This is a genomic window from Peribacillus simplex (genome assembly GCF_030123325.1).
GTDB lineage: Bacteria > Bacillota > Bacilli > Bacillales > DSM-1321 > Peribacillus > Peribacillus simplex_D.
On the sequence record NZ_CP126106.1, the window covers coordinates 3,370,235 to 3,427,905 of the forward strand.

Genomic DNA, 57,671 nt, shown 5'->3' on the forward strand with positions numbered 1-57,671 from the left:
TGCCGCGGCAAAAGGAATGGCTCCCTCTGTAATGAATGAAGCACCCATGAAGTAATTAGTGAATCCGGATTTCCTTTCCATTTCACTGAATTTGCTTTTAAAGAATGTAGTTGCAAATGCGATTCCAAGAGGGGGAACCATTCCACCAGCCATTACAGCAGCATGCGGTCCGAAACTTTGAGCTTCAATGGCTGCAAGCCCAAAAGTGAATGCTGCTTTATTTAAGGGGCCTCCCATATCCACAGCCATCATACCCCCAAGAATCAAGCCAAGGAATATTGCGTTCGTGCCGGATAAGCCCTGCAGCCAATTGGTCAGGCCCATGTTAATTGCGGTTACAGGTTCATTTACGAGAAATATCATGATAAACCCTGTAATTAACATACCGAATACAGGATAGAGTAAAACCGGTTTAATGCCATCGAGTGTTTGCGGTAACCTGGAAAACAATTTTCTTAATAGTAAGACGACATAACCTGCAAGGAAACCGGCGATGAGTCCGCCAAGAAAACCGGCATTAGCCTGTGCTGCCAATAATCCCCCTACCATACCAGGAGCAAAACCCGGTCGGTCGGCAATACTTGAAGCAATGAATCCAGCCAGGACAGGGACAAGTAAGAAGAATGCACCATTTCCCCCGCCAATATCACTTAATGCTTTAGCAATGGGATTATAATCCGGATTTGCCGGATCGGCTGCCTCGATTCCAAAAAAGAAAGAAAGTGCAATCAAGATTCCGCCCCCGACGACAAATGGAAGCATATTACTTACACCATTCATTAAGTGCTTGTAAATCCCCAATCCTCCTTTTGCTGATTCACCTTCATCACTTTTATCGTTTCCTGTTCCTTTGTAAACAGGGGCATCCTGATTCAAGGCCCTGGTTAACAGCTCCTCTGTCTTCCGGATCCCATGGGCCACAGGGACAATAATGACATGTTTTCCATTAAAACGATCCATATCCACCTGCTTATCAGCTGCAACGATAATCGCATCCGCCTCAGCAATTTCTGCGGCGGTTAAACCATTTTTGATTCCTGTGGAACCATTTGTTTCCACTTTGAAATCGATTCCCATTTCCTTGGCTTTAGCCTTTAACGCATCGGCAGCCATATAAGTATGGGCAATTCCTGTTGGACAAGCTGTAACGGCTAGGATTTTACCTCCTTCATTGTTACCACTGGCACCATTACTTGATTGCTGCTCCTCTACTTCCTCTTCATCGGCTTCCATTTCTTTTTGATTGATTATCTCCAACACTTCTTCACCAGAAGTAGCAGAAATCAATTGGGTTCTGAATTTATCATCCATCAGTAATGAAGAAAGCCGGGAAAGGGTTTCCAAGTGATCTGCATTCGCTCCTTCACTTGCTGCAATCATAAAGAACAAATGAGCCGGCTGCCCATCAAGCGATTCATAATCCACACCACTGACAGATTTGCCGAAACAGATGGCAGGTACCCTTACAGCACTTGTTTTTGCATGTGGTATGGCTATCCCCTCACCAATCCCTGTTGTGCTTTGCTCTTCACGTTTTAAGATGGCAGCTTTGAATCCCTCCACATCGTTTAACCTGTCTGCCTCGGCTAGCTTTCCTGATAGTTCATCAATGACTGCTTGCTTTGTAATGCTTTGCAGATTGATGATGATTGTATCCAATTTTAACAAGTCTGTAATTTTCATAGAGTCAGCCTCCTGTTAGATGATTGATAGAAATTTGTGGTAATAACTCTTCAATTTTATCCAATGTACCGAGGTCGGATGAAAAGGCTGTAGCACTTCCTGCTGCTAGACTGAAGCGGAAAGAAGATAGAATATCCCCTGTACTTTCATATGTCCCGATGAAACCTGCGACCATGGAATCACCGGCACCCACTGAGTTGATGACGTTCCCTTTTGGAACATTTGCGGAATATGACTCTCCACCGGAGCAAAGCACGGCCCCCTGTCCCGCCATTGAAACAATGACGTTTTGTGCTCCTGCCTCAACCAATTTAGCTCCATATTCCCTAGCATCATCAACCGTTCTTATTTCGGTTGAAAAAAGCTCACCAAGTTCATGATGATTGGGCTTTATTAAAAATGGCCGGTGCGGAAGGACATTCAATAATTCCTTGCCACTCGTATCCACCACCACTTTTATGCCGTTCTGGGAACAAGTCCTTGCCATGGCTTCGTATACATCCGAGGGAACGCTTGGAGGGATGCTTCCTGACAAAATGAGGATATCACCATCATTCAACTGTTCGATCTGACTAAATAATTGTTGATAATTCCCTTTTGAAATGATTGGCCCTTGGCTATTTATTTCAGTCTCCAGCCCCGTTTTCAATTTAACGTTTATTCTTGTATCTCCAGCTATCTCTGTAAAGTCCGTGAAAATCTCTTCTTGTCTTAAAAACCTTTTTACAAATTCACCAGTTTGTCCACCGATGAATCCTAATGCTGTCGTGCTATTTCCCAGCCTTTTAAGCACTCGGGAAACATTGATCCCTTTCCCTCCTGGGAATTTTGCATCATAACTGGTTCGATTCACCTTCCCCAATTGAAAACTCTCCACCTCGACCAGGTAATCGATGGATGGGTTTAGTGTCACTGTATAAATCATTAAATGGTCACGACCTTTATCTTTGGATTTTTATGGAGTTGAGCAATGGCCTCTTCATCATTGCTGTCAGTAAGGATTATGGCATCGCTTACATCTGCCACCTTAGCGAAAGTAGCTTCATTCAGTTTGGAGCTGTCAGCAAGCACGTATGACTCGTTAGAGAGGCGCAATGCCATCTTCTTCAGTAGAGCTTCTTCCGGATCGGGTGTTGTGAAACCCAGATCTTGATGGATGCCGTTCATTCCCAAGAAACATTTATCAAAACGGTATTCATTCAAAAACTGTACAGCATTACTTCCAATAACAGCATTTGTCGAAAATTTTATCGTTCCGCCCACTAACACTGTTTTGATTTCCAATTCGATGAGTTTTGGAATATGCATAAGACCATTCGTCAGCACCGTTATATTTTTATCCTTTAAAAAAGGAATCATTTCCGCAGTTGTCGTGCCTGCATCAAGATATATACAATCATTTTTCTCTATGAATGAAGCCGCCAGCTTGGCTATAAGTTGTTTTTCAGCTCTTGCTTTGTATTGCTTTTCCATAGTTGTTGGTTCAAGGCCTTTTCTTTGAAGTAAAGAGGCCCCACCATGCACGCGTTTCAAGAGCTTCATTTCTTCGAGTTGCACTAAATCTCTCCGAATGGTCGACTCCGAGGCCTGTAACTGATCTACAAGCTCTTGCAGTTTTACCGTTCCTTGTTCTTTAAGGATCGATAAGATGAACTGGTGCCTTTCAGTTGTCAACAATTCGCCCACCTCACTTTAATATCATCATCATATATGAAAATGAAGCAATAATCAATCAAAAACATTTAAAAATAATCATATCCATTCAAAAATACCTTCAAAAACATTCATATAGGTAGAGATGACCTTTCTTCATCTTTTTTTCTATGAAAATATCCTTTCAGTTCTTCACAAAAAAAAACCCCATGTCATGATGACATGGGGGTACGCATTATTTTATTAGCCTTGAAGTAAAAGTTGTTCTGGATCTTCCAGCATATCTTTGATAGCCACTAAGAAACCAACAGCTTCTTTTCCGTCAACGATACGGTGATCATAAGATAATGCAAGGTACATCATTGGTCTGTTTTCGATTTGATCTCCAACAGCGATTGGACGAGTCTTGATTGTATGCATGCCCAAAATCCCAACTTGAGGGGCATTCAAGATTGGTGTAGATAATAGGGAACCGAAAGTCCCGCCGTTTGTGATAGTAAAAGTACCACCTGATAAATCTGAAAGTCCCAGTTTGTTGTTACGCGCTTTAACAGCTAAATCGGAAATGTTCTTCTCGATTTCAGCAAAGCTTTTGCGGTCTGCATCCCTTACTACCGGAACGACAAGACCTTCATCAGTGGATACAGCTACACCGATATCATAAAAGTTCTTTTTCAGGATATGGTCGCCTTGGATTTCAGCATTCAATAACGGATATTTTTTCAATGCGCCAATGACCGCTTTAGTGAAGAATGACATGAAACCAAGTTTAACATCATTTGTTTTCACGAAAGAATCCTTATGGCGGCTACGCAATTCCATGACTGCAGAAAGATCGACTTCGTTAAAAGTAGTAAGCATGGCTGCTTCGGATTGTACTTGAACTAGACGTTTGGCAATGGTTTGACGACGGCGTGTCATCTTAACCACTTCAATGCGGTCATCATTCACTTCAACAGGAGCTGCTGCTTTTTTAGCTGCAGGAGCTTGTTTAGGAGCTGCCGCAGGTGCTGCAGGTGCATTACTTGCTGCTTCTACGTCTTGTACACGTACGCGACCTAGTGGATCGGCTACAGGCACTTGAGTCAAGTCAATTCCTTTTTCACGAGCCAATTTCCTTGCAGCTGGTGATGCAATAACTTGTTGAGTGGATGATGCTTCTTTTGCTTCTGCTTTAGGAGCCTCTTTAGCAGGAGCCGCTTGTTCAGCCTTAGCTGGTTCTGCTTTAGCTTCTTCAACTTTAGGAGCTTCGGCTTTTGGAGCTGCTGCAGCTGAACCATTTTCATCAACGATGGCGATAGCCTGTCCAACTTGGACAGTATCGCCTTCTTCTGCTAAATGTTCCGAAAGTGTACCAGTATAATCTGAAATGATTTCTACGTTCACTTTATCCGTTTCAAGTTCAAGGACATATTCTCCTTTTTCAACGTGATCACCGGGTTGTTTTAACCATTGCGCAATAGATCCTTCAGAAATTGATTCTGCTAATTCAGGTACTTTTACTTCAGCCATTTTATTTCTCCCCCTCATTATTGCGTGTAATTGCTTGAGTCATAATCCGTTGTTGTTCATTTTTATGGACAAGTGGATCTCCCTCAGCCGGGCTTGATCTGCGCTTCCTTCCTATATATGTTACTGAAAGATTGCCAGGAGCCGCTGCATTTAGGCGTGGTTCAACAAATGTCCAAGCACCCATGTTTTTAGGTTCTTCTTGAGCCCAGAAGATTTCTTTAAGATTTGTATATTTTTTCAGGGCTTCTTGAACTCCAGTGAATGGGAATGGATAAATTTCTTCGATACTGATGATTTGCAACCAATCTGTATTTTTTTCAGTTGCCGCTTTTTCACGAAGTTCAACCGCCAATTTACCTGATGCAAAAACAATGCGTTCAACAGATTTAGGTTTTTTGCCCAAAGCTTTGGTTTCCACGAATGATTCAAAAGAGCCTTCACTGAATTCTTCTGCTGTAGAAGCCATCACTTGATTACGAAGCATACTCTTCGGTGTCATGATTACAAGCGGACGTACTTGCTCTTGATCCAAAATCTTAGCTTGTCTTCTAAGAATATGGAAGTATTGAGCTGCCGAACTTAAGTTGGCAACTGTCCAGTTGTTTTCAGCCGCTAATTGAAGGAAACGCTCCAGGCGTGCACTTGAGTGCTCTGGTCCTTGTCCTTCATAACCATGTGGAAGCAGCATGACAAGACCTGATTTTTGACCCCATTTTGCACGGCCTGCCGCGATGAATTGGTCAAAGATCACTTGTGCTGTATTAGCGAAATCACCGAATTGGCCTTCCCATAATACAAGTGTCTCAGGTGCAAATACATTATAACCATATTCATAAGCCAGAACTGCCGTTTCAGTAAGCGGGCTGTTATGAACAGCGAAGGATGCTTTGGCAGTTTCTAGTGTGTGAAGTGGTGAATATGTTTTTCCGTTAACACTATCATGTAACATGATATTACGTTGTGCGAATGTTCCACGCTCTGAATCTTGTCCTGTCAGACGGATTGGAGTGCCGTCACTCAATATGGATGCAAATGCCAATGTCTCAGCATGAGCCCAATCAATTTTTCCGTCAGCACCAAAGGAATCCAAGCGGCGTGATAAGATCTTTCCTAATTTTTTATTAGGAGTGAATCCTTCCGGCCACTTAACAAGTTCTTCGTTAATTGTAACAAGTTCTTGTTTCGGAACTGCCGTATCAATGGCTGGAAGTCCTTTTTCAATAATCCCAGGAGGATTACATTCTTTAGAAGCTTCCGGTTTATTTCCGGAAATTTTCGCATATGCATCTGCAAGCCTTGTATCGACTTGCTCAGCAATCGCTTTAACTTCAGCTTCAGTGAACTCGCCAGATTGAATCAGTTTTTTTCCATAAAGCTCTTTAACGGTTAAGTGCTTATGAATTAATGCATACATTTCAGGTTGAGTCACCAATGGCTCATCCATTTCGTTATGGCCGAAACGTCTGTAACCGATCAGGTCGATCAAGAAATCCTTGTTGTATTTTTCACGATAAAGGTTCGCAAGGTTCACAGCAGCCAAACATGCTTCCGGATCATCTGCATTCACATGCACGATCGGCACTTCAAAGCCTTTGGCCAAATCACTAGCATATAAGGTTGAACGTGAATCTTCACTTTCCGTTGTAAAACCGATCATGTTATTGGCGATGATATGGATGGCGCCGCCAACTTGATAACCGCGTAAACGGCTTAAGTTAAACGTTTCAGGTACAATACCTTCACCTGGGAATGCTGCATCACCATGAATCAGGATTGCAAGAGATTTGGAAATGTCTTGAACCGGGAATCCTTTTTCTGAACGGTCTTCTTGTGCCGCACGAGAATACCCTTCAACGATTGGACCGACAACTTCCAAGTGACTTGGGTTATTGGCAAGTGTAATCCTTGCTTTTTGTATATTTGCTTTAGTTATCTGTTTATCCAGACCTAAATGGTATTTAACATCACCGGTCCATCCATTGTTAATTCCTGTCGAACCTTCGGAAGGAACCAAATCTTTATTAGGTGAATGTTGGAATTCAGAGAAAATGACCTCATATGGCTTTCCTAATACATGTGCAAGCACATTCAAACGTCCACGGTGAGCCATGGCAATATTCACATTCCCCGTTCCGTTTTGAACAGTTTGTGAAATCATTTCATCTAAAATCGGAACCAAAGCATCCAGTCCTTCAATAGAGAAACGTTTTTGCCCTACATACGTGCGGTGAAGGAATTTCTCGAAACCTTCGACTTCATTCAATCGTTTAAGTAATAGTTCTCTTTTCTCTTTAGTCACTTCCGGGAACATGTTTCCGGATTCGACCATATCAGTAAGCCATTGCTTTTCATCCAAGTCATTAACATGGTGAAATTCAAAGGCTATCGTTTTTGTATAGAGTTGTTTTAGGTATTGTACGGCTTCGTATCCGTCTTTCACGTCTTCAGGTGATTCCGGGCAAATAAAGTCAGCCGGTATTTTCCTTAAATCATCTGCAGTCAAGCCATATTTTTCAAAGTGAATTTCTTCAGTGTCCAGAGCTTCTTCTTTTAAAGGATAAATATTTGCAGCAAGATGTCCGTAATGACGGATATTTTCAGCTAACTTTACTGCAGACATAATTTTCTTCATTGGAAGAACTTCTCCAGTTTGTACAGTTGGTGCACTTCCAATCGTTGTTTCTGCCGATACATCGAATGAAGGAGGACCTGCTACTTCAAAAAAGTTTTTCAGTTCCGGATCCACTTCTTCCGGGTTTGCTAGAAATAGATCGTATTGCTCCATGACATACCCAAGGTTTGGACCTGAAAAAGCTTTCCAGTGGTCTAATACCTTAGAATCATTGATGGTCATTTTGTAAACCCCCAAATTTTTCTCATAATTTTTTTCATTACGTTTTATCCATCCCCAAATTTCTTTCTTCTAAATTTTCCCCAAATAAATGATATATATAAGATATATAATAAATAACTTTGGTTATTGAATAATAAAATTTTAAAGGATAAAACGTTTTCAGATGTTATATTAACATGTTTTTGTCGAAATATCCAAAGGTTAAACAACTTTATGCAACCTTTTTACAACTATATTTCTGTTTAATTCGTCAAAATACGCTTTTAATTGACTTTTTTGCTCATTTAAGTCTTTTTTTCGCTAAAAAAAGATTTTTGTATTTTTGTATAATGATTATTTTTCAGGTAAATTTAACTAGTTTGAAAACCCTTTCAGTTCAATCAAACTTCCAAGCTGTTAAACTTAGATTGCCATATTGAAAGCTCCTGTGCAGGAGAGCTGCTTTTTTTTTGTCATCCCCTGACCCCATTGCGATGATCAATGGAATGAAATGCTCTTTGGAAGGCACAGCCTCTGTACTATAAGGGGCGATTTTTTCATACTCAAACAAGGATTGCAAATCCCATTTCATGATTTTCTCTTCGACCCAGTTCTCAAACTCTATTGCCCATCCTTCTGCAACATGCATATCCTTCTGTATTTGGGTGAAATTATGGACAATTCCACCGCTCCCGATGATCAGGACATTACTTTCTTTTAATTCCCTCAATGTTTTCCCGATTTCATACTGCTTGTCCAAAGGCAGCGCAGGACTAATGGACATAGATACGGTCGGGATGTCAGCTTCGGGATACATGATATGCAAAAGCCCCCATGATCCATGATCCAAGGGGCGCCTTTCATCAAGTTCACCCAATACACCTATCCTTGACAATAAGGTTAAAATTCGATCCGACAGCTCAAGGCATCCCCTAGCTGGATAGGTTATCTGAAATATTTCTTCAGGATACCCTGCAAAATCATAAATGACTTCATGCTTCCCTACAGCTGAAATCATTTGATCTTCACTTTCCCAATGTGCTGACAAAATAACGATGGCAGCAGGTTTCTTCATAGTTTGCATATAATCCTTCAAAAAAGAAGTGTAGCAATTCCTTTCCAAAGCTAATAGCGGTGTTCCATGTGATAAAAACAATGATGGCATCATAGAAACGATAAATCCTTTCGCATTGTAATCTCAATACCCTATACCTTAATTTACTATAGATAAACATTGTGTTCATCAATTAAATTGCAATTTCGGGGTTGTCTCATCAATAGTATCAAAGGTATACCCTTCTTTTTTAAGGAATTCAATTATATCAGGCAATGCTTTCACTGTATTCTTCATACTATTGATATCATGCATTAAGATATTAACATGCTTTTGATTTTTCGTCCCTTTTTGTACAGCAGTAATGATTTGTTGTTCACTTATTGACGGACTGAAGCCATCTGTCGAGTCAATGGACCAATCAAAGTAAATATACCCTTTTTCCTTTAGTTGTTGAAGGATCCCATTGATGATGGGTTTCGTTGCAGCCTGATGCCTCAGACGATTATTCGAGCCGCCAGGAAGGCGCACAATACGGCTTTTTATCCCATACTCCTTTTGCAGCATGGTTTCAAGCCTATTCAAATCTTGAAAGAAACTCTCAGTCGATCGATAAACGATGGAATAATCATGTGTATAAGAATGAAGAGCAATCGCATGACCGCGGGAAACCATTTCCTGATAACTTTCCTTTGCGTATGGTTCTTCATTCCCTTTAACGAAAAATGTGGCCTTAACATGATAGCTGTCCAAAATATCCAATATCTTCATGGTATTCAAAGATGGCCCGTCATCGAAAGTCAAATAAGCGATTTTCTGATTTTCCTTACTTTTTAGAAGCGGTGTCATCTCTTCAGGAACCATTGCATGTACTTGAATGTTCTGGACATCCACAACCAACAAAATAATAATGAAAGAACCCGCCATGGAAAGAAATAATTTCAGGATATTCTTCATTGGTGTTGCATCCCCTTCCTTTTGACCATTAAGGTGTACCAATTAAGGGGTTTCATGCGCAATAAGGCAGCGGTAAAAAATACCGCTGCCTTTTTTAAATGAGTTATCGATCGACATTAAAGTAACGGGCTTCAGGATGTGCAAAAACAATGGCTGACACGGAAGCCTCCGGTTCCATCATGAATCCTTCAGTCAATTCCACGCCAATATCCTGAGGTTGTAACAGGCGGAATAGCTTCTCCTGGTCTTCCAGATTAGGACAAGCAGGATAACCAAATGAAAACCTTTGCCCGGTGTACTTAGCGGCAAACCGCTCTTTCATGGACATTTCAATCGGATCGCTTATACCTAAATCATCCCGCATTAATTGATGAATTCTTTCCGCGAAACCTTCAGCTGTTTCGAGAGCAAGTGATTGAAGGGCGTGATTTTTCAAGAAATCACCTTCAAGCTTTAGTTTTTCTGCCCATTTTCTGATTCCTTTTCCGGCAGTGACCAGGAAGAAACCAACATAATCCATTTGCCCGGAGGAGATCGGTTTCGCGAAGTCCGCTAAACAAAGATGCGGACTCGTATCTTGCCGGGGGAAATCGAAAGTTTCCAAAACCTCATTATGATTGTCCGGGTTGTATACCAATAGCTTATCCCCTTCGCTTTGAGCAGGGAAAAATTGATAAACAGCATGCAAGCCATAATCCGGTTCCGTCTTTAGGAATTGAATCAATTCATCAACGAGATCATTGAGCTGCACTGCTTTTTCATTCCCTTGCTTAAGCAATTCGGAAACTTTACCTTTTAACCCCAAATGATGACCAATCAGCATTTGCCTATTAATATACGGCTGGATGACATCCAATGGATAGTTTTTCAGGACGTGACGCTTGATGTCCCGCGGTTTTTGAACAGGAGCATCGCTTAAAGGGGCAGCTGTTGACTGCTTCCGAACAGGTTTTTCCATCGTGGCAGCAATGGCGGCATTCGCTTTCGCTCTTTCTCGCTTCTCGACTAACTCTTCCAAGTACACCACTTTTTTGTCAGAGTCATGTAAAATATTCGTTACAGCCAAACCATCCATCGCATCTTTGGAATATAAAACCGGTCCTTCATATTCAGGTGATATTTTAAAATCGGTGAATTTACGGGATAATGCTGCCCCTCCCACTAAAATTGGGGTATCTATTCCCGCTTGCCTTAAATCCTGTGCGGTTAAAACCATTTGCTGTGCGGATTTGACGAGTAACCCAGATAGGCCAATGATGGTTGGCTCATGTTTTCGAACCTCTTCTATGATTTGTTGCGGTGCGACCTTTATTCCCAAATCAATGACTTCATAACCATTATTGGATAGGATGATATCCACAAGGTTTTTCCCGATATCATGCACATCTCCCTTGACAGTCGCCAAAAGGATTTTCCCTTTCTTAGCACTATCTTCAGAGTTTTCCATTAGTGGTTCAAGGTGCGATACAGCCGCCTTCATCGCTTCAGCACTCTGAAGCACCTCTGCGACAATAAGTTGGTTGTCATTAAACAACCTCCCCACCTCACCCATGCCATCCATCAATGGTCCATTGATGATTTCCAATGGGGTATCACCGCGCTCAATCGCTTCATTTAAATCATCGACCAATCCTTCTTTCGTTCCTTCGATAATATAGTTACCTAAACGTTCATCCAATGGCAGGATCACACCATCATCCTTCTTCTCCGCTTTTTTCCCGCGATAAAACTCGGTAAAAATCGCTAAAGTTTCAGTCGATGTCTCAAACAGGAGTGCCTCAGCCAATTTCACTTCCTCTTCAGGGATCAGAGCAAAACGTTCAAGTTTTTCTGTATTCACGATAGCATAATCGAGACCGGCTTTTGTACAATGGTAAAGGAAAACTGCATTTAATATTTCCCTTCCCCTCGCTGGCAGACCGAAAGAAACGTTAGAAATGCCAAGTATCGTTAGGCATTCCGGAAACTTTTCTTTAATCGCCTTTATTCCATTCACCGTTTCCAATGCAGATCCAATATATTGTTCATCACCTGTGCCTACAGGAAATACAAGCGGATCAAAAATGATGTCACTTTTGTTTAGACCGTACTTATTAACGAGCAAATTCACAGACCGTGTAGCCACTTCCAATTTCCGTTCAGCATCGACGGCCATCCCAGTTTCATCAATGGTTCCTACGACAACGGCAGCACCATATTGATGGACAAAGGGCACTATTTTTTCAAAGCGCTCTTCACCATCTTCAAGGTTTATGGAATTAATGATCGATTTTCCTTGTGAATGTTTTAATGCTTGTTCAAGTACAGCTTCATCCGTAGTATCGATGACCAATGGGACTTTCACTTTCTTGACGACCTCTTCCACAAATTCCTTCATATCGCCAAGCTCATCCCCATCAGGATCAGCAAGACAGATATCAATGACATGGGCGCCTTTTTTCACCTGGGTACGTGCAATTTCGGCAGCCGGCTCGTAATGCTTTCCACGTATCAGCTCCTTGAATTTTCGGGAACCGATAACATTCGTTCTTTCACCTACGAATAAAGGACGCATTGAATCATCATAAATGAGCGGCTCTATGCCCGATACGGCATGACCATGGGCTGCTTCCGTAATTGGACGGGGCTTCATGCCTTCGAGGACCCTGGAAAGTTCTTTAATATGTTCTGGTGTCGTACCACAACATCCGCCAATGATATTGATCCATCCCTTTTCGGCAAATTGCTTCATTTTCTCTGCCAGGGAAGTAGGTGACTCATGATAGTGGCCTTCTTCATCAGGGAGCCCGGCATTCGGATAACAGCTGATGGCACTATTTGATATATCTGCAAGTGTCCTGATATGGTCTATCATGAATTCCGGCCCTGTTGCACAATTAAGGCCGACCGCAACGGGCTTCATATGTTCAACCGATAAATAAAAAGCTTCTATGGACTGGCCAGCAAGTGTAGTGCCCATCGGTTCGATTGTTCCTGATATGATGACAGGCACATCCTTTCCTGTTTTAGCGAATGCTGCTTTGATTCCGGAAAAGGCAGCCTTGACATTAAGCATATCCTGACAGGTTTCCACCAGTAACAAGTCTACCCCGCCATCCAAGAGACCCAGTGCCTGTTCTTCATAAGAATCGGTTAAAATATCAAAAGTCGTTCCTCCCGTAACGGAAAGCGTTTTTGTAGTTGGGCCCATCGAGCCAGCTACATACCTTGGCCATTCATCATTGGAGTACTTTTCACAAGCTTTAACGGCAAGCTCAGCTGAAATCTTATTAAGCTTGTAAGCGATCGTGCTTATTTGGTATTCCTCCAGAACGATGCTGGTCGCTCCGAAGGTATTTGTTTCAATGATGTCTGCACCCGCTGCTAAATATTTTTCATGAATGGATTGGATGATTTCCGGTTGCGTCAATGATAAATATTCATTGCAGCCCTCGAATTGTTCCCCGCCAAAATCCCCTGCCGTCAAATTCTCAGCTTGAAGCATGGTTCCCATCGCCCCGTCAAGAAGGAGAATCTTAGAATTTAACTGATCTTGAATCGCTTTTTTATTCATGAACTGCCACCTCTGATGTATGTTTACTATCGACTTTTCTAATATATTTCGTAAGTTCCGCCGTCATTTCATAGCGAAGGAACGGAGTGATTAAATATATGCCCTTGAATTTTTCCCTTGCCGCGTCCACTAGCTCCCGTGCGATATTCACTCCTTCAATCCTTGACTTTACAGGGTCATCCCCCGCTAACGCCATGGCTCTTCTAACATTATCAGGCAATTTGATGCCTGGGATCTCATTATGGATGAATTCGGCGTTCCGGGTGCTTGTCAAGGGCATGATTCCGATGAAAATCGGGGTTTCTAAATGTTTTGTAGCTTCATATACCTCTTCGATCTGTTCCACGGAATAGATTGGCTGTGTCAAGAAGGATTGAGCACCGCAGGCAATCTTCTTTTCCATTCTCAGTACGGCTTTATCCAGATATTTCACATTGGGATTGAACGCTGCCGCAATTTTGAAATTTGCCCGTTGTCCCAAACTTTGACCGGAATAGGAAAGACCTTCATTAAATTGTTTGACCATGCTTATTAGGTCAAAGGAAGATAAATCATAAACCGAAGTGGCGCCCGGGAAGTCCCCAATTTTTGAAGGGTCTCCGGTGATGATCAATATCTCGTTCAGCCCCACCGTTTGCAGACCCATTAAATGTGACTGCAGGCCAATCAAATTTCGATCACGGCATGTTATATGCACCATCGGCTCTATATTCAATTGGTTCTTCAGTAAATTAGCCAGTGCATCATTTGATATCCTTGGTGAAGCAAGCGAATTATCCGCTAATGTAATGGAATCGACCCCTGCTTTTTTCAAAACCTCAGCACCAGTCATGAAACTCTCTATTCCTAACTTTTTCGGTGGATCAAGTTCAACTAGAATCGTCCTTTCTGTTTTGGCCTTTTCGAACAGGGGACGTTCCAATCCTCTATCATTCACTTCAATTATTTCTATTTCACGGGATTTAGTATATTTCTCTTTCACAGGAGCCAAACTTCCAATCGCATTCTTTACAGCTTGAATATGCAGCGGAGTTGTTCCACAGCACCCTCCTATGATCGCGGCACCCTGCTCACGAAGTTCTAGGGCACTTGAACCGAAATATTCCGGCACAGCTTTATAGACGAGCCTTCCATCCACATAATCCGGGAGGCTGGCATTTGGGTATATGGCAATTGATGCTTGCTTTGGCAAACTCACTTCTTCCAAGGCACGAATCATATGATGTGGACCGAGACGGCAGTTTACCCCAACAACATCGGCACCCAATTGCTCAAGTTTTTGAAAGGCTTCATTTAAATGGATTCCATTTTGAAGATTTCCCAGTTCATGCATCGAAACATTTGCGATGATTGGCAATCCAGTTTCATTTTTAACGATTTGCAGGACGGTTTCCAGTTCTTCAAGGTCATAAAATGTTTCCAAGAGAATCCCATCAGGGTTTTCCATCAAAAGACTGTATAGCTGTTCACGAAAACCCCGTTTTATCTCTTCCATACTTAAATCCGATTTCCTGATGCTCCGCTGTGCCCCTATTGTACCGAAGACGTATGCCTTTCCTTTTGCCGCTTTTTTTGCAAGAATGACTCCCTGGCGATTGATTCTGCTTACCTCATCTTCAAGTCCATACCGTTTCAATTTGTTGAAATTGGCTCCGTATGTATTCGATTGAAGGATATCTGCACCAGCTTCCAAATAGGCACGGTGGATGGACTCTATTTGATCTGGGTTCGTGCAGTTTAATTCCTCATAGCATTGATCGATGCCATTTGAATACAATAAGGTCCCCATTGCCCCTTCCCCAACCAGTATTCTTTCTTTCACGTCTTTACGAAAATTCATCATTACATCCTCTCTCAAAAACAATCCTGTTTTTGTCGTATTCTATGAGTATGAGAGAAAAGGAAAAAAAACCTTCTCAAAGAAGAAGGTTTTTTGAAACATTCTCCTCATCTATCAAGCTCTGCTTGCTGGATTTAGCACCTTTGCCTAAGCTGGTTGCTGAGGTTTCTTCGGGCCAGTCCCTCCACCTCTCTCGATAAGATCCATTTATATAATTTTCACAAGATTTCAAAATTTGATTATACTTAATTTACATTAATAATCTGTCAATTTCAATACCTGATCGACATTTTTTTCACTTTTGCAAAAATCATTCAATCTTTTGCAGTTTGAACCCTCTTCAAGATCCTTTGTTTCCAGTCTTCCGCTAACGAGTCTAGTGTAAGTAAAGCCTTTGCGCCTTCCAGCCCATCTCGTTTATGAAGGATTACCTCTGCTGCATAATGAACTGAAATTTTTTCCTGCAAACGATCTATCAGCACAATCTCGTTTTGTTTATTTATCGTTCCTTCTTGAAGTACTCTTGCAAAATAACCAGTTAAGCTCGTTTTCAGTACGAGTTCCAAAAACTTAGGTTCTTGATTGAAGTGGGAAATGGTCGAACAAGGTATCCTCCCCTGGTTAATTTGAACAATCACTTCTCCTATTTGATAAATATCGCCGATATACGTTGTTTCTTCCTTCATCCCCGCTATGGTTAAATTTTCACCGAATGCAGGAATTTCCAGCTTTTTAGAGAATTTTTCATTCCATAATGAATAATGCTCAAAGGGGTAAAAACACAATGCTCGATCAGGACCTCCATGGAACTTTTCATTACCTACCCCATCACCAATTATACCTGATTTAGTCACTGTCACATTATCCTGTGCTTGTTTATCCATTGCTGAAAAGATATCGATATTCGAAAAAATTTCATGCTTTGGCTTCCCTGCATGAAGTGCTTTGATTTTTCCATTTTCCATTTTGCATCTTCCATTCATATTTAATTTATACCATTCTGCATGTATAAATTATACTAAAAATTCATTTTATTCTGAAGGTTTTTATAAGAATATGAAAATGCAAAAGCCCTATGAGCCGTTAAGTGGGCGAAATATCATTGATTTCCAGAAAAATTCATAGGTTAGTTTCAGTAATTTTGTTGCTATTTCAGAATTAAATATGGTAGAATATGAACACAATATATAGTCGAAAACTACAACCGTTCGCCTATATGTTGATTTTCACGATTGAATTCCTCATTGTCGCTCTTTAGGGAGCGAATTTTTTTGCCTTCATTTTCATCCATCATTTTCTTTTAATTCCATTCTGCCCCTTACATCGTGATCCACTTACATATTTGCACTTTCCTGACCTATGTAATTCTTCTCCTGTTAATTCACTTTCATTACCTTATTTGCAGGCAAATCCCATGCTAAAACAAGCAGAAAGCCGAGCGACATCATGCGTCTTCCGCTCAGCTTCCCGTTTAAGCTTGTTTCTTTTTTTTCGGTGCCACTTTCTTTCGGGTCGTCTTTTTCATTTCCGGTTCATCATGTTTCGTACGGTCAATGGATGCCTGTAATGCCTCCATTAAATCGGTAACATTGTTGGAAACTGGTTCTTTTGTTTTAGCTGTAATCGTCGTCTGTCCAGCTTTCTTTGATTCAATCAATTCAAGTAACGCGGTTCGATAGTCATCGGTGTATTTCGTCGGATCGAAAGTAGTCGTTAATTGATCTATCAATAATACGGCAGTATCGATTTCTTTTTTTACAATGGTATCATTGGCAGGGATATTCGGAACATCCGCTGTGGAGCGAACTTCATCCGGATAATGAATCGTTTCCATCACCAAGGTATTATCAACGACTCGGATTACCGCCATTTGTTCTTTAGAGCGAATGATGATTTTCGCTAACCCCACCTTATTCGATTCCTTGAGGGCCTGCCTCAAAAGGGAATAAGCTTTTATCCCTCCGTCATTAGGGGACATGTAATAACTCCGGTTAAAATAAATGGGATCTATTTCTTCAATTTTAACGAAATCCACGATTTCCACGGCTTTTTCTTCGTTTTGTTTTTTCAGTTGTTCTAGTTCATTTTCTTCCAATACAACAAACTTTCCCTTTGTATACTCAAAAGCGCGGACTATATCATCCTTCCCCACTTCTTTCTGGCATACCGGACAAACCTTTTCGTATTTAATCGGTGAATGACATTCCTTATGCAACGTCCTCAAAGAAATATCCTTATCCTCCGTTGCAGCATGAAGTTTGATCGGAATGTTCACCAAACCGAATGATATGCTCCCCTTCCACATCGTATGCATATTCGTCACCTCATAACTTATTTTTAAAGAGAAGAACAATTTTATTATTCCCCTTTGTTCAAAAAAAACCGAAAAAACAATTGCCAACTCTAACACTTCGTTTTTTTGGCAAAATAATGTTAATCAATTATTTGCGGAGGTGAATACAAAAATGAAACCGATGCTGCCAACCTATTACCCCGAAGCCCCCAACTCCAAGGATTGGCGTTATGAAGTCAAATATGACGGCTTTAGGGCTATTTTAACGATAGACTTCGATACCATAAGCATATCGAGTCGGAACGAAAAGGAATTATCACCACAATTCCCGGAAATCATTGCTTACATCAAAGATCTGGACCTGGAAGATTATCTCCCGCTTCAGTTAGATGGAGAATTGGTCTGGCTTACCAATCAGGCGAAAGCCGACTTTTTTCAAATACAGTGGCGAGGACGACTTGGGAAACAATCCTTAATTTCAGAAAAAGCCCGTTTTTCCCCATGCCGGTTTATAGCGTTTGACCTGCTTAGCATCAGCGGAAAAAACGTAGCAGCTAAACCTCTGGAAGAACGAAGGGAATTGATGTTGAATATGGGGGCAAATCTTGGCTTTCCCATGCCACCTGATCCCAACGATAAGGCTTTGATACAATTAATAGAGAGTTTTGATGTTTTGGAAAATGCTATGAATAAGGTCACCCTATTAGATGGCGAAGGGGTTGTCGCCAAGGAAATTCGTGGTACTTGGCAAGAAGGGAAACGTACTGCCTCATGGATTAAGGTGAAAAATTGGAAGACCGTTTCTTGTTTCATTACAGCATTGCACAAAGAAAATGGTTACGTTTCCCTCGCAGTTTTCAAAGAAGGTGCCGTAACCAAAATCGGAAGTGTTAAAAATGGACTGAGTGCTCAGGATAAAAGGATATTGCATGAACTGATCAAGCAAAATGCATCAGACGAAGACGCACAATTTTTTTATATCCATCCGTCCATTTGCATCGAAGTTCAATTCTTACACGTGTATGAGGAGAATGAATTGCGTGAGCCTCAGTTTTCACAATGGCTTTTACAAACTGCTCCCAAAGAATGTACCTGGGAGAAATTCGTGGTGGGTCAATATACATTTCCAGATACTGTACAAATAACTTCCAGGGATAAACCGCTTTGGATAACAGGAGATGAACAGGTGGTTAAGGTTGAATACCTTCATTATTTAAGGGAGGTTTCAGCTTTCTTCTTACCCTTCTTGAAGGATAAACTGCTTACGACGATCCGCTATCCTCATGGCACTTTGGATAAAGAAAGGTTTTTCCAGAAAAACAAACCTGATTATGCGCCGTCCTTTATTAAAACGTTCATTGATGAGGATATCGAGTATATGCTATGTAATGATATTGAAACGCTTCTTTGGTTTGGCAATCAACTTGCATTGGAATTCCATGCGCCATTTCAGAAAGCGGGTAAAACACGCCCCGACGAAATCGTCCTGGACTTGGATCCCCCTTCCATCGAATTTTTCTTCTTAGCGATAAAGGCCGCACAGGAAATAAAAAAGGTGATGGAATCATTAAGGATAAAAGCTTTTGTAAAAACTTCAGGAAACAAAGGACTTCAAATTCACATCCCACTGCCTGAAGACAGATTTACTTATCAGGAGACACGCATTTTCACTGACTTTCTCGGTGACTACTTATCAAGTTCCAACCCAAATGAATTTACAACGGAAAGAATGAAAATAAATCGGCATAATCGACTATACTTGGACTTTGTGCAGCATAGTGAAGGAAAAACCATCATCCTTCCTTATTCCCCGCGGGGAAATTCTTTCGCTGGTGTGGCCACACCTTTGTTTTGGGAGGAAGTGGACGAAAGTCTCCAATTAAAGGACTTTACGTTAGAAACCATTCCAAGCAGAATAAAAAGGGAAGGGTGTGCATTTATGGATTACAGACTCATTGATAATGGACCAGCCTTTTTGGAGGTTTTGTCGTTCCTAAAACAAAAAAAGACCAACAACTGATTGATCTTAGGGAGTATAATATGAACGTTGATTCCCTCTCCAGGCAACTCCACTTTCCGCGGGCGGTCTTTGCACCTGTTGGGTCTTCCTGGGACGCTAAGCAGGAGTCTCGTGACTTCCATTCCAGATCAACTGTGGAATGTTCTATTAAGAAAAACTGTAGGCTGGTCTCATCCCCAACATTGATTATAATACTAAAATATACTTATGGAAAAAACCTCACTGGAGTTTTTAATAAGAAAACTGCAGGCAAACCCGCTTTTCTTCGAGTTTGCCTGCAGTCTGAAAATTTCTTTATACTTTTGTTTTCAAATAACTTTGAACTTCATCCTGAAGCTTGGCATATAAGCTTGTTTCCAATTCAAAATCCTCTTTCTCAAGCATTTTAAATTTTTCAGGCTGATCTAAATCTATTTCAATCAATACCTTGAATTCATAGGTTGCGTTCCCGATTAAATCAATTGAATATTTTTGGCTTTCTTCATCATGGTGGACCACGCATTTAACTTTTCCGCCGTTATTGTAGACAGATATTTCACTTTCCAACGCGTTTAAACCAACAGAGCATGTTACTAGGCTTGAAGCAGACATCGCCGTTCCACATGCATTCGTAAAGCCTACCCCCCGTTCGAATGTCCGCACATAAATGCTCCCTGGTTCCAGCGCTTTCACAAAGCTGACATTGACACCATCAGGGAAAAGATCATTCGGTTGATTGACCTTTGTTGAAAGTTCGTCCTGCAAATCACTTCGCAAAACATCGCTATCGACGAGCGTGATCAAATGTGGATTAGGTACTGCCAACGCCGAAAATAATAGGGTATCATGAAGTTCCGGCAATAATTCGTTTTGCAATTGTTCTTTAGCCAAAACTAGAGGCAGATCCTTCACATTAAAACTTACCGGGGAAATTTCCACCTTGAAAGTCGGAATTCCCTCATAAATATCTTCCGTTTTTTCCACGAGTAGATTTGCCTTCATGGTTTCCACGATCATTTTATCGAGCCCCAGAACGTCGTTCGCGTACCGTGCAACACAGCGAAGTCCATTGCCGCACATCGAGGCTTCCGATCCATCCGCATTAAAGACACGCATCCGGCAATCGGCATGTTCACTTTTCATTACGAACAAAATCCCATCCGCCCCAAGCCTTTCCCTATCGCATAGGGCCTTGGCGAAATTTTTCCGCTCTTCTTCAGTAAACGTCAGGGTCGTCGTCAATTCATCAATGATTAAGAAATCATTTCCTGAACCATGGCTTTTTAAACCTTCAATAATCATCCTGTCACATCCTCTAATATGCTGCTTGTCATTTATCATTTTTTTAATATTCTATATCATAGCATTTTCAATATGGATGTGTCATCGCGTAAATTACAATAAATCCATTTTTTCCGACGAAAAGAGCGGTTGGAATATGAGTTAACTCATTCCAACCGCTCTTTTGAATTATTAACCGATCATACCAATGATGAAGTAGACGATAAACATTCCGGCACTCACATACATCGGGGCTGACACTTCTCTCGCTTTTCCGGTTACAAGCTTCAAGAACGGGTACAGGATGAAACCGAATGCCATTCCATCGGCAATACTGTATGTGAAAGGAATGATCGTGATGATCATGATTGCAGGTATGCTTTCGGTTAAATCACTGAAATTCAGCTTTTTTATGTTTCCGAGCATCAAAATGCCAATGATAATTAAGATGGGGGCAATGGCGCTATCAGGGATTACTTTAATCACCGGTATAAATAGAAGTGATAGAATGAATAGCACGCCAGTCACCACTGAAGTAAAACCAGTTCTGCCTCCTGATGCGATTCCAGCTGCCGTTTCAACTGTTGCAACGGTAGGACTCGAACCGAATAAGCCTGATAACAGAACGGACACACTTGTCGCCTGCAGCGACTTTTTATAGGCATCCTGGCGGTTGATACTGTCTACATGCCCGTATACAAGACCAATATTTTCAAAAACAAGAACCATCGTCATCGCAAATACACTTATCCAGAATTCAATCCGGTTCACTTCCAAGAACGATAATGAAAAGAAGAGATTGCCGTAGGAAGCTGTGTCTATGCCTGAAAAATGGATTTCCGATAGTTGAACAGTCCCGAACCAATAGGCAATGAGGCTGCCTGCCAGGATGGTAATCATGAAATTACCGGGGACATTCTTGATGAACAGCGTGATTGCCAGTAAAAAAGTCAACACCGTTGCACACACCGCTGGATCGCTTAAATCTCCGAGTGCGACGATCGATGATGAACCTCCTGTGATTATCCCGCCCTTTTCAAGACCGATTAGCATCAAGAATAAGCCAAGACCAACAGATATGGCTTCTTTTATCGAACTTGGAATGGAATCACTGATTAACTTCGAGTATTTTGTAAAAGCGATGACTACAAAAATTACCCCTGAGATAAACACAGCACCAAGCGCCGATTGCCAAGATAGGCCCATTCCTTGAACCATGGTATAAGCAAATAGGGCATTTACGCCCATTCCTGGAACGAGAAGGATTGGGACATTCGCCCAAAGTCCTATCATGACACAGCTTAAAGCAGATAAAAGAATCGTGGCAATCACTGCACCATTAATCGGAATGCCCGCTTCCGATAAAATCAGGGAATTCACGATGAGAATATAGACTATCGTAAAATAGCCGACCACTCCAGCAAGGATTTCACGTTTTCCATTCGTTCCATATTCAGAAAAATGAAAAAACGTTTCCAAGTTTAATTTCTTCATGTTGTATCCTTATTAAATTTATCCCTCGCCCACCCGTTTGTATTAGTGACAAACTACACTTGGCGATTTTAACAAAAAAAAGGATAAAAAGAAATAGAATTGATCAAAATTTGAAAAAAACTGCCGGAAATGATCCCGGCAGCCTCGAAATATATATATTATTTTTGCCCTTCAGAATACCCATCGACAACCAATTCCAGCTTCCCTGTATCAGGCGAAATGATAAGACCATGTACAGGAATATTTTTAGGGATTAAAGGATGTCCTTTAATCACTTCGACACTATTCTTACAGCTTTCATAAACATCATCAAATCCGCGAAGCCAATTGCGGATATCGATTCCTGCAGCCCCCAGTGTATCGATGGTGCTCTTTGGAATATCACGTCCGATCATCTTCTCTATTAGAGAATCGGCATCGACTGATGCCATCCCACAGTCATGGTGAGGTATGACCAATACTTCATCCGCCTTTAGCTCGTAAATGGCAACAAGGATACTCCGCATGACACTTCCGAATGGATGGGAGACGATTGCCCCGGCAGTCTTCAGGATTTTGACATCGCCGTTTTTTACATTCAAGGATTTTGGCAATAGTTCAACGAGCCGAGTGTCCATACAACTTATGATGACCATACGTTTCTCAGGAAACTTATCCGTCCTATACTTAACATATTCACCTTTTTCTACAAACTGTTCATTATAATCAAGAATCTCATTAAGTAAACTCATATTTACCACCTTTTTATATGTATTTAATCTATGTATCCCACTATTATTATATCAAATATTTAAAAGATTTGCTAAAGGGTAACCCTAGTCAATTTGAACGATGATTAAGAGTGGCTGCACAGAACCCAAAAACGATGATTTTAGGTATATCATCAACATTTGATGAAAAAGAAAGTATGGGTGTATTTGTCTTGAATCGTTTCCCCCACTCCAAAGGCATCCAGCCTTCTTGGTATGAAACGATCTTCTCCCCTTCTTTTGTGGCAATCTCGAATGAATTCACACTTCCTGGAGTTTCAATGGGCATCCATTCCGTACCATCTTCCTTATAAATCATTCCATTAATCTTCACGAATGACCGATTTTCTTGATACGATCCAATAATGCCTCCCTGATCGTCCATGATCGTCATTTTATTGAAAAGTCCCCTTTTGATATGGTACTTAGCCAGCAAGCGTCCCTCATGGTCCACCAGTTCATAACGCTTGGCCAGGAGCATTGACAAGAAATTGGGTATCATCCACATGAACCACTTCATATTCGAATCCCTTACCTCGCCAATTAGAGACCCATCCGGCGCAAAGAGAAGCAGGCGCAATGTCGGTGCTGGCATAAAAGTCAATAAAACATGTTCATTTTTAAATAACCCGGCATTGGACCCGATGTGTTCATCTGGTAATTCCCTCATTCTATTTTCATATATACGATGACTGACAAATTGGGCAATGCTAAAGAAAATAAAAGGAGACGTTATCAATAATATATTGCCCGGTATTATTGCGAAAATATGGAAAATAAAAAATGCAATGGCCAAAAGAAGTGATATCCAAGATGCATGAAAATTTGAAATGCTCGTTTTCTGATAATATTCACGTATATTCATATCCTGCTCTGCTCCTCACTCCTTACAAGAAAGATTGCCGCCTTAAACGAAAATTCATTAGCAGTACCACAAGCCGCCCGGCATCCACTTCCTAAAAGTGCATTGAAGTAGTTATCATAATACTTTATTCGCTTTAATGTGATCTATTCCCTTTTTAATGTAGGGCAATTCCCAACTTGGTTCATATAAAAAAGGACTCCGAATTGAACGGAATCCTTTTACATCATTACTATAATATCCTGAAAACCAACGGGAACCTATAATCCGTTCCTTCATAAGCCCTAACGGCAGCAATGATGGTGAATACGACTAAAGCTATCCCGATAACCGGCAATAGCAAGAATCCAACCAAAACTATAGTGAGTATCCCTGCAACTATTGAATATACGGTGTAGGAAATGAAAAAATTCAGGTATTCCCTTCCGTGATAATCCACAAATTGTGACGAGTCCTTCTTCAATAACCAAATCACCAAAGGACCGATAAATGCTGTAAAAAAGCTGATCACATAAATAAGGGCAGCAAACACTCTTTCATCTTTAGTAGGCATAGTGTCTTCTCCTCCTTTCTCATATGAATAATTACGAATCAAATGCAAAATAGTTTCATTTTTCCTCTCATTATATTCGAAAAAGGTAAAATTGGACTGCCTTTTCTTCATAAAACCCAATTGGCAATACATATGACAAAAAAATCCGAATATGTTCATCCGTCTTGTGCATACAGTTTAATTAATGGATGTCCCATACCTTCTAGAATGGAGTGATGTTTTTTTGCTGAACGAATTTCAAGCCTTCATCCTTGGGATCATTCAAGGCTTGACTGAGTTTTTACCTATTTCAAGCACTGGACATTTATATTTAGGACGGCATATTTTCCATCTTGACGAGGCCGGCATTTTTCTGGATACCATGCTCCATATCGGAACCTTGCTGGCGTTATTGGTCGTCTATAAGAATGACATTATTGCCATTTTGAAGAAACCTTTCTCCAAAATGACCCTGCTTCTCATTGCTGGGACAATCCCTGCAGTGATTGCCGGCATTTTACTGGGAGATTGGTTTGATGGCCTTTCAAAAACAGGCGTGACCATAGGCTGGGAATTTTTAGCGACCGGGCTTATTTTATGGGTAGCGGACGGAGTAAGAAAAGGCGGCAAATCCCTTAATGAAATTTCGATAAAAGATGCCTTGATCATCGGTACCTTCCAAGCTGCTGCCATCATGCCTGCCCTTTCGCGCTCCGGCCTGACGATAGCCGCCGGCCTATTCTGCAGGCTGGATAGGGCCACTGCAGCCTATTTCTCCTTTTTGCTATCAATTCCTGCCATTACCGGGGGCATCGTATTTCAGATGAAACCGATTTTTACAGGAGAAGTTGAACGGCTGCCACTCACTGCGCTTTTCGTCGGAACCCTTGCCGCAGCAATCTTTGGTTATATAGCCGTCGTATGGATGATCGACTTCTTAAAAAAGCGATCATTGAAAATATTCTCCATTTATGTATGGGCCCTCGGAGCAATCATTTTATTCATGCAATTCACAGGTGAATTTTAAAGAAAAAAGCAGGCGAAAAAACAGTTTTTCATGGAAAAATGCATACGTTTGCCTTACAAATTCACCCTTGTTGAAAAAGTTGAAATTTGACGAAAAAAAAAGGCAAAAAACCTATTCCCAAACCGTTTTTTTTTTAGTATTATACCTTCGTAAGGTTCTTTTGATTTGCATATTTTCTGACAATAAAAATAGGGAAGGCAAATGGTGCGCCACCGGTTTCCGGTTCTAGTGGGTTCGATTCCCACCCCGAAATTTTTTGATGAGCGACTTAAAAAATTTCGAGGGTGGGCAGCGACTACGCATAAGAACTGCCCTCAAACGGAGGGACGGAAATGTTAAAAAAGAGAGATTTCACAGATTGTTTTTCTCTTTATGAACAAATGACGCATCCAGATGTCTTCCCTTTCGTGCGCCATAAGGTAGATTCATATGAAGAATATGTTTTCATTACTAAGCAAACGATCGAAGCCGAAGATGCTGGGCAACTCATATCACGAACAATCTTGGATGAATGGGAAAATCCCATCGGTTGCATTTCTTTATACGATATTGAAAATGGTGCAGGTTTCTTAGGCACATGGCTTGGCAAGCCTTATCATGGAAAAGGGTATAATGCCATTGCAAAAGACGCTTTCTTTAAAGAGCTTTTTTTCGAGCTCGGTTTGGAAACGGTCTTCATGCGTATTCGCAAAAAAAATATCCGCTCTATAAAAGCCGCAGAAAAGCTTCCCTATGCCGTCAATGCCAACGAAACAAGAAAATCCCTTTATGATCAGATCAATCATGAAGGAGATATCTACGATTTGTATGAAATCCCTAAAGATTTATACACCTTTCATATCCTTAGACAGCATGATGATGACGAACAGCAGTTACTTGAAGCATAGAGCGAAGAACATTTCAACATGTCTTAGTTTATCTTTTCATATAATGGCCGGAGCTTCCAAACCTGGAAAGCTCTTTTTTCCATTTTCACAGGATGTTGAAGATAGATTGCTGCAAATCCCTATTCTTTTTAGGGATATTTTTTTATAATGAATACAATTGACCAATTCAACAATATATTCAAAGTGTCATTGAAAGGACTTAATCATGAAAAAAACATTTGCTTTTATCGTGCAGCTTATCTTTCTGCTCATCATTTGCAAGCTCGGCTATTATTTAGCCAATTTACTTCATTTACCCATACCAGGCAACGTCATCGGCATGATTCTGTTATTCAGTTTATTACAGACGAAGATTATTAAGGTCGAGTGGATCGAACTTACATCCGGTTTTTTAGTAAAGCACCTAGCCTTTTTCTTCATTCCCATTTCAATCAGTTTAATGACCATGGGATGGCTTTTCATTGAATTCGGTTTGCCACTTGCACTTACATTGGGAGTCAGCCTAATATTTGGATTCATCGTTTCAGCTTGGACCGTTCAGAAGCTATCCCATAGAGGAGAGGTTAAGCAGCATGACAGCGTTCATCACAACTTATAGCATCTTGATAACCATCCTTGCCTATTCCATTGGAAGGAAAATATATGCTAAACATCCATCACCTTTTACGACGCCCGTATTTTTCAGTACGGTTACAATTATCATCGTACTGCTGATCAGCGGTTTGGACTTCGAAGATTATTCACCAGGAAAAGACATCATCACCTATTTCCTGGGACCAGCTACCGTTGCTTTGGCTGTACCACTTTATAAAAACAGGAAAATAATCGTTAAATATGCAATGCCGGCAATTAGCGGCATGATTTTTGGTCTTCTGGTCACTTTGATCATTGCCTTTGCCATCGCAAAAGCATTTTTACTTCCGCAATTCATACTCCAAGGATTGGCGGTTAAATCCATTACAGTGCCCATCGCTGTTGAAATCACCGAACTTTATGGCGGAAATTCCAATATATCAGCAGCCTTCGTCATTTTGACTGGTGTACTGGGTACGATGATCGCTCCAAAAATGATGGATAAACTGAACATTACGATGCCCTTCGCACGTGGTATCGCTTATGGTACGATCGCTCATGGTCTCGGAACGGCTCAAGCTGCCCAGGAAAGTGAGTTTACCGGGGCTGTCGCAGGTGCGGCAATGGCTATCGCAGGTATCCTTATTTCCTGTTTCTTTCCTTTTATAAGTAATTACCTATAAAAAGAACCGCAACGTCAACGACGTTGCGGTTCTTTTTATGATTTATTTTTTTGCAGATCGTCGTATAAACGCCTTAGAATATAGGTTTTATACAGCTCCAGCTTTCTTTTCTCAATTGGATGATAGCTAATCCCTGCAGCTTTCAGCTGCTGAATGAACCATCCTTTGGAATATTCATACGCCATTCTACCCCCTCCTCTGTTCGAAAAAGATATGCTACATAGAGGGGAATGATACTTATTTTTTTGCACCCATTACTTTAAGAAGTAATTCATACATTTCAGCTGCCGTTTTGAATGGGCGTTTTTGACGCATTTTCTCCTGATATTCATCCGATTGTTTCACTAAATCCGCTAATGTAGCATTAAAAATCCGGTCATTCAGCTCTTCTTCTTCGATGACTTTACAAAAACCCTGTTTTTCAAAGCTTGACGCATTCAGGATTTGATCTCCACGGGATGCTTTGGCACTTAGAGGGATAAGCAACATCGGCTTTTGCAAAGCAAGGAATTCAAAAATCGAATTTGAACCTGCCCTTGACACAACGGCATCAGCAGCCGCCAAAAGATCGAACAATTCTTCATGTACGAATTCAAAAGGAGCATATCCCCTTTGTTTCAATTCCGTTTTCACATTTCCCTTCCCGCAAATGTGAATAATCTGATAATCCTTTAATAAGGCATCAAGGTTATCTGTAATTAGATTATTGATTTTAACGGCCCCAAGGCTTCCGCCCATAACGAGCAACACCGGTTTGTTATTCGTGAATCCACAAAATGCCTTTCCAGCAGAAGCGTTTCCAGTAAAAATCCCATCGCGCAATACGGCGCCAAGATACATCGCCTTCTCTTTAGGAAGATCTTTTTCCGTTTCCTGGAAAGTAGTGAAGATTTTCGATGCAAGCGGCATGGCAATCTTATTAGCCAGACCAGGCGTATAATCCGATTCATGTATCGCGATCGGTATTCTCAGCATCCTGCCTGCCAAAACGACTGGGACCGAAACGAATCCACCTTTAGAAAAAATGAAATCCGGCTTGGTCTTTTTTAATATTTTACGTGCATCAAAAATCCCTTTTATGACCCGGAAAGGGTCTTTCATATTTTCAACAGATAGATAACGCCGGAATTTCCCAACGGAAATCGTTTCATACTGGACCCCGGGAAATTCCGTTTCGATGATATTTTTTTCAATGCCTTTTTTTGATCCAATATAAGTAACATCCCAATCATGCTTTAAAAATTCCGGGATGATTGCCGCATTAACAGATACATGACCGGCAGAACCGCCTCCGGTAAATACTATTTTCTTAGTCAATATTTCCACCTTCCAAACTTAAAAAATCACTTTGCATCCATATTACCATATATCCTTGCCATTAATAACTTGAAAAAGTATTCAGTGAATCGCTAAATCCCAATGATGAATGTAATCATCGATAATTTTTCCTTTTTCAGCATGAATATATTATAATCTTAGTATTCTACAATACTACAAGATACATTGGAGGAGTAATACATTGCAAGAAGTTTCTGAATCACTCGATCAATTTGATGGAATCGAAGCCTGGACCAAATTAGGAATTTCCATTGGCATTTTTCTAATCTTCATTTTGCTTCGGAAAGTATTTACTACATATATATTCAAGTTCTTTCTGCGAATTGCCGAAAAACGCAAAGTGGAATTTGCCGCCAACTTAATGCTCGCTATAGAACAGCCTGTAAGATGGTTAATCGTTTTGATTGGTGTCATTATATCCATGCACTATTTTCCGATCGACACACCTTCGGTTGAATTCAGATCGAAAATATACAGATCGTTTTTTGTCTTCTTATTCTTTTGGACGATTTTTAATATAAGTTCGAGTTTTACTACATTATTTCCGAAATTGGTAAGTAAATTCGGACTTGAAGTCGATCAAATCGTCATGCCGTTCTTTACGAAAATCATAAAATTAATCATCATTGCTTTTGGTGCCTCCATCATTGCGGAAGAATGGGGATTTAATGTCGATGGATTTGTTGCAGGGCTTGGTTTGGGTGGATTGGCTTTCGCTCTTGCCGCTAAAGATACCGTCAGCAATTTCTTTGGGGGTATCGTCATCGTTACCGAAAAACCTTTTACCATAGGAGATTGGGTCAAAACTCCAAGTGTGGAGGGAACCATCGAAGACATCACATTCCGAAGCACCAAAGTCCGGACTTTTGCCCAAGCATTAGTTACAGTTCCAAATGCGACCCTTTCGAATGAACCGATCATCAACTGGTCCAAGATGGGCAAAAGACAGATTGCCTTTCATTTGGGCGTGAATGTCACGACACCAAAAGAAAAATTGGAAAATGTCATTAAAGGCATTGAAAAAATGCTCATTGATCATCCTGAAGTACATCCGGAGACGATTTTGGTTAAATTTGATGAATTCAGTCATTCCGGTTTCAACCTTTACCTTTATTTCTTCACGAAAGCGACGGACTTTGGAGGATATTTATCAATCAAAGAAGATGTGAACTTTAAAATAATGGAGATTTTGGAACAGGAAGATGTACAGATTGCCATTCCTTCACAGGCATTCATTCTTCAAAAAGACTCAAGTTTGGAAGCCATGAATGATTTTGAATCAATGCGCGACTGACAAAAAGACTTGCCCAATACGGCAAGTCTTTTTTAGCTTCAAATAAAAACTCTTAAAACATCACATTCTTATGTGATATAATTCTTTCATTGTGTTGAAAATTCCAAATATTGATATTGAGGTACTTTGATGAATCAGACTTATACTAAATCACAAAAGATCCGCCTGTTATTTTATATATTGATACCTATCCTGATCACCCAAATCAGCATGTATGCCATGACTTTTTTTGATGTGATGATGTCCGGGCAATACAGCACACAGGACGTTGCTGGCGTCTCCATCGGCAGTTCGCTATGGACACCCGTGTACACGGGGCTGAGCGGGATATTGATTGCCTTGACGCCGGTGGTTTCACAGTTGGTAGGTTCCAGGCAGTCTAAATCCGTTTCCTATTCCGTGATGCAGGCCATTTATTTAGCTGTCGCTTTAGCCATGATCATTTTAATCATTGGGGCGTTTACTTTGAACCCCGTATTGAATGCCATGGACCTTGAAGATGGTGTCCACATTGTGGCTCATGATTATTTGATCGCCCTTTCACTCGGTATCATTCCTTTATTCGTTTATAATGCTTTGAGGGCCTTCATCGATGCACTGGGACAGACTAGGATCTCCATGATCATCACCTTATGTGCACTCCCGATTAACGTCCTTTTTAATTACCTGTTTATATACGGGAAGTTTGGATTCCCTGAACTTGGCGGTGTCGGTTCCGGTTACGCCACTGCCATTACGTATTGGTTAATTGCCCTTGTCGCCATCCTTGTTGTGATAAAAATCAACCCATTTTCGACATATGAGGTTTTCAGTGAATTTTTCCGTGTTTCCTGGAAAGAATGGAAGGCCTTATTATTGATTGGGGTACCCATCGGACTGGCTATCTTTTTTGAAACAAGCATTTTCTCGGCCGTCACCCTTTTAATGAGTAAGTATGATACCGTGACAATTGCATCGCATCAAATTGCCATGAATTTTGCGTCACTGCTTTATATGATTCCGCTAAGTATATCCATGGCATTGACGATCGTCATTGGATTTGAAATTGGGGCAGCCCGTTATAAAGATGCCAAAGAGTATAGCTGGATTGGCATTTCGATGGCATTGACGATGTCGCTCGTTTTGTCGACCATCCTATTCCTCTTCCGCGAACCTGTGGCCTCTTTATACACAAAAGACCATGAGGTAATGATGCTGACATCACATTTCTTGATATATGCCATCTTCTTTCAGATATCGGATGCCCTGCAGGCACCTATTCAGGGTATTTTGCGTGGATATAAAGATGTAAATGTCACATTTGCGATGTCACTTGTCTCCTACTGGATTCTCGGGCTTCCCATTGGCTATTTCTTTGCAAAGTATACGGATATGGGAGCCTTTGGTTATTGGATCGGCTTAATTTCCGGCTTGGCTCTCGGAGCTATAGGCTTGGCGGCTCGCTTACGGTTCATACAGCAAGTGAAATATAAAAAAATGGCGTAAAAAAGAGTGGGGCTGGATTATACCGGCCCCACTCTTTTTCATTCTGGATTCAAACCCAACCACTAGGCTTTATATATTTTCCCAAGAACATCCTTACCGCCTGTTACCGGTATGATGCTGCCGGTAATGAAATCTGATTTTTCATCACAAAGGAACGTGATGACCCTCGCTATATCTTCCCCTGTGCCCGGTCTGCCGACTGGAACCGTATCATCCTTTTCTGCTCTCGCAACCCTAATTTCCTCCTCTTTCCAGTCACCTACGATATCACCGGGACAGACCATATTCACGGTGATGCCATGCGCAGCTTCTTCGGCAGCTAAAGTTCTTGTCAAGGAGGTCAAGCCGCTCTTTGCAGCAGCAAAAACAGAACGATATATCCAACCTGGTGCAGTTTCACACCGTTCAAACCCTAATGTAATGACTCTACCCCAGTTTCTACTGCGCATATTTGGAATAAGCTCTTTCGCAAAATAGAAAAAACCATTTAAATTTCCATCCATGATGTACTTCCATTCATCACTGCCATATTCAGTCATGTGCTTACGATCATGAATATATGGCCCTGCGTTGTGAATGAAAATATCAACATGGCCAAATGACTCCGAAATCTTTTGCAAGATATCCAGGCAATCCTCCTCACTGGACGAGTCACCTTGAATCGCAATAGCCTTAACATGGTACTTATCCTGTAATTCATCCACTAATGCTAAAGCTGCCTTTTTACTTTTTCGATAAGTAATGATAATGGACATTCCATTATCCGCGAGTGAAAATGCCATCCTTTTGCCGATTCCCGTTGCTCCACCAGTAATAAAAGCTACTTTTTCATCCACAGGCTTAACCCTCTTTATCTAATGGATTTTACTTAATTATACATAAGTTTATTCCATTTTCTATAATTTAGTAATTATAAAAAAGAACCTATGGGCTTTAGCTGCATAAAATATAACAAATAAACCTGTCAGACCAAAAGCAGGAGAGAGGAATTCAATATGTTTCCCTGGAATTCACTTTTTTCTTTTAAGAATAACCCGAACCAAAAGGACTTCATGAAAAATATGCAGCAAAGTGATGTACAATCGTTCATCGAAAAAGTATTTTCACAAGTCATCCCTGACAATATGCAAGGTATGATGAACCAAAATGATGGTGGCTCACAAATCGTAAATGCCAGATCTGAACATCCTTTACATGCCGAAGTATTTGAAACCCATTTATATGTCTTTGTAAGAATTCCCATAGAAGATGAATCTTGGCTAAAGAAAATGAAACTTTACCATACATCTAACCAATCCATCATCGAAGGGATTCCTGAAGAGTCAGATCGGCATGTCATTACACTCCCCGCACTTGTTAAGAAAAAAGGGGCATCGGCCCAATATAAAGAATCAACATTGGAAATACGTCTTCAGAAAAGTTTCAATACCCAGTATTCAGAAATCGATGTATCCGAAATATAAGTTGCTACACACCGGGACCTCGCTGATAATAAGGTGCGGTCCTGTTATTTTCATGGTGACACCCTTTTTTAGATTTCGATGTATTTTATTTCATGGAATGATCCATACTAGCAAAAAAGCGCATCCCATATTAATGGGATGCACTTTTCTATTAATCTATTATTTTCCGATGAATTGTTGAGTCCAGTAGTTACCAGATTCTACGTAACCTACTCCGATATGAGTAAAGCTAGGGTTCATGATGTTTTCACGGTGTCCTTGGCTATTCATCCAAGCTTGTACCACTTCTTCAGGTGTTTGTTGACCTTGTGCGATGTTTTCGCCAGCTGTTTTATAGCTGATTCCGAATTGTTTCATCATATCGAATGGTGAGCCGTAAGTTGGGCTATTGTGATCAAAGTAGTTTTTATCTTTCATGTCTTGAGACTTGATACGTGCAACTTTGCTCAACTCAGTGTCGATTTTAAGAGCTGCCAAACCTTGTTTTTCACGTTCTGCATTAGTTAATTTAACAACTTGTTGTTCAAAAGCACTTAATTGAGAGCTTGTTTCTTGTTTTTCTTCAGTTGTTTTATTAGGTGTTACTGGTTTTGCTTCAGGTTTTGCTTGATTCGTTGTTCCAGCTTCTTGCTGAACTGGTTTTTGAACTGGTTTTTGAACTGGTTTTTGAACTGGTTTTTGAACTGGTTTTTGAACTGGTTCTTGAACTGGCGCTTGTTGTGCCTGCGCTGCCGGTAAAGTGATATTGTATTTAGCTAGGTATTGGTTAAGGACTTTTTGCATGTCCTCTTTATTAGTAGATTGAAAAGTTACTTGTTTCACAGTATCACAGTTGGCTGCTTCAGCTTGGTTAGCTCCTACTCCTGTGAATATAATAGCTGCAGCCGCTGCTGCTGACATAAACATTTTCTTTTTCATTCGTATTTCCTCCTGTGATGTTCATTTTTTGTTGTGCTTTGCTTCTGGAATTATCATAACATGCATTTTTTGTAACAAAGGCTCCAACAATTTCCACCAAATTAACAGGATGCGAATGAAAATATATTTATGATCCAAGTTTCAGAGAAAACTTGCAAAAATGCTTTAACTATCTATGTTTCTGCCAGTAGTATAAATACTCATATTAATCCCAGTAATTTCTTGTCAATGGTAGTTACATAGAACCATTTCCATTGAATACTAATAAATTTTAATTGACATATCAATTCCAACCTGATTTTTATGACTTTCTTTACTTTTATGTTACAAATTTTTCGGTTTAACTTCGACATTTCGTCATTTATTCCCTATCGTCTTGAACATTTTCCCAAATAAAAAACAATCCGGTTTTAAAAACCCGAATTGTTTTGATTTCGATGGTACATTCATCATTTCATTTCTTCATCATTCATCTCGTCCATTTCCTTTTTTTCGCCATTTTGTTCAGGTGTGCTTGGTTTGCCTATTACGAATTCCTTCTTTGGCATGTTGTGCATATCCCTTGCCGTTACATGGGCATAAACATAGTAGGTTCCTTCTTCATCAAATTTCTTTTCCAATTCATATATGCCGTTCCCTTTATGTTTCACTGCGATCTTGTCATGATCATCGCTATTCGCAAGCCAAATTTCAAAACTGACATCATCAGCATCCGTCACGGCTTCGTCCCCATATGTTACTTTTGCCTGAAATTTCACAGGCTCATTCACTTTCCCCTGAATTGGATCGACAGCTAAATCGACATTTAACATTTTCGGAATTTCCTCTTCCTTACCGCATCCAGTCAAAAAAATTAACGCCATGCAAAATAACATGATTTTTTTCATTTTTGAACGTATCCCCTTTTTATGAATTCCATTCTTCTTTTATAATCGGTAGGATGACCCTGACTTTTGTTCCCCTTTTTTCCTTGCTTTCTATTTCGATTTTACCATTTTGTAATTCCACCAATTTTTTGACAATGGATAGTCCAAGCCCTGACCCGCCATCAAAACGGCTGCGTGCTTTGTTCACTCGGTAAAAACGATTCATGATATATGGCAGATCCGCTTCCGGAATCCCGTTACCCGTATCAGTAACCAGCAGTTCGCAATTGTCTTTATGCTGAATTAGGGCAATATGGATCGCCCCTCCGGAATCCGTGTATTGAATGGCGTTATCAATAATGTTATGCAGGATCTGTTCCATCCTTCCTTCATCCCCCAAAATAATCGGATCTGGATCCAGATCTAGCTGCATGCCTAAATGCTTTTCTTTTATTATCGGTTCATATTTCACTAGTACGTCTTCAATGAATTGCGCATAGGCAATCGGGGTTTTATTTAACAAGAATGGATCACTATCCATTTTTGTTAAGTCCATCAGATCTCCGACAAGCCGCTGCAGCCTAAGAGCCTCCCTTGAAATGAGTTGAAGGTATTTCCGTTGCTCTTCATCATTTTTCACTACACCATCCAATATGGCCTGCGTGTAGCCCTTTACGTAACTAAGCGGGGTTCTGAGTTCATGTGCAACATTTTCAAGAAATTCCTTTTTTCTTTCTTCTTCCATTTGGATGGAATTGGCCATATCATTAAAAGCCATTGCCAGTTTCCCTATTTCATCATGACTCCTTACCTCGACCTGTATGTCATAATTCCCCTCTGAGACAAGATGGGCTGCAGTCTCGATTTCCTTAATCGGACTGACTAGCTTTTTCAACCATTTCGTAGTAAACAAAATCGCGACAATCAAAAATAATAGAACTGCCGCCAACCATTTTGCGGCAAATTCCTTAAGTAAGACCGTAATGGAATCTACAGGAATATATGTATAGATGATACCCTCGAGCCGATTTTCGTCAATCAGGGGTATGATCGCCGCTACGATGTTCTTTTCAAACCTTTTCTCATATCCCTCTTTTTCAACGGCTCTCCCATCTAAAAGCATTTGCCGTTCTTCTTCAGAAATAAGGGTGTCATAATTGATTTCAAAAGGCAGACAGGCACTCAATTCCCTGGGATTGTTGACGACAAAGATCTCGCTGTCATTCTTACTGTTAAACCATTCAACTTTTTCCTTGAAATCTTCGCTGATTTCACCGCCGGAGTAATCCGCCCCTAGCAATGACGCTTCATTGACTAAATCTGTTTTAAGCTTCTCCACATATAGATTTTTATAATAATATTGAGAAAGTGAATAAGCGAAAAGCACGGATAGGATGATGGCGATGATGATGGTGAGCCATAATTTAAAAGAGAGGGTCCGCCATTTATTGATCATTTCTTTTCCTCTATCTTATAACCGATTCCCCAGACGGTTTGAATGTAATCGGCCGCTCGTAATTTCATTCGTAACGTTTTGATATGGGTATCCACTGTACGTAAAGATCCTCCATACTCCCCGCTCCATACATTTTCAAGCAGTTGTTCACGGCTGAGTGCCTGGCTTTTATGACGCATGAGGAATAACAGCAATTCGAATTCCTTCAACGTTAAATTGATTGGCTTCCCTTCGACCAAAACCGTTCTGGATTGTAAGTTCAAGCTAATTTTACCGAACCGGACATGGTTTTGACCCTCTTCATTCAATGATAATTTCCCTGTCCTCCGCAACACCGCTTCGACCCTTGCGACCAATTCTCCTGGATTGAACGGTTTGACGATATAATCGTCGCCGCCAAGCTTCAGTCCTTTCACCTTATCCCATTCTTCACCTTTCGCACTGACAAATATCACAGGGATGTCCCAATTTTCTCGAATTTCTTCACAAACGGAGAAACCATCCATACCTGGCATCATGATATCCAAAAGGATTAAATCCACTTCCTCTTTTTCAACCATACTAATAGCTTCTTTTCCATTCGCAGCTTGAAGGCATCGATAACCTGAGTTCAGCAAATACATTTCAACTAGATTTCGCATATCCTCCTCATCATCCACGACTAAAATGGTGTAAACATGCATGTCATCTACTCCCTCAACATCAATTGGAACGGACCTTCGCCGACTTTGATCGTTTTTTTAACATCGACTGTTTCAGCATCCATTACATACACTTCATCACTATCATAACCCGCCACGATCACATCTTCGTTGAAGTTCGCCATCTCAAAGGGGTTAACGCCGACCACTTTGCTTTTCACTACTTCATATTGATCATTCAATTTATATAAAGAGCTTGTACCATGACTAAGGACAAATATGCCTTCCGCATTCTCAAGGAACTTTATCGGCATGGTTGGTGCATTCAGCTTATTCTTCAACTCTCCCGTTTTTGCCGAATAAATATATAGATCTTCTTCCACTTTGTCCCCATCACCGTGTCCTCCAATCCATATTTCATCCTTTTCTTCCCTTAATAATGTGCCTGTGCTGGAACTATGTACGGGAAATTCAAAATCGACCTTTTTCGTTTCAAGATTTATCACCGAACATTTGGTATCACCAAAATTAATAACATATAAGCGATTCGCTTGCTTTCCTTGAAGAACGGTCAGGGGGCTTTTACCAACCTTGACAATATCCTGTTTCTCCCCATCTTTATTTAAAAAATAAATGGAGTGATTCGATTGGTTGACCGCCACGATGCTCTTTCCATCACGTAACAGCTTCATATTAACGATCCCTTTGCCAATTTCCCAACTGTTTATCAATTTTCCTGCTGATAAAGAGTACACCTGGACTTTCTCCATCTCTTTTCCATAAAGCAGGATAGTATCTTTGTCTGCCAGGAGCAAGGCTCCGGTAAACGGTTCTGAAATATCCCATTTTGCAAATGGATGATAGTTTTCATCTATGAAAGTCAGTGAGGTATCCTTGATATTGACCGTCGCCAGGAAAGATTCACTTTTATTGATTTTTGTAAATTCATTACCGCTATTACACCCAGTAAGCAGTACGATGGCAAGAAAAAGCCCAATGCCCCACTTCATATTCTAAGCTCCTTATTCATTAAATATCTATTTTTTAAAGATTTTAACAATGATTTGTGAAAAAAGTATGAAGCTGAAAAGAATATTTGCTAACAAGCATCCGTAACACACTCGGAAATCATAATCCTTCCAATTCAGTGATATAGGCCATGACGATCGCATTTTTCATTTCTTCCGAAAGCGAAGATTCCATCACGCGTTTAATACAGAGGTAAAATTTCTCCAATACTGGTTTTCGGGCACGGGGATGTGCATTTTCATCCAAAAGCTCACGGCGGATGAGTTCCGACAACACTTCCCTTCCACCTCCATCGGTCACCTTACGATTGTTCCATATGCTTAAATAAGCAACCAGTAATTCTTCTTGCCTGACATTTTCTTTCATATTATCCCTTCCATCCATTACTAATTTATACATATTAATGTTCAAGTTTGTAAAGACTATCTTAATAATACGATCACGCTTTTTAAAATTCAAAAAAGGAGTGAGTACAATGTCTCAAGTATACCGCTGTCCGAATTGCCGGACAAATAAATCTCGCTTCAATCTCATTCAGCAAGTAGCGACCCCCATTAAAAAGGATCCGCAGTCAGGTGAGATTATTGAACAATATTCGAACGATTCCCTTCAGCCATTCCATCTAGCCTATAATGGTCCTGAAGTTCGGGTTCAATGTGCCGCATGCGGATTAATAGAAGACGAAAAGACATTTGCCGCCTTTGGAATGCAACAATAAAAATGGTCAGACCCCTAAATGGGTCTGACCATTTTTTCAATCTTTTCCTACTGACATCTTAGCCCGGTCTATGGCGATTGGAATGGCTTTACCATCCTCATATCCTTCATCCAATAATGCATTGGCGATTTCTATAGCCTTTCCCTTACATCTTTATCTAGATTCTTCATTGAATTAGGGTAATCATTCTTATTCCATGGCACTAATACTGCCTCCTTGATAAGAAAGTCTCCTTTTTATGTTTCCCTTCTTTAAGGGGCGGTAAACTTTTATCGGGCAGCTTTCAATTCCAAAGCTTTTAACTGACCGATCAACATTTCCTTATCCAACTTTTCCCCGATCATGACGATATTCAATGGCATCTTCATCATTTCATTCATATACATCGGCATACCGTATGAGTATTGGAATAAATGAGGGTATTGTGAATGTGTAAAGGAAATGTATCCTTTCATCCGATAGACCGTTTCCGGAAGACCCCTAAGCCATTCTTCAAAGTCGGTTTGTGCCACGGCACCTTCAAATGTATGAACGACTGCAGTTAAATGCAAATGGTCATGTACATCAAGCTTTTGATGTCCATTATGCCGTTTTCTTTGCATCTGCTGCAATGATGTCAAGGATACGGCTGCATACTCCGTCAATAAACATACAGCATCCGGATTCAGCGCCTGTATCGTATATATCAGCTGTGCGGCCACCATCTCACTTACTAAATCCGCTTTATTCAATAATATGAAATCGGCATGATGGATTTGCTCGGCAAGCAACTGTCGAAGCTGCGGAGACAGTTCCTCCCTATTGCGCCACCTTAATAAATCGACGACCGTGATAATCCCTTTATACTCCAGCCTTTTGGCGAAAATCGGCGACATGATGCCATCCAATACTTCAACTGGATGAGCTGCACCCGTCGTTTCGATATAAACCGCATCCAGTTCATTTTCCGTTAGCAATTCATGAAGCTGAACCTCCAGTTTATCTTGAATTGTGCAGCAAATGCACCCGTCAAACAACTCCTTAAGAGGCACTTCATCTCCAATGAGTCCGCTGTCAATCGATACACTGCCAAGCTCATTTAGAAGCACGGCCACTTTTCTACCCGCTTCACTTTCCTGTTTTAATATATTTCGAAGAAGCGTCGTTTTCCCGCTGCCGAGAAAGCCGCCCAATATGTACACTTCGGTTGTTTTCATTCTTATCTGCTCCTATGATCCGGTTAAATTCGATTCCGTTAAATTTTATCATACTTATCTTACTAAAGCACTTGCCGGATCGACATAAAAAAACCAGCCCGTAAGCTGGTTTCAGACATAGACAAATTCGAAGAGAAGCAAGTTCGACTGCAGTTTTTTATTTAAAAAGTTCAGTCGATTTCAGAAATCCGCTCCCTTTCCGCCGACTGTCTGCCGAGCCTCCTCGACGCAAGCGTCTGTGGGGTCTCGGCTAGCCAGTTATTCGGCAGGAGTGTCGCAAATTTCTTCAATCCAAAAAGGATTAGAGTATAAAACTATTAAGACCGGAGTACTATATTCGACCGTTCGCAAGATTTTTTGACCTTCATCTCACTATTCGGACTCCGAACACCATTTTGTTGCAAACTGAAATCACCGAGTCCATCTTCGTGGTTACAGACTGTAGGCAAACTCTATGAAAACTAAGTTTGCCTGCAGTTTTTTATTTAAAAAGTCCAGTCGATTTCAGAAATCCGCTCCCTTTCCGCCGACTGTCTGACACGCCTCCTCGACTTAAGCTCCTGTGGGGTCCCGGCTAGCCAGTTATTCGACAGGAGTGTCGCAAATTTCTTCAATCCAATAAGGATTAGAGTATAAAACTATTAAGACCGGAGTACTATATTCGACCGTTCGCGAGATTTTTTGACCTTCATCTCACTATTCGGACTCCGAACACCATTTTGTTGCCAAACTGAAATCACGGAGTCCATCTTCGTGGTTACAGACTGTAGGCAAACTCTATGAAAACTAAGTTTGCCTGCAGTTTTTTATTTAAAAGGTCCAGTCGTTTTCAGAAATCCGCTCCCTTTCCGCCGACTGTCTGACACGCCTCCTCGACTTAAGCTCCTGTGGGGTCTCGGCTAGCCAGTTATTCGGCAGGAGTGTCGCAAATTTCTTCAAACCAATGAGGATTACAGGAAAAAGCCATTAAGGATAATCTGGTCTTGTTTTTTAAAATCCTGGTTAGGGATGAGTCCATACCGATCTCCCTTTTGTCTACAAACAGAAACCAGCCCGTAAGCTGGTTTTTCAACAATGATTCATGCTTGAACTTCGTCTTTTTCGTAAATCGGAACCCACCCTGCCGCTGTAACGAAAATACGGACAGCAACAGTTTTCCTATCTTCTGCGAGCGTGAAATAATGTCTTGTCGATTCTGGTACACTAATAAGATCTCCTGGATTAAGACGTACATCAAACCACTGTTTATCATTGCCTTCAATGGCAAAGATACTCGTACCGCCTGCTATGAAACGCACTTCATCATCTTCATGGTGGTGTTCCTGCTTGAAGTTTTCAAGCATTTGATCCAAGTTCGGATTTGCATCTGATAATGTGATGATATCATGCGCTTTATAGCCTCTTCTTTCAGAAATTTCCGCTATCTCCGATTGGAAAGTCGCAAGGATTTCCTCCTTGTCAGCATCTGTTAGATCGTATTTTTCCACAAGGTGGGCCGGTAATTTGGAAATGTCCCATTGCTCATAAATAACCCCTTGTGTTTCTAAAAATCCTTTTACCTGTTCACCGTTTTCAATAACCTCGTTTGTTTCATGGAATCTGATCGTCGCCATCCTTCATTCCTCCTCTATGAGTGTTTATTTTAAAGCACCTGCAAACGCCTTTTGTTGATTAAGCAACAGCTGGTATTGAAATAAAAATTCGCAAGCTTCAAGAATTCTCTTTGCTTCGAGTCCGCTTTTACCCCAAACCGTAATGCCATGATTGCGGATCAGCACGGCGCCAGAGTCTTCTTCGACATGTGGCTTGAACTTATCGGATAACAGCGGAATGTCAGCGTGATTATATATGATTGGAATCCGAAGCTCCGAATCTTCCTCCCACCGACCGGTCGCTTTAATGATTTCATGATTACGAAAGGAAACCTGGCCTTCATCTCCGTACAATTCTGATATCACATTATTTTCAACCGTATGGACATGGAGTACACAGTTCGCGTTTGTTTTCCGGTAAATGACTGTATGAAGTAAAGTTTCAGCCGACGGTCTTAGGTTCGTTTCTTCAACTGGTTTTCCTTTTAAATCCACCAGTAAAAAGTCCGAATCCGTTTGCTTCCTTTTATCCTTTCCGCTTGCCGTAATATAAAAGAAAGGGCTTTTGGGCTCGCGGATGGACAAGTTCCCGCTAGTTCCCATAAACCAATCCCTTTCGGCCAGTTCTGCTTTAATATCTGCCAACTCCAGCCATTCTTTAGAATGATTGTTCACGCTTTAACCACCTCCTGCCGCTTTAAAATGTCAATTACATCAAAAAATGTTTCAAATCCTTGATGTGGAATTCCTTCCCTATCGCATTTTTCAAGCAGGATGTCACGGGCTATGACAAAATCGGCCTGTTTTGCCGCTTCAAAATCCGTTACTGAATCTCCAATAACGAATTTAAAATCTTCCGCACCCGCTTTTTCCCTCATAATGGATGGCTTGCAGCAACCGCAATCATTATTACATTGATCATCACAAGCATGCGGCCACTCAATATAAATCTTTTCCTTATCAAAAAATGCATGGTTGCAATAAACGGACCCTGTTGGCAAGATATCTTTTAAAAGCGGTGCAATGAAAAAATCCATGCCCCCGCTTACTATATATAAAGGGATGTTGGCTTGTTTCGTATACTCAACGAATTCATAAAACCCTGGACGAATGCCGGCCGTCTTTCTTACATATTGGATGATGTCATCCTTCATGCCACTATCAAGCAGTGAAAACATATCCCCAACTCCTGAAGATATACTGATTTTTTGCTGAAGGACACCGTCTTTCAACGCTTCCCATTCCGGAGGCGCAAACTTTTTCATGATGGAAATGATATTATCCGTGTTGGTGATCGTTCCGTCAAAATCACAAAAGATGATCGGTTTCATTATTTCTTATAAGCCTCCCCATAACACAAGAGCTTTTTTTAGTGTTTCTTCCTCAGCCGCCGCTTCAGATAGGTCCTTTCCTGCTAGAACGGCTTCCACAGCAGAGCGGAAAGCCTTGGCCCCGCCCTCTGCTCCGTCAGGGTGCCCGTGAATTCCCCCTCCTGCATTAATCACGCTATCAAGCCCAAAATCCTTGATTAGGTCCGGAACCATGCCTGGATGAATGCCTGCAGAAGGAACAGGGAAGGCTTTTTTCCATGAAAGTTCATCTTTTGTCAGAGCTTCAGCAATCGCCAAGGTCTCCTTCTTTTCTAGTGCGACATTTCCATAAGGGGATGGGAACAAGGATAAATCCGCACCTGATAACCTTACTAATTTACCTAGCAATAATGGATAGCCGATCCCATAAAATGATGAAGCTGCCAATGCCCCGCTATATGCGGGATGCGCCATGATCGGCAGCTTGATACGATCATGTTCACTCAAGGCCTGCAATACATCCAAACCATATGTATGAACGTTGAACAATAAAGCATCTGCCCCTGCTTCAGCTGCCTGCTCTGCCTTATCCAGTAATTCAAATGTTTTCCCTGATAAATTGACAGCATATAAAGTACGGTGGCCAGTGGTTTCATGGACTTGATTCAATATTCTTTTTCCCGTTTTTATTCTATCGAAAAATGGAGTCAGTTCCTGGTCGAAGAGGATCTCATCATCTTTAACTAGATCGACGCCTCCTAATGCTTGTTGCCTCAGTTGCTCATTATGGAATGTCAGGTCTCTTCCTAATACACCTTTAAAGATGCTCATCACCAGGGGCCGGTTAAATACGCCAATCTTTTCCCTTATGCCTCCAATGCCAAATTGCGGCCCGGGAAAAGCTTTTTGAATATCACCGACAAAGTCCAGGTCGATAAGTTTTATTTCTCCGTCCAATGAAAGTTTGCCGAAGACAGTCGTGAGGATTGCAGGTAAATCAATGGAAAAATTCCCTGCCGGATAAGCAATTTTAATAAGCGAACGGTATACTTTACGATTAAAGTAGCTGTTTGCCCTCTCTTCTTCAGAAAGTGGTGTCACCGATACGACGCGCCCCTTATGTTTTTCCAGTTGTTTCTGGACTAAATGTGGCAGGTCCGTCCATGTCCCGACAGTCAAACCTAGGGCAATGCTTTCTGCTTTTTTCTCATGATTTCCATTGAAGTCATGAATTAAATAAGTAGCGACTATCTCGCTCATCTGATCACTCCTATAACACGTTAGTAAACTCTCGATGTCATTAACCTGAAATGGTCTCAAAATGGCAAAAGCCCCTTCATAAAGAAGAGGCTTTAAAAAGCCATCTTCTTATCTCCCAGCCATTGGCTGCAAGAATTAGCACCGTGCCTTGTGGATTTCAGGAAATCCGGCGAAGAATTCCGCCCCATTTTACAATGGAATTACGGTCGGTTGCTGGGCTTCATAGGGCTAGTCCCTCCACCTGCTCAAAATAAGAAAACGCTGATATATAAATTGCATTCAAGTATCGAAAGATTAAGAATTTATTTTGTATTCTGACAGGTAATCCCTACTTTGTCAATAAGTTTTAACTATTTTAACGGTGAATAAATCGGATACCTCAATCCATCGTTAAAATAAGTTTAATGTACGTATTCGTTCCACAGCCTCTTCAAGCCGTTCTTCCGAAGTCAGCAGCCCTACCCTGACGTAACCTTCGCCAAATTCACCGAATCCATTCCCTGCGGCAACAGCTACGTGGGCATGCGTTAATAAATAGTCTGCAAAACTCTCTGACGTAAAACCTTTAGGTACCTTGAGCCAGGCAAAAAACGATGCCGCAGGCGCTTTGACATCCCAGCCGATTGCCCTCAATCCCTCAATGAAAACATTTCTTCGTCCTTCGTACATCTGCACTAACTGCTCTACACAGCTCTGCGAGTCAAGCAAAGCGCTTGCAGCAGCTTCTTGTATCGCCGGGAAAAGACTCACATAAAGATGGTCTTGTAATAGTTCAAGAGCTTCTATTACACTCTTATTCCCCACTGCGAAGCCGACTCTCCACCCCGCCATATTGTATGTTTTCGATAGTGTGTATATTTCTATTCCTACATCCTTCGCTCCCTCCGCCTGGAGAAAGCTTATCGGTTTTTTTCCGTCGAATCCAATCGCACCATAAGCGAAATCGTGGACCACACAAATGGAATGCTCTTTTGCGAAGGTGACGGTTTCATCAAAGAAGCTTTCAGTTGCAGAAGCACCTGTGGGATTATTCGGATAGTTCAAGAACATCATTTTGGCTTTATCAAGTACTTCTTTATGTATGTCATTGTATTTCGGAAGAAAATCATTTTCTTCTGTCAAGGGCATGAATTCGGTCTTTGCCTGGGCTAAAACGACTCCGGAAAGATAATCCGGATAGCCGGGATCTGGAACAAGGATCGTATCACCTGGATTCAATAAACACTGCGGCAGTTCGACAAGACCTGCCTTCCCCCCGAAGAGAATCGCCACTTCACTATTCGGATCCAGCTTGACACCGTATTCTCGTTCATAAAAGACGGCGGCAGCATCTTTTAAATATTGATGCCCCCGGAATGGCGAATATTTATGATTAATCGTTTTTTCAGCGGCTGACTGCAAACTTTTCACGATATGTTCTGGCGTCGGCTGATCAGGGTTTCCCTGGCCTAAATTAATGACATCATGTCCTTGCTCCGTGATCGCATTGACTTTTGCGACTAGTGAAGCAAAAAACTGCTTGGGCAGGTCCTTAAGCTGGCCGGATTTTTCGAATTGCACCATTTTTACACCTTCTCTGAAATTTCTTGAAATTCTAGTCACAAATGATATATGTTTATCATAGTCTTGTAAAGCATTTTTTACATGTGGGGGTTTCAATAGATGAAGTGGAAAATAGCTTGTATTCAAATGGATATAGCCTTCGGGCAGCCGGATATCAATTTTCAGGTCGCAGAACAATGGATGGAAAAAGCAGCACGGTCAGAACCCGATATCGTCATTTTACCGGAGCTTTGGACAACAGGATACGACTTGACCAGGTTAAATGAGATTGCTGATCACGAGGCAGAAAAAACGATTGAATTTTTTAAAACACAGGCACGGAAACACCAGATTCACATCATAGGCGGTTCCATCGCGAAAAAAACAAGCAAGGGAATCTATAACACCATGATCATCATCGATAAACATGGAAATCTCATTAAAGAATATGATAAACTCCACTTATTTCAGTTAATGGATGAACATCATTTCCTGCAGCCAGGAGAAAAAGATGGTTTATTTACTCTTGATGAAAAAATATGTGCTGGATTCATTTGTTATGACATCCGTTTCCCTGAATGGCAGCGAGCCCATACCGTTCAGGGCGCTGAAGTTCTGTTCGTAACGGCGGAATGGCCAAAGCCGAGACTCGATCACTGGAGAGCCTTATTGATTAGCCGTGCCATCGAGAACCAAGCCTATGTTGTAGCCGTTAATCGTTCAGGTTCGGATGTCAATAATATATTTGCTGGTCATTCCTTGATTATTGATCCATGGGGGAATTTCATTAGTGAAGCCGGAGAAGGAAACGAACTCCTGACAGGCACCTTGGACTTCAATAAAGTTACGGAAGCCCGTAACAAAATACCTGTATTCGAAGATCGACGCCCTGATTTTTATTAATTTACCCATTGACAAACTATTCAAAAGGTTGTTATTATTTTCCCGAAGATTAAAATTTCAGAAAACACTTACTCTTATCAAGAGCAGGCTGAGGGATAAAGGCCCTATGAAGCCCAGCAACCGACTGTAATACCATTGTGAAATGGGGCGGATTCACCGCCGGATTATAAAATCCACAGAGCACGGTGCTAATTCCACCAGAATTCATTTTCTGGAAGATAAGAGGTCCGAAGCCAAAACTTCTGCCTCTTTCTATATGAAAGAGGCTTTTTTATTCTTATTTTGAATCTGGAGGGGAAAAGAATGACTCAAAACCATTCAAATTTCAAGAGATTGACAAACGAAACAGCTATAACCCTAGCAAAAAAACTTGGGTTGGTCAATGCGGATGCAAGTTTAACATGTAAAGAAATCGGCGATGGAAACTTAAATTATGTTTTTCATATTACAGACACGCACACAAATAAAGGAATAATCATCAAACAAGCGGTCCCTTATGCCAAGGTACTTGGTGAAAGCTGGCCGCTGACATTGAAAAGGGCTGCCATTGAAGCGAATGCGCTGATTCATTTCAGAAGTTATTGCCCTGAATTCGTACCGCAAGTCTATTATTCGGATGAACAGCTTGCCATCACAGTCATGGAGGATCTATCTCACTTGAAAATCGTTAGAACAGGATTGATCGATGGCGATTCATATCCAGTGCTTTCACAGCATATTGGTGAGTATGTTGCGAAGACGGCATTTTATACATCCGATTATCATTTAGAACCATCTGCGAAAAAGGAAGTGGCCCGGCATTTCACGAATCCGGAACTCTGCAAAATCACTGAGGTATTTATTTTCACGGATCCTTTTTTTGAGGAACTCCCGGGAGACTTCGAGGTGGAATTGACTGATGCCGCCAAAAATATATGGAATGATCAAGAAGTGATACTTGAGGTCGCTAAGCTGAAACAAAGCTTTGAAACCGAGCAGGAAGCCTTGCTTCATGGAGATTTACATACTGGAAGTATATTTGCAAGTGAAACTGAAACAAAGGTTATTGATCCGGAATTCGCTTTTTATGGGCCCGTTGGTTTTGACCTTGGTCAATACACCGCCAACCTTCTCTTCCAGGCAGTCACACGCAATGGCGCTGGAAAGGAAGAGATTTTCACTCACCTTCATGAATTTTGGAATGCCTTTGAAGAAACTTATGCCGAATTATGGGAAGGCCAAAATAAAAGCCCATTCCGACATGTGAAAGGTTATCTGCCTTATTTACTGACAAAATTCAAAAAAGATGCATTCGGTTTTGCCGGCTGTGAACTGATTAGGCGAACCATTGGCCTTTCCCATGTTGCCGATTTAAACGTCATTGAAAATAAAGAAACAAGGATCGCTGCCAAAACGGCAACATTGGAAATTGGTGCATTTTTAATTAAAAAACGGGAAGAATTGGATGTTCCAACTGTCATTGAAGCCTTGAAGCAACGTACACTGCCATCTTATTCAACCATTTAAAAGGAGCCCTGCACATGACTACACTAGCACCCTTACCATATTCGGTACAATGGGATGATACCCATATTACATTATTAAATCAACAAGCTCTTCCTTCCATAACTGAATTTATTGAACTTCATTCAGTTGATGATGTATATGACAGCATTTTGACGTTAAAAGTTCGCGGTGCCCCAGCAATTGGACTGACGGCAGCATTTGGTGTTGCACTTGGTGCCAAACAGGAAACAACCTCTGAATTAGGGGATTTCAAGAGAAATGTAACGAGGCATATTGAAAAACTCGCCTCTTCACGGCCAACTGCAGTCAACCTTTTTTGGGCGTTAAAAAGGATGGAGAACACCTTGCATGCTGCGCAAAGCATTTCAGCTGCAAAGGAAGCACTTGTTTCAGAAGCTAAAGCCATCTTTGCTGAAGATGAAGAAATGTGCAGGAAAATCGGGGAACATGGGTTATCCTTATTCACTAGAGGAGATTCCATTCTCACTCACTGCAACGCTGGGGGAATTGCCACAGCTCGTTATGGCACAGCCTTGGCCCCCTTCCACCTGGCTAAAGAAAGGGACTTTCCGCTAAAAGTGTACGCATGTGAAACCAGGCCTGTCCTGCAAGGGGCGCGTTTGACGGCTTGGGAATTGATGCAAGCGGGGGTTGATGTCACCTTAATTTCAGATAATATGGCTGCACATACGATTCACCAGAAACGAATAAATGGAATTATCGTCGGGGCCGACAGGATTGCGGCTAATGGAGATACAGCCAATAAAATCGGGACATTGGGATTGGCCATATTAGCCAAGCACTTTGGCATCCCCTTTTATGTGGCCGCACCATCAAGCACATTCGACCTCTCTATCGAATCCGGCACATCCATCCCGATCGAAGAACGGAATGAAGCGGAAATCACCTTCATTCAAGGTGTAAGGATCGCTCCGGAAAACGTGAAGACTTTCAATCCAGCCTTTGACGTTACACCGAATCATCTTATTACGAGCATCATTACCGAAAACGGCATCATAAAACCGGATTTCATTAAAAACATTCCGCATTTTGTTAATTGATCCAGGTTCCTTTATTTGTGATAAAAAACGAGAAGGATTTCGTATCCTTCTCGTTTTTCATAAATGATCATGATTATTCTTACGAGGTCTATAATAAAATATTTCAAGTGAATTGAACATATTCACTTAATACAAGGTTGTTTTCAATAGTAGTTCTTGTTATTTTGAAAAGAACTCCTGAAGTGCCTTTTTATTTTTAGTGTAATCTATTTCCAAAACGGCTCCGGACTGGGGATATATTTCATCTTTAAAGCTTCCTTCCACCGGAACCCTTAAGGTTTCGACGGTGTCCGGTGTATGGAAGACGGCTTTTGGAGCCATTTCCATTATTGTTTTAAGTCCAATATCTGTATCCAAGTACGAGAGTCCTTGTTCGAGGATACCAGGAAGGGCCGCCATCCCTTCGAAGGATGAAATTTGATTCATGAACGCTGTTTTTAATTGAACCATTACTTCTTGTTGACGCTCCACCCTTCCAAAATCACTTTCATCGTCATGCCTAAAACGGACATATTTCAATATTTCCTCACCATGTAAAACATTTTTACCAACACTTGCTTGAATGCTCATATCATCAATGATTTCCTGATCCACATTCACCGCTACTCCCTCAGGGGCAAGTAAATCGACCATCTTCACAAATCCCTGGAAGTCGATTACCGCTACATGATCGACCTTGATATCGAAGTTCTCCTGTATGGTTTTCTTGAGCAGTTCCCTTCCACCATAATAATAAGCTGCATTTATTTTGTTATATCCTGATTTATTCCCGGGGATTTTCACATAACTATCACGCATGATGGAAGCCAGCTTCAGTTTCTCCTGCTCAGGAAAGTATTTTGCCAGGATAATCGCATCTGATCGAGATTTTTGCTCTCCCCTTGTATCAACACCAATTAACAGAAATGTTTTCACGCTTTCTTGGTCCTCTTCTTTGGTTAGTCTTTTTTCCGTACCTGCATTTCCATTTTGTTTGGGTAAAGGGGCATATGTGCAGCCTGCCAGAATCAAGATCAATAGATATATGAAAAATACCTTTTCTTTCATTACCTCACCTCATCGGAAAATTACCCCTATCCTCTGCCTAATATTGGAATTTTATGCATTTAACGACAAAAAAGCCTGTCAACGATAATCGCTGACAGGCTTTTCGGGCAAAATCATTTATTTGATTTCTTTCTTTAATACTTCTACTGCCTTTTTCACTTGTGTGTCGTTTTTAAGGATTTTCTCGCGGATGACCTGCATTAATTTCACGGTAGTATCATCTTTAATGGTCCCAGTTTCTTTAATTTTTTGTTCCTTCTGGAACGCTATGACCGCATTCGTGGTTGCTTCATCAAAAAATCCATCTATCTTTCCTGGATCATGTCCTGCTTCCTTCAGCATCTCTTCAGCCGCTTTCACTTCGCTCGAAGAATCGGATGCTTTCAATTCCTTATCAGGTGAAATGTACGGAAGGCTCGCATAATCAGGAAGCTTTACATTAATATCCGGCTTGATCCCTTTTTTATGAATCCAATTGCCTTCAGGAGTCAACCATTTAGCTGCCGTATATTTAAAGTTAGATCCATCTTCAAAGTCTTGGGCAGTCTGAACTGTCCCTTTCCCAAATGACTTGACACCGATCAATGGAATGTCCGCAGACTCACTGACAGCAGCTGCAACGATTTCAGAGGCACTGGCACTTCCATCATCAATCAACACGACTACCGGGATTTTCAGTTCTCCATCATTCTCCGATTTATAGACTTCTTTTTTACCGCTGCGCTCCTCAACTTGAAGGACCACTTTCCCATTCGGTATGAAAAGGCTTGCCATTTCAATTGCTTGGTCAAGCAGTCCCCCTGGGTTTCCGCGCAAATCCAATACGAGCCCCTTCATATCCTTCTTGGACATTTCTTCAAGCGCCGTTTTCAGTTCTTGGACTGTATGTTCGGAAAAACTGGTCACTTGAATCTTGGCAACTCCATCATCAAGCATTTCCGCATATACCGTTTCAATCGGAATTGTATCCCGTTTAATGGTGAGCTCAATCGGTTCCTGCTCACCAGCTCTTGAGATGGATAAATCCACTTTCGTTCCCTTTTCGCCCCTGATTTTCAGGACAGCTTCAGAAGAGCTTAGTCCTTCAACGCTTTTACCGTCCACACTTAAAATGATATCATTCGGTTTTACCCCTGCTTTTTCTGCTGGGGACCCTTTTATCGGTGAGACGACCATGATTTGTCCATCCTGCTCCTGAATCTCGGCACCGATTCCTTCAAAGGATGAAGAGATGCTTTCATGGAAACTCGACGCTTCCTTTTTATCCATATAAGCAGAGTAGGGATCATCCAATGCTTTGATCATTCCATTAATTGCCCCGTCAACCAGCTTATCTTGATCAATCTCTTCATAATAGTTATCTTTTATCGTATCGTATGTAGAATACAGCTTTTCAAATTCCGAATGTTTATCCGGTGCTAATGACTCTACTTTTTCATCTCCAAAGGTCAAGGCTATTGTAGTAATCCCTGCAGTTAGAAATATGACTAAGAAAATCCCCATAATGAACGTAAACTTCTTTATTTTAATGAATTTCCCTGCCTCTTTTGGCTGTTTTTGATTTTCTTCTTCCACTGAAGCCTCACCACTTTCATTCTTCATGACGATATAAACGATTTCATCCCTATTTTATCAGCTTTCATGCCAATCGAAAAATAATAGTTATCAAAAATAACAACTTATGACCATATGTATTTTTTTACCGCTTCGCAAACGTTAATATAGAGAAAGCTCCAAGGGCAACAGCCAACTCCCGACATTACAAAAATACGGATACCAAGGAATAACTGAGCCTATATCCCGACTGTCATTATACAGCATCACTTATTCCTGGTAACCCGCCTGACATTTACATCCAATTATCAATCCTTGATAGCTGCTTCCAATGCCACCTCAACCATTTCGTTAAAAGTTGACTGGCGCTCATCCGACGTCGTTTCCTCACCGGTTAAAATGTGATCGGAAATGGTTAATACAGATAAAGCTTGGCGGCCAAATTTAGCGGCAAGCGTGTATAGGGCAGCTGATTCCATTTCTATTGCAAGTATTTGGTACTTTGCCCATTTTTCCAATTCACTATTATCGTTATAAAACTGATCGGCGGTAAATACATTACCGACCTTCAATTGCAAGCCTTTAGCCGTGCCTGCGTCATATGCTTTTCTTAGTAATTCGAAATCTGCGGTTGGGGCAAAGTCCACCCCACCGAAAGTCATGCGGTTCATTTGGGAATCGGTGGAAGCACTCATGGCAAGGATCACATCCCTGACTTTTACATCTTTTTGAATCGCTCCTGCAGTTCCCACACGAATCAGCTTTTGGACATTATAGCTATTCATCAATTCATTCACATAAATGGAAATGGATGGAACACCCATACCTGTACCTTGTACAGAAATTCGTTTCCCTTTATAAGTCCCTGTATATCCAAACATGTTACGAACTTCATTATAAAGTTTAGCATCCTCTAAAAATGTTTCAGCAATATATTTTGCACGCAACGGATCACCTGGTAGTAAGACCGTTTCCGCAATTTCATTTTCTTTTGCACCAATATGTACGCTCATACGACTATGTCCTCCTTAACTTGTGGTTGAAATGATATTCAAAAACTACTATACCATATCAACCACAAGTTAGGAAAATTGAACCTTATCCTAGAACTTGAAAAACTGGAAATCACGAAAAGACTTTTGGCACCTTAACTCTAAACCGCAAACAAAACGGCGGAGGTCCGCCGTCTTTTTTTAATCGTTAATAAAATTAAGGGAAAGGAAGCTGCTAACCGTCTTATGACAGGTTACTCATCGACTTCTTCATCAATTATGCATTTTTCAAGAAGATATTCGAATGTGATGTCAGCAAGATCTTCAACTTCAGCTTCTGTTGGAAGATAGCCCCGTCTTATCAATTCTTGAAAAAAGAATTCCGCTATCTCTTCTGTATCAATAAAAACCTCAATTTCTCGCAAATCATCGCCCCCTTATTTAAAGGTCTATGAATGTGTAGAGACAAATATACCAGTAAGGCATCCCATAATGGAAAATCATATGAAGGGCCTATAATTATCATGGTCCATTTCTCGTCAATTTGAATGGAAGCTTCTATAAGGAATTTGGAAATTGCCCTTTAAAAAGTTTGGGATACCTTTCACTTCGTTTGCTTCTTTTTATGATCTGGATAAATTTCCTCTGCCGCTTTTTCAATTTTCGCAAGGGCAATCTTCATGATATGGCGGTATTCATCATCGCCAAAATGTTCGTAGAGCTTACAATAATCATTATATAAATCCAACAGGCCATCAATCATTTCCTTTTTTTCATTTTTTGTCATTGTCATATCTCGCTCACCTTTACCAGGGTTGTTTTGTTTAGCAATGATAGCAAGCTCATTTTTCTTTTTAGGAAGTAGCAGACCCAACTTTTTTATAATTCCATCTGCACGTTTAGCATCGGCTATCAATGTCAGTTCTTCTTCATGCGCTTCAAGCCATTCACCATCCGAGATTCTTGATAACTCATAGATGACATCCTCCCAGGCATTTTCCTTATAGCGCCAAATTTCCGTTCGATAGCCGATTATCTTGAAATAATCCTGTTCATATCCATCCACTTGGACCAAGTCACCTAATAAATATTTATATTCAATATCGATTTGTTCTTTTGGATAAAGGATTTCTCCTTCATATTCGTTTATCGATTGCAATGCTTTTTCAATATAAAGGCCTTCACTATAGTTCACTTCATACACATAAGCACCATCGAGAAATTTCACATCGGTTATATTCCCGACTGTCCCATACATTGTTATTACGACTGTATCGCCTAATTTAAATTTTGGCTGTTTTTTTTTGCCCATAAGAGACATCCCCCAATATGGTCCTTATCGTTTGATTAGTAAATTATATGCACAAACAAACATGGAGGTTAATGGAAATAAGAGGGCATTTTGCTCAATTAACTAAGTAACCGGCCCATTTATTAAAGGGCACTATAACCAACCAAAAACCGCCTCATTTAATGAGACGGTTCGTAGTGGGGATGATGAGAGTCACTTTCGTTCCTTCGTCGCGGACGCTCTCAATTTGGAATTTACCTTTTAATTCATCCATTATCTGAATGCACGTCGCCACACCTAATCCGTTACCATCCGGTTTGGTGGTGTAAAAGGGCATTCCGATATTTTTTAAATCCTCGGGACTGATGCCTTTTCCATCATCGCTGATCACTAATTTTACATATTGGGACACGGAAGTCTGTTGCAGTTCAATCTGCCCCCTTGCTTCGATGGCTTCACAAGAATTATTCAAGACATTCAAAAGAACCTGCCTTAACCGGTTTCTATCTGAATAAACAAAGACGGATTGTGTCACTTCATTAATTAATCTTACATGATAACTCGGATTTAAGGGGGTATATGTATCTAAAATTTCTTCAAGGAAATCCTTTAAATCGAATTTCTCCCATTCCAGTTGATGCGGTTTTGCCAGATCAAGAAGTTGTGTCACGAATGCATTGACCCGATCCACTTCATGAAGCATGACATCACTATATTTTTCTATTAATGTTGGATCATGCTCCTGGCTCTTCAATAATTGGAAAAAGCCCTTTATAGTCGTCAACGGGTTCCTGATTTCATGGGCGACACCGGCAGCAAGCTGGCCAACATATTTCAATTTTTCCGTTCGGACGATTTCCTTCTCACGATCTTCTATCGTTTCCATCATTCTTAAAAAGGCAAGGTTCAATTTTCCCATTTCCTCGAAGCTTCTTTTGTCGGAAATGATGAATTCCTTTCCTCCTATGAAATCCTCTGTTGCTTCGACAAGTTCTTGAACTGGCCGTACGATGGTCTTTGTTAGTGAATAGACAGCCAGAATGATAGAAACAAAAACGATGCTGTAGATTGTCAGGTACCGTGTTAATAAGTCGTTCAAAGGTTGAAACACCTGTTTCTTATCAGCACCCACAACAACAAACCATTTATTCTCCGTTTCTGCAATCGTATGGACAGGCTGAATGGAATATATTTTTCCGCCATTCTCTGAACTGTACAAATCATCCGATAACGAAGCTTCCAACAGCTTGCCTTTCGTTAATCCCATTTCTTTCAAGGCAGAATCCTGCATGACGCCATGCGGGTCTTTTTTCGAAATCATGATGCCTTCTTGATTGATCATGAAAAAGTTCACTGGGTATTTATCGCTAATTTCATTAGCCTTTTTCTCCATCATCTCCCAAAGCCCTTGCAATCGGAAAGCTGGTGATACGACTCCGATCATTTTCCCTGCAACATCATAAACCGGCGCACTTAGAACCATTATGGGATCCGAGAAAGCCCGGGTTTTATAAACGTCAGAAAGGAATTCATGACCTTCTATGGCCTCTTTGAACCATATTCTCTTCGCGAGGTTGTCCCCAATCATTTTATTTGATGTATCTGCAATGACATTGCCTTCCATATCCAAATGCAAGACACCGTAATAATTTCCTTTTGCATCGATAAACTTTTTTAGTTCATTTGACTTCTCTTCTCTTGAATAGCCAGGATTGATGATTACCGAATTTGCACTCATAAACTTCACATCACTGATCCGTTCGTTCAAATAGCTATATGTTTCATTTACAATATTCAGTGAACCTGCATTCAGGGCATTTTTTGCTTCCTTCTCCAGGAGGGACCGTTGCGATCCATAGGATATGATTCCCAATATCAGAAGTGGAACACTTGCAATAAGTAAAGAAAAAAGCAAAATTCGGGTTTGAAGGCTTTTAAGCATCCTTCCGATCCTCCCTATTCCTGATCTCCCAATAGGAGCCCTTCTTCTATTTGGACATACTGTTCCCACGCTTGATCGAATACTGACATACTTTCGAGATAGTCTGCATTCAATTCTAAATAACTGCTCAGTTCATTATAATCTGTCGATTGTTTTGGGAAGCCATGGTCCTCATAGGCATGATTGGCAAATTTAGTGATTGCATCAATTTCCTTCAGTTGTCGAAATTTCATTAAATATAAATAAAATGGTCTCATGATGTCGAATCCCCCCTAAAATAACTATGATTTCAGCTTTAATATATCGGAAACTTTCGCTTCCGTCCACTTTTTTAAAAATCAATTTGGTTTTTTCTTCCTCATTTTAAGAAATCCACGATTTTTCAACACAAAATGCATTCGGTATATTACGGAATTTCACTTACATATGTACATCCTTTTAAAGATATTTTTTTACTTTAAACAGCTTAGTTCTTCATGATTCGATAAAGGAAAGAAGTGCTTCATTCTTGTTTAACCTAATGCCCAGGTCCCTCTAAAATTTGCGCTAAGCATGTTCTGTCATGCCGCTTGAAGGGTGGAATTCATTCAATTACCCGCAGGCTTTCATTTTGCAAAAGGGAAAAATCCCTTCGTTATTTTATTTTGCTAGCACCATCTGTACTTTAATAGGCAAAAAGAACTTAGCTATTGTTTAAATTACTTTTTAAGTGGGTCATATAAATTAAAAAGCAAGTACAGAATAATCATCTCTACTTGCCTTTCAATTGAACTCTATTGTTAGTTTTTCAATATTATTTATTGCTTATTTGCTGTGAAAAATCCAGTCTTTTCACTATCGCCTTACACCTACCCATTTTTTTCTATGATATTGGGGCTCTTACTTAGTATGAATAACGTATAACTCACGAGTAGGATTTTCACGATGAAGTTCTTGATAAGCTTTCATTGCATCTGGAGAAATAGTATATTTCTTTTTGGTACTCTTCCCACCCATCAAACACCTTGCCATTACTTTTTCCCTAATAGTTTATTAAACATCAGTGGCTATTCCCCCAGCATTTCGCTTGTTTCTGTCACTAAAGAATCGATTTCTCCGTTAGGAAATGAAAGAATCTTTTTACTTTTACCCCTCATTAGTTAGATTCCATAGGAGAATGTTAAAACGTTGAAATCCAGTAGCTAATATTGAATTCTCATTGGGTTGGAAATAACCGTAAAGGGACTTACAAAAGCTGTACCCCTTAAATGAAGGTCGCTTTTTAAAGTTGGAATTTATCAGCAGTAAAAGCATTATAAGCTTTTCCCTATACTTACCTTATTGTCCCTATTTCAACTTCAATTACTCATCATACGCCTACTGATTCCCGAACTGTTTCATATCAATAAAAACCCCAGACCATACATAGTATTGTACCGACAACAGTAATTAGAGCTAGGAATATAGCGCAATATAGAGTCATAAAAATTGATTTGCTATCATCAGTTTCACGAGCATGCATAAACACAACTAGTTGAACAGCTGCTTGTATGAATGCTGTCAATATAAAAATCGTCATTCCTGTTGCTTTTGACATATTGAAGAAGTAAACCATCAGTGCTACAACCGTTAAAATCAATGAAAATACAAAACCCCATACTTGTTTAGCCGGGAAGAATTCCTTCATGTTTATGTCATTCCTTTCAAGTAGATAAAGGTGAAGATAAAGATCCAAACGATATCTAAGAAATGCCAGTAAAGAGAGAAAATGAAGGATTTATTGGCTGTTTCAGGTGTCAACCCGCGTTTTTTCACTTGAAGGA

The 57,671-nt window shown here is 40.7% G+C and carries 52 protein-coding genes, 1 pseudogene and 3 riboswitches (2 of these 56 running past the window's edge); of the genes and pseudogenes, 12 read left to right on the forward strand and 41 right to left on the reverse strand.

The window, feature by feature from the left end:
- The 11 genes from QNH43_RS15855 to QNH43_RS15905 form a co-directional block, all read right to left on the reverse strand.
- A protein-coding gene (locus QNH43_RS15855) for a PTS fructose transporter subunit IIABC (RefSeq protein ID WP_283914875.1) crosses the window boundary here: on the reverse strand, window positions 1-1,683 show its 5' portion. 210 nt of this gene lie to the left of the window's left edge; only the first 1,683 of its 1,893 coding nucleotides appear in the window; it begins with the start codon at window positions 1,681-1,683; its stop codon lies beyond the left edge, outside the window.
- 4 nt (window positions 1,684-1,687) lie between these two features.
- On the reverse strand, window positions 1,688-2,608 hold the full coding sequence (gene pfkB / locus QNH43_RS15860) for a 1-phosphofructokinase (protein ID WP_283914876.1): 921 nt from the start codon (window positions 2,606-2,608) through the stop codon (window positions 1,688-1,690).
- The gene (locus QNH43_RS15865; protein WP_283914877.1) at window positions 2,608-3,360 is read right to left on the reverse strand and encodes a DeoR/GlpR family DNA-binding transcription regulator; all 753 of its coding nucleotides are present in this window, start codon (window positions 3,358-3,360) and stop codon (window positions 2,608-2,610) included. The genes pfkB and QNH43_RS15865 overlap by 1 nt, the downstream gene beginning before the upstream one ends.
- A 219-nt stretch (window positions 3,361-3,579) precedes the next feature.
- Complete coding sequence (gene odhB / locus QNH43_RS15870; protein ID WP_141993739.1) at window positions 3,580-4,848, reverse strand: 2-oxoglutarate dehydrogenase complex dihydrolipoyllysine-residue succinyltransferase; 1,269 nt, start codon at window positions 4,846-4,848, stop codon at window positions 3,580-3,582.
- A 1-nt stretch (window position 4,849) separates the two neighbouring features.
- Window positions 4,850-7,702, reverse strand: a complete 2,853-nt coding sequence (locus QNH43_RS15875) for a 2-oxoglutarate dehydrogenase E1 component (RefSeq protein WP_283914878.1) — start codon at window positions 7,700-7,702, stop codon at window positions 4,850-4,852.
- A gap of 376 nt (window positions 7,703-8,078) precedes the next feature.
- Entirely contained in the window at window positions 8,079-8,849 is a 771-nt protein-coding gene (locus QNH43_RS15880) for a dioxygenase family protein (protein WP_283914879.1), read from the reverse strand.
- A 75-nt stretch (window positions 8,850-8,924) separates the two neighbouring features.
- Window positions 8,925-9,692, reverse strand: a complete 768-nt coding sequence (locus QNH43_RS15885; protein WP_283914880.1) for a polysaccharide deacetylase family protein — start codon at window positions 9,690-9,692, stop codon at window positions 8,925-8,927.
- Window positions 9,693-9,795: 103 nt separating this feature from the next.
- Window positions 9,796-13,245 carry a methionine synthase gene (metH, locus tag QNH43_RS15890; RefSeq protein WP_283914881.1) on the reverse strand — a complete coding sequence of 1,150 codons (3,450 nt, stop codon included), beginning with the start codon at window positions 13,243-13,245 and terminating at the stop codon, window positions 9,796-9,798.
- Window positions 13,238-15,085 carry a bifunctional homocysteine S-methyltransferase/methylenetetrahydrofolate reductase gene (locus tag QNH43_RS15895; RefSeq protein ID WP_076366126.1) on the reverse strand — a complete coding sequence of 616 codons (1,848 nt, stop codon included), beginning with the start codon at window positions 15,083-15,085 and terminating at the stop codon, window positions 13,238-13,240. Before QNH43_RS15895 ends, metH begins: the two co-directional genes overlap by 8 nt.
- A gap of 104 nt (window positions 15,086-15,189) precedes the next feature.
- Window positions 15,190-15,288: riboswitch (SAM riboswitch) on the reverse strand.
- Between the two features lie 111 nt (window positions 15,289-15,399).
- The gene (locus tag QNH43_RS15900; RefSeq protein ID WP_283914882.1) at window positions 15,400-16,050 is read right to left on the reverse strand and encodes an MOSC domain-containing protein; all 651 of its coding nucleotides are present in this window, start codon (window positions 16,048-16,050) and stop codon (window positions 15,400-15,402) included.
- Window positions 16,051-16,556: 506 nt separating this feature from the next.
- On the reverse strand, window positions 16,557-17,399 hold the full coding sequence (locus QNH43_RS15905; RefSeq protein ID WP_283914883.1) for a non-homologous end joining protein Ku: 843 nt from the start codon (window positions 17,397-17,399) through the stop codon (window positions 16,557-16,559).
- Between the two features lie 151 nt (window positions 17,400-17,550).
- On the opposite strand from QNH43_RS15905, the gene ligD reads away from it, so the two are divergent.
- Window positions 17,551-19,398 (forward strand): DNA ligase D, encoded by a 1,848-nt coding sequence (gene ligD, locus QNH43_RS15910; protein WP_283914884.1) that lies wholly within the window; start codon window positions 17,551-17,553, stop codon window positions 19,396-19,398.
- Between the two features lie 294 nt (window positions 19,399-19,692).
- Here the strand turns inward: ligD and dapF are convergent, their stop codons facing one another.
- The 5 genes from dapF to QNH43_RS15935 form a co-directional block, all read right to left on the reverse strand.
- Window positions 19,693-20,679 carry a diaminopimelate epimerase gene (gene dapF / locus QNH43_RS15915; protein WP_283914885.1) on the reverse strand — a complete coding sequence of 329 codons (987 nt, stop codon included), beginning with the start codon at window positions 20,677-20,679 and terminating at the stop codon, window positions 19,693-19,695.
- A 171-nt stretch (window positions 20,680-20,850) separates the two neighbouring features.
- The gene (locus QNH43_RS15920) at window positions 20,851-22,152 is read right to left on the reverse strand and encodes an NCS2 family permease (RefSeq protein ID WP_283914886.1); all 1,302 of its coding nucleotides are present in this window, start codon (window positions 22,150-22,152) and stop codon (window positions 20,851-20,853) included.
- A gap of 158 nt (window positions 22,153-22,310) precedes the next feature.
- Complete coding sequence (locus QNH43_RS15925) at window positions 22,311-22,883, reverse strand: beta-class carbonic anhydrase (protein ID WP_076366116.1); 573 nt, start codon at window positions 22,881-22,883, stop codon at window positions 22,311-22,313.
- An 88-nt stretch (window positions 22,884-22,971) separates the two neighbouring features.
- Entirely contained in the window at window positions 22,972-23,766 is a 795-nt protein-coding gene (locus QNH43_RS15930) for a hypothetical protein (RefSeq protein WP_283914887.1), read from the reverse strand.
- Window positions 23,767-23,995: 229 nt separating this feature from the next.
- Window positions 23,996-24,316, reverse strand: a complete 321-nt coding sequence (locus tag QNH43_RS15935; RefSeq protein WP_076366112.1) for a DUF4870 domain-containing protein — start codon at window positions 24,314-24,316, stop codon at window positions 23,996-23,998.
- 226 nt (window positions 24,317-24,542) lie between these two features.
- Here QNH43_RS15935 and QNH43_RS15940 point away from each other — a divergent pair, with 226 nt between their 5' ends.
- The 4 genes from QNH43_RS15940 (at window position 24,543) to QNH43_RS15955 (ending at window position 27,465) form a co-directional block, all read left to right on the forward strand.
- The gene (locus tag QNH43_RS15940) at window positions 24,543-25,322 is read left to right on the forward strand and encodes an undecaprenyl-diphosphate phosphatase (protein ID WP_283918380.1); all 780 of its coding nucleotides are present in this window, start codon (window positions 24,543-24,545) and stop codon (window positions 25,320-25,322) included.
- Window positions 25,323-25,654: 332 nt separating this feature from the next.
- Window positions 25,655-26,209, forward strand: a complete 555-nt coding sequence (locus tag QNH43_RS15945; RefSeq protein ID WP_034307447.1) for a GNAT family N-acetyltransferase — start codon at window positions 25,655-25,657, stop codon at window positions 26,207-26,209.
- A 205-nt stretch (window positions 26,210-26,414) separates the two neighbouring features.
- Window positions 26,415-26,807 (forward strand): CidA/LrgA family protein, encoded by a 393-nt coding sequence (locus QNH43_RS15950; protein WP_283896699.1) that lies wholly within the window; start codon window positions 26,415-26,417, stop codon window positions 26,805-26,807.
- Complete coding sequence (locus tag QNH43_RS15955; RefSeq protein ID WP_283914888.1) at window positions 26,782-27,465, forward strand: LrgB family protein; 684 nt, start codon at window positions 26,782-26,784, stop codon at window positions 27,463-27,465. The genes QNH43_RS15950 and QNH43_RS15955 overlap by 26 nt, the downstream gene beginning before the upstream one ends.
- Window positions 27,466-27,500: 35 nt before the next feature.
- On the opposite strand, the gene QNH43_RS15960 is transcribed toward QNH43_RS15955, so the two are convergent.
- Together QNH43_RS15960 and QNH43_RS15965 are read right to left on the reverse strand one after the other, a co-directional pair.
- The gene (locus QNH43_RS15960) at window positions 27,501-27,650 is read right to left on the reverse strand and encodes a YflJ family protein (RefSeq protein ID WP_283914889.1); all 150 of its coding nucleotides are present in this window, start codon (window positions 27,648-27,650) and stop codon (window positions 27,501-27,503) included.
- 52 nt (window positions 27,651-27,702) lie between these two features.
- Window positions 27,703-28,791, reverse strand: a complete 1,089-nt coding sequence (locus QNH43_RS15965) for an undecaprenyldiphospho-muramoylpentapeptide beta-N-acetylglucosaminyltransferase (protein ID WP_349654773.1) — start codon at window positions 28,789-28,791, stop codon at window positions 27,703-27,705.
- A 193-nt stretch (window positions 28,792-28,984) separates the two neighbouring features.
- On the opposite strand from QNH43_RS15965, the gene QNH43_RS15970 reads away from it, so the two are divergent.
- A complete protein-coding gene (locus QNH43_RS15970) occupies window positions 28,985-30,097 on the forward strand; it encodes a mechanosensitive ion channel family protein (RefSeq protein ID WP_076366102.1) in 1,113 nt (370 codons plus the stop codon).
- Between the two features lie 129 nt (window positions 30,098-30,226).
- Window positions 30,227-31,582, forward strand: coding sequence for an MATE family efflux transporter (locus tag QNH43_RS15975; RefSeq protein WP_283914890.1), 1,356 nt, complete (start codon window positions 30,227-30,229; stop codon window positions 31,580-31,582).
- Window positions 31,583-31,644: 62 nt separating this feature from the next.
- On the opposite strand, the gene QNH43_RS15980 is transcribed toward QNH43_RS15975, so the two are convergent.
- Entirely contained in the window at window positions 31,645-32,418 is a 774-nt protein-coding gene (locus QNH43_RS15980) for an SDR family oxidoreductase (protein ID WP_283914891.1), read from the reverse strand.
- Between the two features lie 159 nt (window positions 32,419-32,577).
- Here QNH43_RS15980 and QNH43_RS15985 point away from each other — a divergent pair, with 159 nt between their 5' ends.
- The gene (locus QNH43_RS15985) at window positions 32,578-33,045 is read left to right on the forward strand and encodes a hypothetical protein (protein ID WP_076366097.1); all 468 of its coding nucleotides are present in this window, start codon (window positions 32,578-32,580) and stop codon (window positions 33,043-33,045) included.
- Between the two features lie 159 nt (window positions 33,046-33,204).
- On the opposite strand, the gene QNH43_RS15990 is transcribed toward QNH43_RS15985, so the two are convergent.
- From QNH43_RS15990 to QNH43_RS16015, 6 genes are all read right to left on the reverse strand, one after another.
- On the reverse strand, window positions 33,205-33,963 hold the full coding sequence (locus QNH43_RS15990; RefSeq protein WP_283914892.1) for a CAP domain-containing protein: 759 nt from the start codon (window positions 33,961-33,963) through the stop codon (window positions 33,205-33,207).
- A 449-nt stretch (window positions 33,964-34,412) separates the two neighbouring features.
- On the reverse strand, window positions 34,413-34,850 hold the full coding sequence (locus tag QNH43_RS15995) for a FixH family protein (RefSeq protein ID WP_283914893.1): 438 nt from the start codon (window positions 34,848-34,850) through the stop codon (window positions 34,413-34,415).
- Between the two features lie 19 nt (window positions 34,851-34,869).
- Window positions 34,870-36,285, reverse strand: a complete 1,416-nt coding sequence (locus tag QNH43_RS16000) for a sensor histidine kinase (RefSeq protein ID WP_283914894.1) — start codon at window positions 36,283-36,285, stop codon at window positions 34,870-34,872.
- Window positions 36,282-36,968 carry a response regulator transcription factor gene (locus QNH43_RS16005; RefSeq protein ID WP_283914895.1) on the reverse strand — a complete coding sequence of 229 codons (687 nt, stop codon included), beginning with the start codon at window positions 36,966-36,968 and terminating at the stop codon, window positions 36,282-36,284. Before QNH43_RS16005 ends, QNH43_RS16000 begins: the two co-directional genes overlap by 4 nt.
- A gap of 5 nt (window positions 36,969-36,973) precedes the next feature.
- A complete protein-coding gene (locus QNH43_RS16010; RefSeq protein ID WP_283914896.1) occupies window positions 36,974-37,936 on the reverse strand; it encodes a YncE family protein in 963 nt (320 codons plus the stop codon).
- Between the two features lie 118 nt (window positions 37,937-38,054).
- Window positions 38,055-38,321 (reverse strand): hypothetical protein, encoded by a 267-nt coding sequence (locus QNH43_RS16015; protein ID WP_283914897.1) that lies wholly within the window; start codon window positions 38,319-38,321, stop codon window positions 38,055-38,057.
- 109 nt (window positions 38,322-38,430) lie between these two features.
- On the opposite strand from QNH43_RS16015, the gene QNH43_RS16020 reads away from it, so the two are divergent.
- Window positions 38,431-38,673, forward strand: a complete 243-nt coding sequence (locus QNH43_RS16020; RefSeq protein WP_076366082.1) for a DNA alkylation repair protein — start codon at window positions 38,431-38,433, stop codon at window positions 38,671-38,673.
- Window positions 38,674-38,730: 57 nt separating this feature from the next.
- Here the strand turns inward: QNH43_RS16020 and QNH43_RS27825 are convergent.
- The 7 genes and pseudogenes from QNH43_RS27825 to QNH43_RS16050 all read right to left on the reverse strand — a co-directional run.
- Window positions 38,731-38,876, reverse strand: a pseudogene (locus tag QNH43_RS27825) (DUF2188 domain-containing protein); the annotation flags it as partial.
- A gap of 66 nt (window positions 38,877-38,942) precedes the next feature.
- Entirely contained in the window at window positions 38,943-39,869 is a 927-nt protein-coding gene (locus QNH43_RS16025; protein ID WP_283914898.1) for a CobW family GTP-binding protein, read from the reverse strand.
- 1,079 nt (window positions 39,870-40,948) lie between these two features.
- Window positions 40,949-41,482, reverse strand: a complete 534-nt coding sequence (locus tag QNH43_RS16030) for a cupin domain-containing protein (protein ID WP_076366078.1) — start codon at window positions 41,480-41,482, stop codon at window positions 40,949-40,951.
- A gap of 24 nt (window positions 41,483-41,506) precedes the next feature.
- Window positions 41,507-42,136 carry a methylthioribulose 1-phosphate dehydratase gene (locus QNH43_RS16035; protein ID WP_283914899.1) on the reverse strand — a complete coding sequence of 210 codons (630 nt, stop codon included), beginning with the start codon at window positions 42,134-42,136 and terminating at the stop codon, window positions 41,507-41,509.
- A complete protein-coding gene (locus QNH43_RS16040) occupies window positions 42,133-42,792 on the reverse strand; it encodes a 2-hydroxy-3-keto-5-methylthiopentenyl-1-phosphate phosphatase (protein WP_283914900.1) in 660 nt (219 codons plus the stop codon). Before QNH43_RS16040 ends, QNH43_RS16035 begins: the two co-directional genes overlap by 4 nt.
- 6 nt (window positions 42,793-42,798) lie before the next feature.
- On the reverse strand, window positions 42,799-44,031 hold the full coding sequence (mtnW, locus tag QNH43_RS16045) for a 2,3-diketo-5-methylthiopentyl-1-phosphate enolase (RefSeq protein ID WP_283914901.1): 1,233 nt from the start codon (window positions 44,029-44,031) through the stop codon (window positions 42,799-42,801).
- Between the two features lie 105 nt (window positions 44,032-44,136).
- Window positions 44,137-44,288, reverse strand: a riboswitch (SAM riboswitch).
- A 133-nt stretch (window positions 44,289-44,421) separates the two neighbouring features.
- Entirely contained in the window at window positions 44,422-45,594 is a 1,173-nt protein-coding gene (locus QNH43_RS16050) for a pyridoxal phosphate-dependent aminotransferase (protein ID WP_283914902.1), read from the reverse strand.
- A 99-nt stretch (window positions 45,595-45,693) separates the two neighbouring features.
- Here QNH43_RS16050 and QNH43_RS16055 point away from each other — a divergent pair, with 99 nt between their 5' ends.
- The 3 genes from QNH43_RS16055 to mtnA all read left to right on the forward strand — a co-directional run bounded on the left by QNH43_RS16055 (window position 45,694) and on the right by mtnA (window position 49,043).
- Window positions 45,694-46,476, forward strand: coding sequence for a carbon-nitrogen family hydrolase (locus QNH43_RS16055; RefSeq protein ID WP_283914903.1), 783 nt, complete (start codon window positions 45,694-45,696; stop codon window positions 46,474-46,476).
- A 71-nt stretch (window positions 46,477-46,547) separates the two neighbouring features.
- Window positions 46,548-46,701, forward strand: a riboswitch (SAM riboswitch).
- 78 nt (window positions 46,702-46,779) lie between these two features.
- A complete protein-coding gene (gene mtnK / locus QNH43_RS16060; RefSeq protein ID WP_283914904.1) occupies window positions 46,780-47,982 on the forward strand; it encodes an S-methyl-5-thioribose kinase in 1,203 nt (400 codons plus the stop codon).
- A 14-nt stretch (window positions 47,983-47,996) separates the two neighbouring features.
- Complete coding sequence (gene mtnA, locus QNH43_RS16065; RefSeq protein ID WP_283914905.1) at window positions 47,997-49,043, forward strand: S-methyl-5-thioribose-1-phosphate isomerase; 1,047 nt, start codon at window positions 47,997-47,999, stop codon at window positions 49,041-49,043.
- 159 nt (window positions 49,044-49,202) lie between these two features.
- Here mtnA and QNH43_RS16070 read toward each other — a convergent pair whose 3' ends face one another.
- The 9 genes from QNH43_RS16070 to qoxC form a co-directional block, all read right to left on the reverse strand.
- Window positions 49,203-50,090, reverse strand: coding sequence for an LCP family protein (locus QNH43_RS16070; protein ID WP_283914906.1), 888 nt, complete (start codon window positions 50,088-50,090; stop codon window positions 49,203-49,205).
- Between the two features lie 117 nt (window positions 50,091-50,207).
- Window positions 50,208-51,665, reverse strand: coding sequence for a lmo1851 family serine protease (locus tag QNH43_RS16075; RefSeq protein WP_283914907.1), 1,458 nt, complete (start codon window positions 51,663-51,665; stop codon window positions 50,208-50,210).
- A gap of 287 nt (window positions 51,666-51,952) precedes the next feature.
- Window positions 51,953-52,657, reverse strand: coding sequence for a purine-nucleoside phosphorylase (gene deoD, locus QNH43_RS16080; protein ID WP_076366058.1), 705 nt, complete (start codon window positions 52,655-52,657; stop codon window positions 51,953-51,955).
- Between the two features lie 233 nt (window positions 52,658-52,890).
- A complete protein-coding gene (locus tag QNH43_RS16085; RefSeq protein WP_064505166.1) occupies window positions 52,891-53,061 on the reverse strand; it encodes a YozD family protein in 171 nt (56 codons plus the stop codon).
- Window positions 53,062-53,240: 179 nt separating this feature from the next.
- Window positions 53,241-53,948, reverse strand: a complete 708-nt coding sequence (locus QNH43_RS16090) for a hypothetical protein (RefSeq protein ID WP_283914908.1) — start codon at window positions 53,946-53,948, stop codon at window positions 53,241-53,243.
- A 154-nt stretch (window positions 53,949-54,102) separates the two neighbouring features.
- Entirely contained in the window at window positions 54,103-55,869 is a 1,767-nt protein-coding gene (locus QNH43_RS16095; protein WP_283914909.1) for an ATP-binding protein, read from the reverse strand.
- A gap of 14 nt (window positions 55,870-55,883) precedes the next feature.
- The gene (locus QNH43_RS16100) at window positions 55,884-56,126 is read right to left on the reverse strand and encodes a YozE family protein (RefSeq protein WP_283914910.1); all 243 of its coding nucleotides are present in this window, start codon (window positions 56,124-56,126) and stop codon (window positions 55,884-55,886) included.
- A gap of 1,124 nt (window positions 56,127-57,250) precedes the next feature.
- Window positions 57,251-57,535: a cytochrome aa3 quinol oxidase subunit IV gene (gene qoxD / locus QNH43_RS16105; RefSeq protein ID WP_283914911.1), complete on the reverse strand. Its 285-nt coding sequence runs from the start codon at window positions 57,533-57,535 to the stop codon at window positions 57,251-57,253.
- A gap of 2 nt (window positions 57,536-57,537) precedes the next feature.
- Window positions 57,538-57,671 carry the 3' portion of a cytochrome aa3 quinol oxidase subunit III gene (gene qoxC, locus QNH43_RS16110; RefSeq protein WP_283914912.1) on the reverse strand. The gene runs 463 nt beyond the window's last position, so only the last 134 of its 597 coding nucleotides appear in the window; its start codon lies beyond the right edge, outside the window; the stop codon is at window positions 57,538-57,540.

Coding starts and splice junctions, on each gene's coding strand:
- QNH43_RS16040 (WP_283914900.1), bottom strand. CDS start 42,792: ATGAAACCGATCATCTTTTGTGATTTTGACGGAACGATCACCAACACG.
- QNH43_RS16015 (WP_283914897.1), bottom strand. CDS start 38,321: ATGAAAGAAAATGTCAGGCAAGAAGAATTACTGGTTGCTTATTTAAGC.
- odhB (WP_141993739.1), bottom strand. CDS start 4,848: ATGGCTGAAGTAAAAGTACCTGAATTAGCAGAATCAATTTCTGAAGGA.
- QNH43_RS16025 (WP_283914898.1), bottom strand. CDS start 39,869: ATGAAAACAACCGAAGTGTACATATTGGGCGGCTTTCTCGGCAGCGGG.
- QNH43_RS15945 (WP_034307447.1), top strand. CDS start 25,655: ATGTTAAAAAAGAGAGATTTCACAGATTGTTTTTCTCTTTATGAACAA.
- QNH43_RS15885 (WP_283914880.1), bottom strand. CDS start 9,692: ATGAAGAATATCCTGAAATTATTTCTTTCCATGGCGGGTTCTTTCATT.
- QNH43_RS15875 (WP_283914878.1), bottom strand. CDS start 7,702: ATGACCATCAATGATTCTAAGGTATTAGACCACTGGAAAGCTTTTTCA.
- QNH43_RS16070 (WP_283914906.1), bottom strand. CDS start 50,090: ATGAAAGAAAAGGTATTTTTCATATATCTATTGATCTTGATTCTGGCA.
- QNH43_RS16030 (WP_076366078.1), bottom strand. CDS start 41,482: ATGGCGACGATCAGATTCCATGAAACAAACGAGGTTATTGAAAACGGT.
- QNH43_RS15990 (WP_283914892.1), bottom strand. CDS start 33,963: ATGAAAAAGAAAATGTTTATGTCAGCAGCAGCGGCTGCAGCTATTATA.
- qoxD (WP_283914911.1), bottom strand. CDS start 57,535: ATGAAGGAATTCTTCCCGGCTAAACAAGTATGGGGTTTTGTATTTTCA.
- QNH43_RS16010 (WP_283914896.1), bottom strand. CDS start 37,936: ATGAAGTGGGGCATTGGGCTTTTTCTTGCCATCGTACTGCTTACTGGG.
- QNH43_RS15905 (WP_283914883.1), bottom strand. CDS start 17,399: ATGCATACGATGTGGAAGGGGAGCATATCATTCGGTTTGGTGAACATT.
- QNH43_RS16005 (WP_283914895.1), bottom strand. CDS start 36,968: ATGCATGTTTACACCATTTTAGTCGTGGATGATGAGGAGGATATGCGA.
- QNH43_RS15895 (WP_076366126.1), bottom strand. CDS start 15,085: ATGAATTTTCGTAAAGACGTGAAAGAAAGAATACTGGTTGGGGAAGGG.
- QNH43_RS16090 (WP_283914908.1), bottom strand. CDS start 53,948: ATGGGCAAAAAAAAACAGCCAAAATTTAAATTAGGCGATACAGTCGTA.
- QNH43_RS15975 (WP_283914890.1), top strand. CDS start 30,227: ATGAATCAGACTTATACTAAATCACAAAAGATCCGCCTGTTATTTTAT.
- QNH43_RS15935 (WP_076366112.1), bottom strand. CDS start 24,316: ATGCCTACTAAAGATGAAAGAGTGTTTGCTGCCCTTATTTATGTGATC.
- QNH43_RS16000 (WP_283914894.1), bottom strand. CDS start 36,285: ATGATCAATAAATGGCGGACCCTCTCTTTTAAATTATGGCTCACCATC.
- QNH43_RS16100 (WP_283914910.1), bottom strand. CDS start 56,126: ATGAGACCATTTTATTTATATTTAATGAAATTTCGACAACTGAAGGAA.
- mtnK (WP_283914904.1), top strand. CDS start 46,780: ATGACTCAAAACCATTCAAATTTCAAGAGATTGACAAACGAAACAGCT.
- QNH43_RS15930 (WP_283914887.1), bottom strand. CDS start 23,766: ATGAATATACGTGAATATTATCAGAAAACGAGCATTTCAAATTTTCAT.
- pfkB (WP_283914876.1), bottom strand. CDS start 2,608: ATGATTTATACAGTGACACTAAACCCATCCATCGATTACCTGGTCGAG.
- QNH43_RS16055 (WP_283914903.1), top strand. CDS start 45,694: ATGAAGTGGAAAATAGCTTGTATTCAAATGGATATAGCCTTCGGGCAG.
- QNH43_RS15985 (WP_076366097.1), top strand. CDS start 32,578: ATGTTTCCCTGGAATTCACTTTTTTCTTTTAAGAATAACCCGAACCAA.
- QNH43_RS15925 (WP_076366116.1), bottom strand. CDS start 22,883: ATGAGTTTACTTAATGAGATTCTTGATTATAATGAACAGTTTGTAGAA.
- mtnW (WP_283914901.1), bottom strand. CDS start 44,031: ATGAGCGAGATAGTCGCTACTTATTTAATTCATGACTTCAATGGAAAT.
- ligD (WP_283914884.1), top strand. CDS start 17,551: ATGAAACCGATGCTGCCAACCTATTACCCCGAAGCCCCCAACTCCAAG.
- QNH43_RS16050 (WP_283914902.1), bottom strand. CDS start 45,594: ATGGTGCAATTCGAAAAATCCGGCCAGCTTAAGGACCTGCCCAAGCAG.
- dapF (WP_283914885.1), bottom strand. CDS start 20,679: ATGATTATTGAAGGTTTAAAAAGCCATGGTTCAGGAAATGATTTCTTA.
- QNH43_RS16020 (WP_076366082.1), top strand. CDS start 38,431: ATGTCTCAAGTATACCGCTGTCCGAATTGCCGGACAAATAAATCTCGC.
- QNH43_RS15900 (WP_283914882.1), bottom strand. CDS start 16,050: ATGGAAAATGGAAAAATCAAAGCACTTCATGCAGGGAAGCCAAAGCAT.
- QNH43_RS15950 (WP_283896699.1), top strand. CDS start 26,415: ATGAAAAAAACATTTGCTTTTATCGTGCAGCTTATCTTTCTGCTCATC.
- QNH43_RS16095 (WP_283914909.1), bottom strand. CDS start 55,869: ATGCTTAAAAGCCTTCAAACCCGAATTTTGCTTTTTTCTTTACTTATT.
- QNH43_RS15960 (WP_283914889.1), bottom strand. CDS start 27,650: ATGGCGTATGAATATTCCAAAGGATGGTTCATTCAGCAGCTGAAAGCT.
- QNH43_RS15995 (WP_283914893.1), bottom strand. CDS start 34,850: ATGAAAAAAATCATGTTATTTTGCATGGCGTTAATTTTTTTGACTGGA.
- QNH43_RS15920 (WP_283914886.1), bottom strand. CDS start 22,152: ATGAAGAAATTAAACTTGGAAACGTTTTTTCATTTTTCTGAATATGGA.
- QNH43_RS15955 (WP_283914888.1), top strand. CDS start 26,782: ATGACAGCGTTCATCACAACTTATAGCATCTTGATAACCATCCTTGCC.
- QNH43_RS15880 (WP_283914879.1), bottom strand. CDS start 8,849: ATGATGCCATCATTGTTTTTATCACATGGAACACCGCTATTAGCTTTG.
- metH (WP_283914881.1), bottom strand. CDS start 13,245: ATGAATAAAAAAGCGATTCAAGATCAGTTAAATTCTAAGATTCTCCTT.
- deoD (WP_076366058.1), bottom strand. CDS start 52,657: ATGAGCGTACATATTGGTGCAAAAGAAAATGAAATTGCGGAAACGGTC.
- mtnA (WP_283914905.1), top strand. CDS start 47,997: ATGACTACACTAGCACCCTTACCATATTCGGTACAATGGGATGATACC.